Origin of the sequence: Photobacterium galatheae (assembly GCF_000695255.1) — a bacterium.
Lineage (GTDB): Bacteria > Pseudomonadota > Gammaproteobacteria > Enterobacterales > Vibrionaceae > Photobacterium > Photobacterium galatheae.
Genome location: NZ_JMIB01000036.1, coordinates 1 through 57,671, shown reverse-complemented (window position 1 = coordinate 57,671; position 57,671 = coordinate 1). Strand labels below are relative to the sequence as shown.

The following is a 57,671-nucleotide window of genomic DNA, read 5'->3' as shown; positions in this document are numbered from 1 at the left end:
AAAAACTACTTTCAAAAAACCACTTGCAAAAAATCACTTTCAAAAAACTACTTGCAAAAAACTGGCCTTATTCCGTTCCCATACTTTGCCTCAGCTCAATCATCGACTGCTGGCTGACCGTAATCAGCCCTTTCTGCGGCCGATTGAGATCCGCGACGAGTGTTACCAGCACCGCAAAAGCAAGAACAAGAGGAATCACGGCAATCAGCCTTCGGTTACCGGTATAACCAACCTGTGTCCCCAAAGCAATCATGGCAAGCGCGGTGATTGCAGCTAACGCAATCCAGATACTGGTCGGGATCCGGTTTCGCAACGCAGCCGTGACTCTTTTTTCATGCATATCAATGACATCATTCGTGGCCTGAACCATTAAAGAGGTCATCGGACTCGGTTGCGCAGTGGCTGCCGCAGAGACCTCTCTCCACAAAAGCCGATGGATCTCAGCTGATTTTTTTATCGCTTGATTGATATCACCGCCACTTGCAGCGTTCAGACGGATATCGACATAGTCTCTCAGGAGGTGTTTCACTTGTTCACCGGATTGCTCATCCAGCAAATCGGCCCGCAAATAGGCGGTTCCAATGACATTGGCTTCTTCCAGCACATTATTTCGTCTGAGTTCGTGCTGAGAAGAAGCCATCGAAAATGTAAAGGCGAGCACAAAAGCCAGCATCCCCAACAAGCCCCCCACCATAGAACCCAGGGTGCCTGGTGCTTCCTTATCCCTGCGCGTATGCGCATGGAAGCCAAACTGATACCCGATTTCACAGAAAACAAGCATGAACAACGCAATGCCAGCAAAAACGAGAGAGATCGGCAAGGATTCAAACAACCCGACATTCATAGACCACTCCTGTCACTTCAACCTGCAAAAGCTCCAGCAAAAACCCCGGACGCGCCCACAGGTAATTTTGTCAGCAACACTTTTATTAAGCATATGTCGCGAATGCGATAAGGAAAGCAAAGTGATGAGAACCCTCAAAAATGAGTATTCCTACACTGCTGATGCGGCAACTACAGAGAAACGTGGACGATGCTCATGAACAAGTCCGGATCATCAAACGGCCCCGGATACTCAGGGCCGTTTTTAACCGTTTTGCAGAAAACAGACAAGACGAAGGCGCAGAACCCTCAGCAACGTCTACTTCACTATTTCCTTCATAAACTCACCCAGTTCTGAGTGATGCATGATTTTCGAAACTGGCAGAATCTGCTTCGCTGGTCCCCAGGCAAAGACGTTCACCGGTGTATGTGTGTGTGTCCCTGTACCCCAGACGGTGTTTTGCGCGGTTGCCTGTTCACGAGCCAGTAAGTTGCCTCGGTCGTTGTATGGGAAGTAAGCGTCAAAGTCATTAACCGCAGGCACCTGCTCAGCAGACAGATAACTATGGTTGTCATAGTGGTACGGGTTTGGCTTGGTTTTCAGCACGTCAGCAGCCTGAGCAACCGTAATTGGGAACTCACTGTTCTCATTCACAATTTCAGCCAGTTTCTCTGGTGTTTGCTGGGTTTTATCCAAGCCGTCAAAGGCGCTGAACATCGTCGCGTAGCTCATCTTCTGGTTGTACAGGCCATCTAAAATTGTAAATTTACCAAAGTTGAAATTCGGCGCATAAGCTTGCTTCTGGAATGCCTTGCCCGGACGTTTTTCAGGTGCCGGCAAATCCTGGGAAGAATAACTGAAGCCAAATGAGCCCGTTTCGTGGTCTGCGGTGACAATAATTAAGGTATCGTCACGGCCTTTGGCCCACTGATAAACTGAATTCACCGCTTCATCAAATTTAATCATTTCATGCAGCATGGTTCCCGCATCATTACTATGACCGGCCCAGTCAATTTGACCGCCTTCAACCATCAGGAAAAAGCCGTCTTTATCTTTTGAGAGCACCTGAATTGCTTTTTCAGTCATTTCTTTCAGGGTTGGCTCCGTTCGTTTCGGGTCGTTTTTGGTCTGACTGTAAGCAATCCCGTCCTTCATCCCCGAATAAGCAAACAAGCCCAGCAGCTTATTTCCTTGCGCGTGTTCCAGCATATCTTTATTAAATGCCAGGCTGTAACCATCGCTTTTTGCTTCCGTCAGCAGATTCCGCTCATCTTTACGTTTGGATTTCAGTTTCACATCACCGTGCGTCAGTGTCTGAAGGGCTTTATACGTTGCACCTTTCTCATTCACCGATTGAGGGATCCAGTGACGTAAACCACCGGAAAGCATGACATCTGCCCCGGTTGCCAGCATGTCTGATGCAATGTCGTTTTCAAGAGAGCGGTGTGGTTGATGCGCCGCAAATGCTGCCGGAGTGGCATGGGTCAGACGGGTATCAGACACCAGACCGGTCGCTTTCCCGAGACGCTTCGCTTTTTCAAGTACGGTTTCAACCGGGTTCCCTTTGGCGTCAATCCCAATGACTTCAGAAGCCGTATCAACACCGGTCGCCAGCATGGTCGCTGAACAGGCCGAATCAACCACAATGGCTTCGCCCGGATGCGTCAGCGAGGAACCAATCACCCCTTCCTGGGCAAGCTTATATAAAGCGGTGGTTTCGCCTTGATAAATGGAATGCGGCGCATTCTTTGCGTAAGTTTCCAGTAACCCAACCTGCTGCGGGCCCATGCCATCACCAATCATTAAGATGACGTTTTTAATTTCTGCCGATAAAGCCGAAAAAGAAATTGTAGAAGTGGCTGCGGCTAAAATAAGAGGCTTGATTACGTGTTTCATCTTCGTTCCTAAAATATAAATGCGGCGCTAGTTAAACAATTTTTTTTGACGTTTTTATTGCAGCCACCAAAATAGATTGATGACGTAAATAGTTAAGAGCAACTTTTCAATAAATAACACCCCCTTTCCCACCCATCCCGGGAAAATAATCACCTTTACACCAATATAGCGATAAAAAATCAGTATAGAAAACCGACGAACTAACGCTGAATTCAGCTTCCCCTTCATTTCCCGCCCCACGATGCAGTATGATGACCATCACTTAGTTCTGCGGTAAGACGGATTCACAATGACCATCAGCAAACCTATTCCGACCAACATCATTACCGGCTTTCTGGGTGCCGGAAAAACCACCGCCATCCTGTCGCTGCTGGCACGCAAGCCAGCCGACGAAAAATGGGCCATTCTGATTAACGAATTCGGCAATGTCGGCGTTGACGGCGCGATGCTGGATCAACAAGGTGCGATCGTCAAAGAAGTGCCGGGCGGCTGTATGTGCTGTGTGGCCGGCTTACCGATGTCGGTTGGCATCAATGCACTGCTGGCACAAAAGCCGGATCGCCTGTTGCTGGAGCCGACCGGACTGGGCCATCCGAAAGAGATCATCAATAAGCTGACGTCTGACAGCTATGCAAAATATATCGACCTGAAGGCGACGATTACGCTGGTCGATCCACGTCAGTTTTCAGATAGCCTCTATACTGATAACCAGAATTTTCAGGATCAGATTGCGCTGGCCGATGTGCTGGTTGCCAACAAAATCGATGCCTGCTCAGATTACGATCTGCTGATGTTCGATCAATACGCCAGCGAATGCGATCCGGCCAAGCAATTGATTGCGCAGGTTGAGCAGGGGCAACTGGATCTGTCACTGCTGGAAATGCCACGCATTGCGCGTAAAGCTGCGCACAGCCATCACCATCATCACAGCGATGACGCAGCAGCGCCGCTACCGGGTCTGGAGCTGGCACCGGGGGAAACCTTTGTGCGCAGAGAAAACCACGGTCAGGGCTATCACAGCTGCGGTTGGTTTTTCGCTACCGATTTAGTGTTCGATTTCTCACAACTCTTTACCTTGTTTACCAACCTGAACGCACAGCGGGTCAAAGCCGTGGTCAATACCGAACGCGGATGTTTTGCATTTAACGTCGTGAATCGGGTAGTCTCGGTCAATGAACTCACCCTGGAAGGGTTTGAGTCCCGCATCGAAGTCATCGACAAAGACATCCTGCCCTGGAATGAGCTGGAAGAAATCTTATGCGCTTTGGCAAAAAAAGCCTGATTACTGCTATTGTTTATCAATGATTTGGGATCAACTTGCCACCTGAATTTTCGCAAGGAGCAATTATGCTAAACCCATCAACGGCGAAAGCCGTCATCGACCATGCGCTGTTTCTCGGCGCAGATTTCGCCGAACTGTTCGTCGAGCACCACCAGTCGGGCTCTGTCGAGTTCAATGCTGGCGATGTCGACAAAATTAACGGCGGTATCGACTTTGGAATCGGTATCCGTTTGTTCTTCGGCCATAAAGTACTGTACGGCTACACCAACAGCACCGAAGAAGAAGAACTGAAACGTGTCACCAGCCTGCTGGCGGCCAAAGACAGCCGCGACCAGATGATCCAGGCGGCCGCACTGAACTTCACCCGACTGACCGACCGCCATCCGGTACGCCAGCCCCTGTCTCAGGATGCCAATCTGGAAGCGAAAATTGCTTTCCTGCGCGCCACCGACAAAGCCGCCCGTGCGGAAAACGAAAAAATCGCTCAGTTCATTGGCCGGATTCTGCAACGCCAGCAACAAATTGAAATTTTCAACTCGAACGGTCTGCATATTGGCGATACCCGTCATTACACCCGCGTTGCGGCAACTGCGGTGGCACAAAACGGCAGTGAGCAATCGACCGGTTTCGAAGCACCGGGCGCGCTGACCGGCTGGGAATTCAACACCCGCATTGATCCGACGACACTGGGTCAGCAGGTTGCCAAACAGGCGATGATCAAACTGACGGCGGATAACTGTCCATCGGGCGAAATGCCCGTGATCATCGGCAACGGTTTCGGCGGCGTGATTTTCCATGAAGCCTGTGGCCACTTGCTGGAAACCACTGCTGTTGCCAAAAAAGCTTCCGTATTCCACGACCAGATGGGCGAAATGATCGCCAATCCTGTGGTCAGTGCAGTCGATGACGGCACCATGGAAAATGAATGGGGTTCCATCAATATTGACGATGAAGGCATGGCGACTCAGCGCACACAGTTAATCAAAGACGGAAAGCTCACCAGCTTCATGGTGGATCAGATGGGCGCAAAGAAAACCGGTTTTGCACCGACAGGTTCCGGCCGTCGTGAATCCTATAAATATGCGCCGACTTCCCGCATGCGCAATACCTTCATTGAACCGGGCGACAGCAGCCTGAATGAAATGATTGCCAGCGTCGAGAAAGGCATTTTTGCCAAGAAGATGGGCGGCGGCTCAGTCCAGCCCGGGACAGGTGAATTCAATTTTGCTGTTCAGGAAGCTTACCTGATCGAAAACGGTCAAATTACCCGTCCACTGAAATCAGCCACGCTGATCAGCACCGGGCCAAAAGTTCTGAAAGAAATCAGTATGGTCGGACAGGATTTCGAACTGGCCGCCGGGATGTGCGGCTCGGTCAGTGGTTCAGTACCGACAACCGTGGGTCAGCCCGCGCTGAAAGTAGACAATATTCTGGTGGGAGGTAACTGATGGCGGATCAACAAACCCTGCAGCATGCTATGGAACAAGTGCTGGCACTGGCAACTGCAGCCGGTGCAGAAGCCGATGTTCTGGCCAGCAGCAGCCATAACCTGTCGCTGAAAGCTAACAACGGCGAGCTGGACGAATACAAAGTCACCTCAGGTCAGGTCATTGGCGTGCGTGTGGCTAAAGACGACAAAGTCGCAACCAGTTATTCTGAATCGCTCCATCCGGACAGCCTGAAACTGATGGTGGAACAGGCGCTGCAAAGTGCCCGATACACCAAAGCGGACGCGCATCAGCGCATTCAGGCCGAAAACAGCCGTCTGACGACGGAGCATCCGGAAATTTATCAGCCGGATGACGCAACGATTGAACAGAAGATCGCCCTGTCGCTGTCTCTGGAAAAAGGCGTGATCGACAAAGGGGCGAAAAGTGCGCCCTACAATGGCTTTGGCGAGTCCGACAGCCTGAGTCTGCTGGCCAATACCCGTGGCAGCTATTGTCAGCACAGAGAGCGCTCTACGTACTGCTATGCCTATGCTCTGGTTGATCAGGACGGCAAACAGGCCATGCACGGTGGCATGTCATCCGGTCGCCGCTTTGCAGAGCTGGACCCACAATACTGCATCAGCCAGGGTGTCGAAACCGCTATGGCTTTGTTAGACGGCGGCCCGATTGCAACCGGCAAGTATGCGGTGATCTTCAACCTGAGTGAACTGAGCAGTTTATTCAGCGCGTTCGGCATGTGCCTGTCTGGCCAGTCGGCCATGAAAGGGATCAACCCCTGGCGCGAGTCGCTGCATCAGCAGGTGGCCAGTCCGCTGCTGACCGTCAGTGATATGGCTTACATCGAAGGCGGTTCGGCCATCAAAGCGTTCGACAGCGAAGGCTTCGCAACGCAGGACACCATACTGATTGGTGAGGGTCAGTTGCAAAGCCTGCTGCATAACAGCCATACGGCCAGTTATTTCGACATCGCCAATACGGCGAACGCCTCCCGTTCCGCGAAAGGCGGTCTGGGCGTGGCACCACGCCATCTGGTGATTGCTGAAGGCCAAAGCTCCGACGCGGAAGTCACCGCAGGTGAATATCTGGAACTGGTTGAGTTACAAGGCGTCCATTCCGGTGCTGATGCCATCAGCGGCGATTTCTCTTTCGGTGCCAGTGGCTTCCTGTGCCGCGACGGCAAGCGTATTCAGCCGGTTCGTGGCATTACCGTGGCCGGGAACTTCTACCAGATGATCAAGGCGATTGATGCCGTCGGGAATCAGTTGGAGAACGATTATGAGCGTGATTTCTTCGCGCCGAAAATTCGCTTCAACGGTCTGAGTATTGCCGGCAAATAAATTCAGCAGACTGAAACCCAAAGCGAGCTTCGGCTCGCTTTTTTGTTTCTGCAACTGATGATGGTCTCACCCGATAGCCGAATCCGGATCGAGCAGATAATACACATTGATGGACGCGGCACCGAACTCGGGATCAAGATATCCCTGCACGCTTTCGATGGAGTCGGCTTCCCAGACACACTGGCAACAACGGTTGTCTTTATCAAGCAACGCCGTCTGTAAATGCAGTGCTTCCGGCGGCTGCCCCAAAGCCGAACCCGCCTTTTTTGAAAACAGCTCGATGTCCTGAATATTGTGCTCCGTAACAATATACATGCAAGGCTCCTCAGTCAGCTCCTTCACTGAGTATAGGAGCTGAGCATGAGTCTTCCTGTTCGGTCTATCATATGGATGCGTTAGCAGGCTGTACTTTGCGGGCCTCAATGGCTTCGATGGTCTCGCGCAGCTTTGGAGAAATTTGAGCTTTGGTGTTGTTTTTAAAGTCAAACATCACCACAAGGGCAGTTCCGCGTGTGGTGACCGCACCCATTTTTTTACTGAAGATCTCATACGCCATGGTGAAGCGATCCTCTTCAATCCGGGTGACTTTCGAACCAACCAGCAGGGTATCCGGGTAAGTCACAGGCAGTCGATAGCGAGCGCTGGTTTCACCGAGCACCGGCCCGACACCTGTATCTTTGATATCGTCCATCAAAGACGCTTCTTTGAAATAATCCAGTCGTGCGGTTTCGAAATAACGGAAATAAACCACGTTGTTCACATGATTCAGGGCATCCATTTCACCCCAGGCGACAGGAATTTCAGTGATCACCGGGTACTGCTGAAGCATTGCGTCCATGTTGATTCCTCAAAGAAAAATTAGAGTTTTCAATCTAACCTTTCCGCAACATAACCACAACATCCGACCACAAAAATGAGAGCTCAGTGTGTGGCGACGCAACAGGACGCCGTTTCTGCAACTGGCGTTGCGTTTACAGAAAATCCATCCCGTAAAGGATTTCGCCACAATGGCGACATTTGAACTTGTAAACCGCCGGGTTCCCGCCCTTCTCGTACGTTCTCAGAATATCCTGCCAGATTTCTGCCTTCAGCAAATGACGGCTCAAAAATGCCTGCAGTGCCTGTCCGCTTAAAGCTTCCAGTTCCTCTCGCTCAGCAAAGCCATGAAACTCGCAGGCATCGCCGCAGTGATCCAGCCAGACTTCCTGCTGCCAGGATTGATAGCCCGGGGTGCGCTGGCAAACTTCAGCGATCACATCGCGATTCAATCCCGCGCCATCTAACGGAAAGTCATCTGAATAATAAGCTTTAAACGCTTTTGCAGCCGAGCCATCAGCAATACACCAAGGGCACAGCCACTCAATATCACGCTGTGCATAAATACTGCCGCTGTACAGGTATCCACGCGCTTCCCCGCAACAGTCGCAAACTTTCATGCTTTTCACGACGGCACCGGTTGCCAGTGGATCTGGATGATATGTGAATTTCGGAAGTGTCACTATTTGTATCCTTTGTCAGACTGATGGCTTTGCTGAGCCATTCTTATCGTTCACACCAAAGCAAACCGATACCTTGGCATCAATCCAATGCGGCGAGTATGCGACAGGATTTAGCAACACTTGACTGTTCTTTCATCCCGGATAAAAAAATCAGAACCGTGATCACTTTATCGACAATTGTGTCATGATCGCCAAGGCTTATCCGAAAGCCTGGTAGGAATATTACGCCCGAAGATGGGTAAGCTTTCACCAGTTATGACAAGCCTGTGCAAATTTCCGGCTCAAGACCTGATTTCCCGGTAATTTCATACGGTCTGAACGCTTTTTCCGGTATCCTTGCCCGCCAATCGATCACAACTGTGCCGGGCACACAGCCGGGCCAATGAAAAACGCACTTATGGTTTCAGACAACGCAATTCCCGGGAAAGGGGCGATACGCTTTCCGAAAGGCCGTTTTGCCATGTGGACGGTGTACAGCTTTACCGGAGCCTCCATTCTGGCATCCATCATTTTTTCACTCTTGCTGTTTTTATCTATCGACGAGAACCCGGTCATGCAGGTTCTGTTCGGTGGGCTGGCAGTCATTTTCGAACTGGGTAAATTCTTTGCCTGGTATGAATTTGGCGAGCGACGCGCCAGACGCAGCTATACCGGTGCCGCCTCAGCCTTTGCGTTCTATTCCGTACTGGCTGCGATTTCTATCGGTGGCTCAGTCGGCGGCATTCAGAGCGCCACCAATCAGGCACAAAGCCATGTCAGCGTGCAACAAAGCAAAATCAACGCCTACAACATGCAAATTGAAGCCATCGAAAAACAGATTGCCCTGAATAATGTGGCTGCGCAGAAATATATCCAGATGGCGCGCATCGCCACCGGGGTCACCCGGATTCAGCGTGAAAACAGTAAACTTCGAAAACAACAGCAAGCGCTGGCCATCGAAAGAGACAACCTGCCCGTTGTCAGTCAGGGATCAGTACTGGGTCTGATCGACGGTCTGGCCAAAACCCTCAAAGTCAGCACTGAAGCAGCACAGTTAGGACTGGTGATTTTCCTGTCTATTTTGCTGGATTTCTTTGCTGCTTTCTTTGTCGGACTGATTGGAGAAGAGCTGCGTTTCCGGCAAAACTTCAACCGAAAGCACGCAATTTATGTGTCGGATACGACAGTGCGACCATCTGACGCCGTGCTCAATCCAGCGCACAGTGCAGAAAACGCGACAAAAGAAGCGACAGTCAGAGAATCGACAACAAGGGAAAACGCAGCCAGTCCAACAGCCGGTCTGGCTACACTCGCCCTTGAAGCAGCACACGAGAAGCAGACAAATCAGGCCGAATCTGAAGACCAGCTTCCCCCCTATGATCGCGTAGTCGGCGCGCTGGCATCGAATGCCGTGAGTTGCTCGAAACGTGCCATCATCCGGGCGCTGAAACTGACCACAGATGAGGTCGATGCCGTGTTCCACCAAATGATGCAAGAAGGCTTAGTCAGCAAAAAGCCAAACCATCACTTCCAATGGCACGGTGTTCCGGCTACAGCAGAAGAATCAGCACCTATGGGCTAGCCCCAACTCAGAGAGAGCTATCATGGAAAAGCGGGAGAAAACCTCCCGCTTTTTTACATGCCAAAAACGGTCATCAAGGAATCAACAGCGTAGGTTTCGCCTCGAAAGACAGCGCAAAGTCTATCTCCCAGCTCATCCCGTCCATATTCAGTCGCCCGTCGGGTACCCCGTCCAGGCCCGGCCGCCCGGTGTCTTCCACTTCCCATTGCTGAATTCTTGGATCGGAAACATTGCTGAAGTTATCCCCCTGCGCACCATCATCCAGCGTCATGATGTAATGCTTGTTATTGATCAGCGCAGCACCATACACCCGAACACTATGGCCCCCTTTCCAGTCTCCGTTAATGTCATACCAACTGAAAAGAATGGTCACGGCACGGCCTTGCGACAGCTCGTTAAATATCCATTCCCATGTCGGGAAGTCACCTTCTCGCTGCGACGTCATGCCGCCCATGATCACCGTTCCGTTATCACAATCAGCATTATCACCCAGTACCATCGAGTTACTCCCCTGATGGCGGAAATGAACCCCATCAAGCGGGCCTGAAACAGGATCGGCCAGATACCCGAACAATCCACGGATCAACCCGCAGAAGGTTGTATAAGAGCCGGTGTCCAGATCATGAACGTTATCCCGACGACCATAACTGTCAATATTGGCGACCAGACTGTTTTCCGGAACCGGCGTCCAGATCAACACATCACCGGCTGTACCAATCTGACCAATACCGCGAATATGTAGCTGCGGGACTCGCCAGGCGAGCGGCAGATTGTCATACCGCTCTTCCAGATACTGCAACGCGTTGGCGCTGGCGATCGGCACACATTGGTTCCAGGCTGAGTCCAGATTTGGCTGATTCGCCTGAATCACCTGAATCGGAAAGCTGAGATCATCCGGAAGTGACGGTGCGGGCAAAATCGGCTGTGGTGGTCTGCCAAGCGACAGTGTATTGGGAATCGTCGAGGAAACCGGGCTGGTCCGGCCATCAACATGCCCCGCCCCTTCAGCTTTGACGAGGGTGGCACGAACCGGATACATCAGCGGTGAAAACTGTGCGGCAAACTGAACGATGTCCGTCACCGTCGGTAAGGGCTGCGGCGAGAAAAGAACCGTCGCTCTGACGTGCTGAACCACCCCTTCACCATCTGTTCCCGGACGTAAATCAAAATAAACCGCCGCATCGGCCCGCCGACCCACTGAAGCTGCTGAATGAGATCCGCGACGTTTGGGTTTTCTCCAGTCATCGCTTTCCCAGTCGCTATTTCCCCAGGCATTGTTTTCCCAGGCATCATCGCCAGCCCAGGCATGATAACCATTGCCTCCATGAACTTTCTTCTTGTGCTTGAGCGTTTTGCCCGTTTCGGCGGCGGAACCAGCCACATAAAGATTATCGACTGACCAGACGGGCGTTCCTGCGCTTGAACCGGAATCCGGATAAAAGAACACATTCACATACCCGGAACCCACCGGTTTTCCCCGACGATCGCGCAATCGATCCAGTTTCACTCTGAACTGCCCCCAGTCGCTTTGCGCGATGGTGCCAATTTCAAGATCAAAGGTCACTTGCTCAAATGCGACAGCTTTCCTGTCCAGAGGAAATATCGCTGATCGGGCTGCCGAATCAGATCTCTGAGCGCCCTGCCAATCCGAACCCGCACGGGCATCAGCCACAGATGAAAAGCCAATTGAAAATGTAAAAAATAGCGCTGAAAGATTTTTTATTATCATACGATTACCAATAGCAGATACCCGTTGAATCTGGTCCGGGTTCCGTTTAGAGCCGATACTTGTCAAAGCGTTGTACTTTTCTAAAGCACAATGCAATGCCCTGGCATAAACCAGAACAGGCAGCCACCTGACACCCTGTGAAAATAATGCAATGTCCTGAGTATAGAAATCCGGATACAGCTCATTTCCGGTAAATGAGACGCCCTTTATCCCTTCCCTTTGTAACCGTCTGAATGAAAAGCTTTAAGGTTTTTGAAAGAGCGTCTCAAACAAAAAAGGAGCATCGAAGTGGCGCTGGCCGATAAAAGCCGTCGCATGATGTCCGATCTGGCGTTGCGTCCCCGGGGATTGAATTCCAAACGGCCAGAGATAAAACCGTTCTGCACGAACACTTTCCACCAGCATACCCTGCTGATCAAACAGGCTCTGGTGATGATTTTCAGGGGTTGGCAGGCTTTGGAGTTGTTGATAAGCGAGGACAGTGAGCGAGCGGGCGGCTGGCTCATCAGATGACAGCCAATGCACGTCTTTGATCATATGCTCACCATGAGTCAGTGTGACTTCCAGATGTTCAGTCGCCTTTCCGGGATAAATTTTCTGGAGAATCGGCCATTCAACTGCGTTATCCAGTGAAGCAAACTCCAGTTTCGGAGATAAAGCAAACACCATGTGATAACACCCGCAATGGTGAATGCTGTCCAGAATCAAAGGCTGTCCGACCGGGTCTAGCGTAAGTCGGATCAGCACACCATCAAAAGGCCCTGCATAGGGATCAAACGACGAGCGTGCTGTGCGATTGGCAAACCAGAGGCTGTAATTCAATTGCATTAGGGTTTGACCATAAAAACGAGTGTAACTCACGTGGGTATAAACAGTCGGCTTGCGGGTAATCAGGGTCGGCTGGCTTGTCGTGACGAATTTCACCTGTCCGGGAAAATCATCCCGGGAACGTGTTTCAACCTGAAAAACGGGCGCATAATACTGGAGCAAGCGTTGTTGCTGTGCTTCAGTCAAGACCGGCCATGCAAGTGCCGATTGCCGCCCCGCCTGCTGAAACCATTGCCGAATTTGCGACTGGGTCAGCGATGGCTTGTCGTGCATCGCATACCGGATCGCGTATCCATCGACAGGCTGGATAAAATGGCTGATTAAACGCCGTTTCTCATTGTCGATAGACGGCCGAGCAACAAACTGACTGACCGGGTATACCCCCAGCACCCGTTGCCAGATGACGTAATCAGATGGAAATTCCGGCGGATTGCCCATCAGTTCAGACCAGAAAGCCGGATTACCCAGGCTTCGATGGACCAGTTGTGCCGCACACAACTCAAGCGCCTGTGCCTGATATCCGGCTTTTCGCGGCAGGTTCAGATATTCGGTCTGTCGTTGCGTCATGGCCTGATGCGCAACATAATTCAGCCATTGCTGTTGATCTGCGCGAGCGCTCAGCTCAGGTAACATAGCCAAACTAAAACGGTCAAAGGCCAGATGCGGAAACCTCGGGTCCCAGACCAGTTGCGCATCTTGTACGCCCTGCGCCTGCACCGTCCGCTTAAAATCAGTCAGCAGATCGAGACAGCGCACTTGTGAATGCGTGTAGAGCTGTTTCTGAACCGGAATAGAGGCAGGAATGGGTTCGGGCAGAGCAGTACACGCAGTGATGAACACCAGAAACCACAGAGCCAGAAAACGCATGATCATCCCTTTCCGTGAAGCTCTTTTGAGTATAACGAAGTCATCTGAGACTGCCCGGTTCAGCAAGTTTTGCATCCGGGAACATTCGAAGAAAAAGAACGCCAGACTAAACGCAGAAAAAACACAGAAAAAAGCCCGCATCTGGTGCTGCGGGCTTTGTCATTTGATGGCAAGTTGAATTAAGCGTTGTCTGGAACTTGAATCACACCGCGGCGGATTTGATCCAACTCAATCGATTCAAACAGCGCCTGGAAGTTCCCTTCACCGAAACCTTCATTCCCTTTACGCTGGATAATCTCGAAGAACACAGGGCCAATCACAGTGTCGGTAAAGATTTGCAGCAGAATACCGGTTTCGTCACCATCAATCAGGATCTTCAGATCTTTCAGCTTCGCCAGATCTTCCTGATGACCCGGAATACGCTTGTTGACGCCCTCATAGTAGGTGTCTGGCGTATCCATAAACTGCATACCGTGTTTCTTCAGCTGTGCAACTGTCTCCAGAATGTTGTCCGTGCTCAAGGCGATATGCTGGATACCTTCACCATTGTACTGATCCAGATACTCAGCAATCTGCGATTTATCATCGCTTGACTCATTGATCGGAATCCGAATCTTACCGCATGGTGCTGTCATCGCGCGGGACAACAGGCCAGTGACTTTCCCTTTAATGTCAAAGTGACGAATTTCACGGAAGTTCGCGATACGCTCATAGAAACCGGCCCATAGATCCATGTTGCCCTGCTTCACATTGTGCGTCAGGTGATCCAGCGTATGCAGGCCCGCATCCAGCGCTGCCAGACGCTCTTTGTAATCCGGATAGTAATCAAAATCGATCTCATAGATATCGTGGTCACCATAACGGTCAACCAGATAAATCAGTGACTCACCAATCCCATAAATGGCCGGAATGTTCAGCTCCATCGGGCCGGCCTGTGCAGGACAGGCTGTCGCGCCGTTTTCAACGGCATGAGCAAGCGCTTCGCTGGAATCTTTCACACGAAAAGCCATCGCATTCACACTGGCACCATGAACGCCGGCAAAGCCCGCAGCCTGCGAGTGCTGCTCACCGTTGACAATAAAGTTAATGTCACCCTGACGGTACAACCAGACTGATTTATGTTTGTGCTTGGCAATTTCTGCAAAACCCATCAGACGGAACAGGTTTTTGAGGTTGGCAATTCCCTCTGGCGTCGGCGCCGTATACTCAACAAACTCAAAGCCGTCCGTGCCCATAGGATTCTTCATCATTTCACTCATCCGTTTATCCTCACATGTTGATTGCTAGGGTCTGTTGACCTATTCAGCGATTCCTTACCTATAGAATTAGCATCACTGAGGCATCCATGAGAAGCCGAATGTAAAACTAAGGTTAATGCAATGTAAAAACCTTTTGTAAAGCTTGCTTGCCATCCTGAAGACGCGTGCTGTACTGTCTGGCAACGCAGGATCTGAAATCGCTGAAAAAACCTGAAACATCATGAATTCAAGCCATTTCATAAAATTGAAAAATAGTGTAGAAAGCTTTACATCGGCGTATGCGCTGGAAGACTGGCTTAACTATGGTTATGGAGGAGGTCGTCGCAATGAACATGAATAAACGGGACAAACTTCGCTTACCTGAACGAAAAAAAAGCCAGGTCAAACTCAAAAAAGACAGCGCCATCTATCTGCCAACCTATCATTTTTTAAAAGGCGAATTTCATCATGCCCGCCGCCATGAAGCCGGGCTGATCCGGGATGACGATACAGAATTTCTTCATCAGTATCGTGTGGCTTTGAGACGTTGCCGGGCCATCATTGGTCTGTTAAGCCCGCTGTTTGTGCCCGAACAAAAGCTCATGCTGCAAAATGACCTCAAAACATTGATGCAGAAAACCAATGCGTTACGTGATCTGGATGTTTATCTGGATAACATGGAACCCTTTTTCTACGCCTTGGAACACCAATACCATCAAGGGCTGACGCTCTTTTTCAATGATCTGCAGGACAGACGCACGCAACAATTTCATGAGGTGAAAGACTGGCTGAAATCTGACGAATACGCGCAGCAATGTGCGCAGATCTCCGGATTGATCAATGAGATGGAAAACGAACCGACGCCTGCCGGGGAAAAACTCTGCTTGCCGACAGCACAAAAAAGAATCTGGAAGCGATTCAGTCAAACCCTGTCGTTATGTCAGGCGGTCGGGTACAACCATCCTGACGAGCAATTGCATCAACTCAGAATCTCATGCAAAAAGCTTCGCTATCTGCTGGAATATTTCGCGCCGCTGTTTCCGGGAAAAGTCATCAAAGAGCAAATCAAACAGTTAAAAACCCTGCAGGATTCGCTGGGTGACTTCAATGACAGCTCGGTACAAATCACGTTTCTCAACCAGTATCTGGCGCAACAAAAGCCAGATTCGAAACGTTACCATGCCATCACTCATTTGCGGAAATACAGCGAAAAGCTGCACGCAGACCATAAAATCAGTGTGGTTGATCATGTCAGTCAGTACACTTTTGCTGCACACCAGAAAAGCTACGAAAAGCTGTATCAGCCTTAAAGATGCACTCCAAAATGTGTGGTCACACACATTTCATCACGCTATCTTCACGCCAAGCGAATAGGCTGAGAGCCAAATCACGCTTTATTTTCAGCACTTTGCTAAAGGTTAGATATGGCTTACATGGAAGGAAGTGTGTATGAAAAAAACAATCAAAACCATCCCACTGATTCTCTCAGCGCTGTCTGTACTGGCAGTAACGCCACACGCAATGGCCAATGATCCTCAAAAAGCATTTATGGATGACTGCCTCCAAACCTATCACAATGAATCACTCTGCCTGGGGTATGCGCTGGGGGTGTTCCACACCGTCGCTGCCATTCAGTGTCATCAGCAGGATCTGCAACCGCTCCATACGCTGACTCAGTCTGGCCAAAAAGTTCTCACCGAAGGTGCCAAGCGCGTCCGTCTTTCCATTGAGGCGATGCAACCTGCTCTGAATAAAGCCAGCGCATGCCAACAGATATCTCCGGCAAGCTCCAGTTGATCTCTGTTCAGTGAATCGTAACCCAGAGATTCTCACTCCGAGGTCTTCAACTCCGAGGTCCTCAATTCCGAGAGTCAATACAATGACCGGCCCCATGCTCATCGGCCGGTCACATATCCCGGGTATCGATTCTTTATTCCATCTCTGCACTATCTATTTTTTGCGCTATCTATTTTTTGCTTTATTTGTCCAGTGCAGCCTGAATATCGGCTTCCAGCGCCTCAGGTTTGGTGATCGGTGCATACCGCTTGATGGGCTTTCCGTCACGGCTAATCAGGAACTTGGTGAAATTCCATTTAATCTTTTTCCCGAATAAACCGGGCAGTGTCTCCGTCAGATAGGCGAACATCGGGTGGCGCTGCGGACCATTCACATCAATCTTTTCAAACATCGGGAATCCAACCCCATAATTGAGTTCGCAGAATTCACTGATTTCATCACCACTGCCCGGTTCCTGCTGGCCAAACTGATTACAGGGGAAACCCAGAATCACCAACCCCTGCGCGCTGTATTTCTCATGCAGGGCCTGCAATCCCTGATATTGCGGCGTAAAGCCACATTGGCTGGCCGTGTTCACCACCAGCACCACTTTTCCTTCAAAAGCATGCATCGGCTGTGTTTCACCCTTCAGCGTATTGGCTGAAAAATCGTAGAATGTGGTCATCTCCCCTCCTGATTGCAGATCCATGAACCTTAGTAAAATAATCATCAGTTTAGCAATCCCCGGTCATTCCAGTATACTGGCAGACACTATCCTGCATGCCGGAGTCCCTTTTGCCTTCCCTAAGCCACTACCTGACTGAGATGGGCATCCATACCCTGTCATTTGAGCCAACAGAAACCCACAGCCTGAAAGCACTTCTGGACCATCTTGATGCTGAATTTGCCCGTATTCAGGCAATGCGACCAGACAAAAACGACACCGATCTGCTGCTCGGACTCATGACAAAAACACATCTTGCTGCATTAGAACAACTTCAGCAAACCGCAGGCAAAAGTGAAGCCATGCAAACGCTTTTTGTTCAGACGCTTGGCACCAATCATGCCACTCGTTTTACCAATCAGCACCAAACCGACTGCATCCTGATTACCCGATTGTGGATGCTGGTGCTTGGCAATCAAAACATGGCGTTCAGTTATGTGGCTGAGCATGCAGCATCGACCGTGGCATTACTGTTTCCTGAAGAAAAGACTGGCCTGAGCCACAGTCGTGCCGAGCAAAAACGTCGCCAGTTCATGCAGGCTTATTATCACGGGAAGGACTTGGCACAGCGCCAATCAGCGCAAAACGATCGAACGAGAACAACGTCTGGCTTTCACAAAGCAATTTATTGCTGGCTTCGTCGAGTTTTTCCCGGAAAAAACAGATAAAGGAATGTTTTTTCCAACATGATTTGCTCATGCAGAAGCTAAAACATTGAACTGATGAAAAATAACTAATTTCAAATCATCATATTAGAAACGATCATTTCACTTTCAGTGATATTGATCGAAAATTTTTTCCTGGTTAAGCTTTTGATAAATTATTGGTTTAACAATTAGCCATACATATTTTACAAAATAGATCGTTGCACGTTTTTTAATCATCCCTATAATACCGCCTACGCTTTAACCAAGTATGTTGTTCCTTTATATACTCTCACCATTGGCGTCGCTGCGGACTGGCTTTCAGCCTTTAACCCCGCGCCTCAGGTCGCTCGAGTATATTTATTTCCCCCGCCTGTCATTGATTTGACAGGCGTTTTTTTTACCCGTTTTTTACCCGCTTGGCAGACCCGTTTTACAAAATCGGATGAAGCTGTACCTGCAGGTAATGATCCAGACGCTGTTGCAGTTTTGCTTTCTCTTCATCCGGCAGAAAGCTTGCCCGGATAGCATGAGCACTGAACGCCGCCATTTCCTCTTTCGTCACCGCAAAAGCATGGGCAACCGCCAGAAAGTTATCTGTCATATAGCCGCCAAAGTAAGCGGGATCGTCCGAGTTAATCGTGACGCACAGCCCATGCCGCAACAAATCCACAAGATTATGATCGGCCATGCGCTCAAACACCCTGAGTTTGATATTCGACAGCGGGCACACGGTCAACGGCATCTGAATGTCGGCCAACTCCTGTACCAACTCAGGGTCCTGGCTACATTGCACTCCGTGATCAATCCGGGAGACACGTAACATTGATATCGCATCACGGATGTTGCTGGCCGGCCCCTCCTCACCAGCATGGGCGACGGTCAGAAATCCAGCATGAAGCGCTTGCTCAAACACCCGGCGAAATTTCTCCGGCGGATGCCCTTTTTCAGACGAGTCTAACCCGACCCCGACAATATATTCCTGATAAGACATCGCTTGTGCCAGCGTTTCAAAAGCAGCTTCTTCGCTTAAATGGCGTAAAAAACACAGAATGAGCCGGCTGGAAATCTCTAATTTTTGCTCCCCATCAGCCAGCGCCCGGATGATCCCCGCCATCACCGTCTGAAAGGCGACCCCACGTTGTGTGTGTGTTTGCGGATCGAAAAAGATCTCAGTGTGCATGACATGATCCTGCTGACAACGCAGCAGATAAGCCCAGGTTAAATCATAAAAATCCTGTTCTGTCTGCAATACCTGTGCTCCAAGGTAGTACACATCCAGAAACGATTGCAGATCGGTAAACTGATAAGCCTTTCTTGCCGCTTCAACGCTGTCGTACGGCAACGCAATTTGATTTCTCTGGGCGAGCTGAAACATCAGTTCAGGCTCTAACGTTCCTTCAATATGGACGTGTAGTTCAACTTTCGGCAGGGTTCGGATGAAGCTTTCCATGCATTGACCTCTTCGCGCGACACATAGGTAATTGTTTAAAGTGTAGATTGCGAGAGGCTTGTGTTGGAGAGATTTTCCCCACTGTGGTGGAACGCCAGCAGGGAAATGAAATTTAGCGTTATTTCTGTTTCGGGCGGAAAACGTGAATGACAGACTCATTATTTTCCAGATACGGACCTTCCATCAGATCAATACAGTACGGAATCGCAGGGAAAACTGCATCCAGACATTCACGAATCGACTTCGGCTTACCCGGCAAATTCACAATCAGGGTATCGTCGCGCAGGCCAGCCGTCTGGCGGGAAAGAATCGCTGTCGGTACAAACTTCAGTGACTCGGCACGCATCAGTTCACCAAAACCCGGCATCATCCGATCACAAACGGCTTCCGTCGCTTCCGGTGTCACATCACGTTTGGCTGGACCTGTCCCACCCGTGGTCACAATGAGGCAGCATTCTTCTTCGTCGGCCATTCGGATCAGCGTCGCTTCAATAACATCACGTTCATCCGGGATCACTTCGTAAACCGGTTCCCAGGGTGACGTCAGATAGTCGTTCAGTGTCTCAATGATAGCCTGACCGGAAATATCTTCGTACACGCCAGCACTTGCACGATCACTGACGGTTACAATCCCTATTTTCGCTGTTGTCATTTGTTCTCCTCAGGTTCTCATCAAACCGGCCACATGATGTGGCCGGGCTGAGGTCAAGTGTAAGCAATCTTGACTGAGGGGAAAACCTCTAACAGACCTTTAGGGTAAATCAAACACCAATGCTGTGACCGGAACTTCACCAGAATTGGATACAGTCAGCTCGTGTAACTGTTCCACTTTCAGGCCATCGCCCGGCGCTAAACTTTCAGTGTCTACCGTCAAGGTGCCGTGAATCAGATGAATGTAGAATCGACGTCCAATCTGCTGCGATATCGTCAGAGATTCACCCACGGGCAGAATCAGCTGGCTGAGACGAGCATCCTGTTTCATCAACAGTGTGCCGTTTTCACCTGTTGGTGTGATCACAGGGGTTAAGCCATCCTGCTGACCAAAATCTTTCTGCTGATATCCTGGCTCACCACCGAACTGATTCGGTTGGATCCAGATTTGCAGAAATTTCAGGTCCGCTTCCTGAGACGCATTAAACTCGCTGTGATAGATCCCTTTCCCGGCTGACATCAGCTGAAATTCACCGGCAGGCAGGCGTTTGATATTACCTGCACTGTCTTTGTGGGCGATTTCGCCTTCCAGCACATAACTGATGATTTCCATGTCCTGATGACCATGCGTCTCAAACCCGGCTCCCGGACGCACGGTATCATCGTTAATGACCCGAAGTGCTGAGAACCCCATCTGTTTCGGATCGTAATAATGACCAAAAGAGAACGTATGACGACTGTTGAGCCAGCCGAACGATGCGCTTCCGCGGTCTGCAGCGCGTCTGATTTCCAGCATAATGTCACGCCTCATTCATCAAATCTGAATACAGGTTTTCTTTACAATGCGCGCTTACTGAAAGCGTTTTGCCAGCAGGCTGTCTGCAGACAATTTACCGGCACCAGAGACAGCCAGAGAGACCACAATCGCCAGCAGTGCCAGACCGAACTCATAACCGCCGTTCGACATAAACAGACCATTCGGTAAGTGAACACTGACAATCGCAACAACCATGGTGACAGCCAGAGCCGCTGCCGCAGGACGTGTCAGTAAACCCAGCAGGATACACAGACCGCCAAAAAACTCTGCGCTACCTGCCATGAATGCCATCAGCACGCCAGGTTCCAAACCGATGGATGCCATCCACTGTCCGGTTCCTTCCAGGCCATAGCCCCCAAACGCGCCGAAAAGTTTCTGAGCACCATGGGCCATAAAGATAATCCCGGCTGGCACACGCAGTGCCAGAGGTGCAAAACTGTCAACAGAAGTGAGTAAGCGTTTCATGAAAGACATCATCAATTTCCTCAAAAAGTTTCAATAAAAGTTAGGTTCAAGTTCAAAGATATCGAAAGCACCGAAAAGTTCAGTCGCTTTGCTGTTTCACTCGACTGAGAGCAAGTGTAGTGGCAGAAAAAGACAAACAACACAGCCCGGATTTGAGTAAGTAATTCGAATAAATCGAACAAGCGGAGAATATGCTTACTGATAAAAATAGTTGCAGACAATATCCTGTCTCTGTGACAGACTGCATATCCGGAAAGTTCAAAGGAAAATGAAAGACATGGAGTTGTCTCACTTACGTCGTTTCTCTGCTCCGATCTGGGCTGTATTGATCGGCACACTGCTGACCCGCGCTTCTTTTTTCATGGTCTGGCCCTATATGGCGGTCATGCTGCACCGCAATTTCGGACTTTCTGAAATTGAAATCGGCACCATTATGAGCCTGGCAGCCTTAGGTGGCGCGATTGTAGCTTTGTATGTGGGTTATCTTTCTGACAAACTGGGCAGGAAAAACCTGCTGATTATCAGCTGTCTGGCGCATGTCGCAACCTTTGTCATTCTGGCTGAAGCCGACCAAAGCTGGCTGTATGCTGCCGGCGCATTAATGGCCGGGATCAGCCGGGCCATGCTTGAGCCTCCGGCCCGAGCCATGATCTCGGATTTACTGCCAGACATCCCGGTACGGGAGATGGCCCATCAGGTTCGTTATTACTGTATCAACCTGGGCGCAGCATTTGGGCCTTTGCTCGGTTTACAGCTGGGTTTTACCGGCGTGCAGTCCTCCTTTTATCTGGTCGCACTGGGCTATCTGATTTACTGCGCCTGCTTTATCATCGCCTTCTGGCAAATCCGCAATACACCGCAACCGCCCAAAAACAGTCAGAACTTCGGTGAAACCCTGCAGGTTCTGGCAAAAGATAAGGCGTTTATGATCCTGATTCTGGCCAATACCCTGGTGATGTATGCCTACCTGCATCAGGAAACATCACTGGTTCAGTATCTGAACGCGCTGGGTGATCGAGTGGTTGACCTGTACACCCAGATGATCACGGTCAATGCCAGTGTCATTGTGCTTTTGCAATTTCCCTTGCTGAAACTCCTGAGTTCCTGGTCGTTATACCGACGGGTCTATTTAGGTGTCACATTGTTTGCCGTTGCTTTTATCATGTATGCCATGTTCCCGCTGGATTCACCCGACTGGTACTGGCTGGCCGCTACCTTTGTGCTAAGTATTGGGGAAGTGGTTCTGTTCCCGACCTTCAATCTGCTGATCGACCGCGCGGCGCCGGATCATCTGCGGGGTGCCTATTTTGGTGCCGGTAACCTGACATCCATTGGGGTCAGTCTTTCGCCGCTGGCTGGTGGAATCATTCTGTCCTGGTATGGTGGCCCGGCACTCTTCCTGTCGACTGCTTTTGTGCTGATGATTGCAGGTTACCTCTACAGTTGCTCATCACGCCAACAGCAACAGCAAATTCAGGAAGCAGAAGCGACTTAACCGTTTCTTCAATGCACTCGCACCACTGCATCAGCTGAACAGTCCGGCCATCACAACAACCTGACCCGTCTGGCATTCATTCCCCCCCGAATGCCAGACACATTGTCTTGCCGGCGACTTTGCTGAAAGCCATGGCGCAGACTTCCGAACCTAGCAAAAACAGGAAATATACAACGGGCTCTATTGAGCGAAAAAGCAGGATTCCCTACAATACAGCACGCTTTTTTAATTGAAGATTTCTTATGGACAACATGACCGACAAACCTGCATTGCCAGACAGACTTTCTATCGACCCTCGCAGCCCACATTACGCTGAAGAAGTGCTCAAACACCACATCGGCATTCGCTTTAATGGGAAAGAGCGTACCGATGTCGAAGAGTACTGCATCAGTGAAGGCTGGATCAAAACGGCTTCACCAAAAGCATTAGACCGCCGCGGCCAGCCGCTGTTGATCAAATCCAAAGGCACGGTTGAGGCATATTACTGCGAATAACGTTTTACGACGTATAAGCTTTTTATTGCAAATAACTTTGGGTGGGCTCATTGCCCCCCTTCACCTCACGCGCCATCCATTTGATCCAGTTTTATCCAGCACGAAGGGCACCTTGGCTTTCACCGCGGTTTTGCTGGCCTTTCGTGGGCTTGTGGGCAATCGCTTGGATGGGGTCCTGAGTACTTCCATGACAGACTTTTTTGATAAAAAACTGAAGCGAAAAGACCTGAAACTGCAAAATTTCGCCACTAAAAATCAGCTACTAAAGACCAAGCAGCTAAAACCAAGAAGCTAAAACTCAGCAGCAATAACTAAACAGTAAGATTTGGCGCTGGTTTCCAATTAGCTCATGACGACGAATTTCCCCAGCTCAGAAAAATACTGAACCTGAATCTGGTTCGTTTGACTGAAGTCCAGTAAGGTTGCGCGAGAATAAACCCGATGTGTTCTCTCATCAGTAAAGTAAGTACTCGCATTCAATGCCACAAAGTCACTTGTTTGCGAACAGAATGCAAGACATTCATCATAGGTCAGGGCCAATGCTGACATGAGATCCACTTCCAAATCCGGCAAGTAAAAAATCTCACCACTCACAAGATTTGATGCCAGTAAGATGTAAACATTTTCAGGCTCGGAAAAGAGCGTATTCAAATTTCTGGGGACTGTGACCGCATTGACTGGAGAGGTCAACGCGCTGTTCCCATCCACAGATACAGATTGAAATAACCCAAATGTTAATTGAGCCTGGCTATTACGATTCGAAACACCATACTCTGAACTGGAAATAGTCTCTGTCTGCGGTGAAAACCCGTTATATTCTGATGTATATTTCAGACCCGGTGAACAGGGTATTTTACTAAAAGCACTGATCACACAGCCATTATCATTCGGCACAGGAGAGACATATAACTCACAACAATCTTCCCATGTGAATACTTTATTTTCAGCGGGTAAAGTTACAGACCAAGCCACATAGGTATTGTTGCTATTCCCTTCAACAGAAATACTTTGGACAAGTACGATATTTAACTGCTGATGAAATAAATCAGAAAGGTTTTCCTGGGGGATATGAACAGTTAATTTTCTCTGAGTCATCAATATAAGGCAAGGTTATACAACCTTGCCTTCTCCGAATTAAGCAATCACAAATTTGCCTAATGTTGCATCATAACGAATCGTAATATTGCTGTTGTTCGTGAAATCCAGAGCTAACGCGCTGCTGGAAACCTGACTAATCACAACACCGTTATTAAAATTCGCCTGCAGATAAACTTCCAGTTTTTCGACCGGTGTAAAGATCGCATTTTGTTTCGACAACACAGGCACCGCATTCAATGGGCTCGCATCATAAACGTTGCCGTTCGCCGTGACAGACTGAGCGAGACCAAAAGTAAAGCCCTGTGAATACTGGTTTGAAATACCATATGAGTTGGTTTGACCGCCGCTTTGTGGGCTGCCAAAAGTACCATTTTCAAACGGATAAACCACTTCTGACGTTGCAGGGTTCACTGCTGATGTTTTATAAATCTCGGCACCATTCTGAACCTGAGTGCTGGACGCATAAACACCATATTGTTCAGTCCAAGAGACTTCGTTATGTTCAAAAGGAGAGAATGTTACCCAAGCAACTTTAGAACCTGATGAACCACCAACGGTTTTCACTAAAACAATTTTTTGCTGAGATTGATTGATAATTCTGACGTCATTGCTGTCGATATTAATATTCAAGTTATAACTAGACATTGAATTTTCCTTTTTAAACCTAACCAATTGATATTGTTTTAAAATTTATTAACAAACCCTGTTAATAAGATGATATTGAACCTATTCTCTTTAAGAACAGATTTTTATTTCCCATTAAACCTCAGGTTCACGTTAAAAATAGTCGAGAAAAACCACATGGGTAGTTTTTCTGATGGAAAATAGCACATCTGATAGCTGTCTCTCAAAGCGAGTGTAACCTGTTTCATTTTCTTTGAAACAGGTTACGATTCTTACAAATGTTTCAATTCGGATATTCCCTTCTCAAGCACTTCAGTCACCTGAAAAGAAACATCCTCCACCTGAAATCACTTCACCCAGACTTGTTTGGCATTCACAAATTCATGGATACCCTGCGGCCCCAATTCCCGGCCATAACCTGAACGTTTCACACCGCCACTGGGCAAACGGGGATCTGTTTTCACAATCCCATTCACAGCCACCTGACCTGCCTGCAGTTCACGAATGAACCGCTGTGCCTGGGCCGGATTCGTCGTCCACACGCTGGCGCCAAGCCCATACTTTGTGTCGTTGGCTAAAAGCAACGCGTGATCCGCATCGTTGGCTTTAATCAGCACCATTACAGGGCCAAAAGTCTCTTCACGAAAAGCTGTCATCTCAGGCGTGACATCAGCCAGTAAAGTCACGGGATAAAAATATCCCATGCCCGTATCAGGCTGTCCCCCCATCAGACAACGTGCACCGGCCGCAATCGTTTCTTCAACCTGCCGGTGCAGGTTCTGGCGCAGATCTTCCAGTGCAAGCGGGCCAACATCTGTCTCAGGCGACGCTGGATTTCCCACCTTGAGCAAGGTCAGTCTTCGCTCAACCAACTGCACAAAGATTTCATAGACTGGCGCTTCAACAATAATCCGTTTCGCGGCAATACAGGATTGACCCGCATTAATGATTCGAGAAAGAGTCGCGATATCCGCGGCAGTTTCCAAATCCGCATCAGCGAGCACAACACAAGGGTCTGAACCGCCCAGTTCCAGCACTGCTGGTTTGATCAGGCTTGCAGCCATTGCGGCGACTTTGGCTCCCGTCCGATCCGATCCCGTGAACGAAACGGCTGCGATCCCGGGATGCGCAATCGCCTGCTCAATCAGATCATTTTCAATCGGCAGGTTTATCATGATATTTTCCGGCGCGCCCGCCCGCGAAAACATCTCTGCAATGGCCCGGGCACAGCCCGGCACATGCGGATCATGCTTCATCACGCAGGTATTGCCTGCCATCAGCGCGGGTGCCAGAAACCGGAAAGCCAGCCACAAGGGGGCATTCCACGGCAAGATGCCCAACACGGTCCCTAAGGGCTGATAACAGACGTAACTGTGTGACGCTTCAGACTTGATCGGTTGATCGGCCAGATACGCTTGAGCATGTTCTGCATAATGCTCTGCACACCAGGCCGCCTTTTCCACTTCCGGCCCGGCTTCTTTCACGGGCTTCCCCATTTCCTGAGTCATGAGCTCGCTCAACCGGACTTGATGTTCACGTAACTGTTCTGCCACCCGGCGCAGGACGGCTGCCCGCTCCGCAAAAGATAAACGCCGCCAGTCTGCCTGAGCCGCCGTTGCTGCTGCGATGGATTTCGCCATCTCATCAGCTTTCAGCGTGGAATATTCCTCAATCAGTGTGCCATTGGCAGGATTGATTGCTTTTAGTGACATCGCACGCTCCTCCTTATCTGTTTGCCTGCTGAGACTTGCCTTTGCGGGCTTTTTCGATCGACGTTGTATTTTCGACCAAAGCGGCTTTTTCAGTCGAGTTCGCTTTCTGCACGGGCAAAGCTGCCGATGACTCATCCTGCCGGGCCGTTTTGTCCTGCTCCGGCATCACTGTGAAGTCTTTGGGCAAAGTGAAAAAGGACTCGCATCCATCCGCAGTGATATAAATGGTGTCGGATATACCGCAGGTTTTATCGCCATCTACCCCCCACATCCAGGGGATAATATGAAAAGTCATCCCTTCTTCCAGCACCGTGGATACCCCCTGTTTCAGGCTGACAATGTAGCCTTCATCCCAACTGGGCGGAAAGGCAATTCCAATGGAATAGCCGGACCGTGTAATCAACCGGGCACCCACGTCATTCTGGGAAATGATATTGCGAATCAGATTATCCGCATCCGAAACGGTCATGCCGGGCTGGATCTGATCATGCAATGCATGCAACGCCTGCTTCATCAGTTCCTGCGCCTTGAACATCGAGTCCGTCAGTTCCCCTAAAATCACCGTTCGCATCATGGCGGTGTGATATCGGCGATAACAACCGGCAATCTCAAGAAAAACATGATCTCCGGGATTGACGACCCGGCCTTCCCAGGTCGCATGCCCAATCATGGTCCGTGGACCGGAAGTCACATAAGGCATCACAGCCGGCGCTTCGCCGCCTGCTTTAAACATGGCTGCACTGATGGCTGCACCTATCTCATTTTCCGTGACGCCAGCCCGGCAAGCCTCAATCCCCGCTTTCATGCCAGCTTCCGTGGCAATCGCAGCTTTACGCATCAGCGCAATTTCTACCGGTGATTTGCAAATCCGCCCCTGCTCGACAATGCCGAAACAGTCCAGCAATTTGGCTTCGGTCAATGTGGTATGAATGGTGTCCTGCTGATAAGCCGGGAAAAAATAACTGTTCCGTTCATAGCCAATCCGTTTGCGGGACAACCCAAACTCACGCAATGCGTCCACCAGCATCTGAATCGCATCACCGGTATCCGGATAAGGCCGGGTACGCTCGATCCAGGTTCGGGCGAAGACATTCGACTCCTCCATTGCCCGGGTGATCATAAACGGCTCATCTTCTAACGGCACCACCAACGCCTGAAAAAACGAATAGCCGGTGGTCTGGTAATCCGTAAGATACATAATGTTTTCCGGATCAGTGATCACCACCGCATCCAAATGCCGCTGCGCAATCCGCAGACGAAGCTCACTCAGGCGGCGTTCGTATTCCTCAAAAGGGAACGTCATATCGTCGCGTTTTTTCATGCCACCTCCCCAAGGACGTCTTGAGTTACGGCGACCAGAATCGCAAGCCCGGCCTTGAGATCCGCTTCCGGTATCGTTAATGGCGGGATCAGCTTAATCACCCGGCCTCCGCTGCCACAGGCTGAAACCAGCAACCCAGCCTCAAAGCAGCGGCTGACAATCGTTTTCGCCCGCTCACCATCTCCGACGTCGACGCCGAACAGCATTCCTTTGCCGCGAATCTCAACAACGTCATGATCCGTCAAAATTGCCAGAGCAGACTGCATGAGGGCTCCTTTCTCTTTCACTTCCGCCATCAGGTGCCTGTCCTCGAAATATCTGTCCTCGAAATAGCTCAGCGCTTCACTGCCGGCTACGAAAGACAAGCATTGTCCGCGGAAAGTCCCGGTGTGCTCCCCCGGTGACCAATGCCGATCATACTCAGGCTTCACCAGATTCATCGCAATCGGTGTTCCCAGCCCGCCTAACCCTTTCGCCAGACAGATGATATCCGGGTCAATGCCGTAATCATCGAAGCTGAAGAATGAGCCGGTTCGACCCATCCCCGACTGAATATCATCCACAATCAAGAGTGCACCGACCGACTTCGCCAGTGATGCCAGTGCCTGCAGCCAGGTTCTGTCAGCAATATTCACCCCACCCTCGGCCTGCACCACTTCAACCAGAAACGCAGCCGGAGCAGTCACCCCGCTAGAACCATCGCTGTAGCTTTCTGCCAATAGTTTTAAAGCCTGCATCGCAGTTTCCGCTGAAGCGCCTTCAGCGCCAAACGCAGCATGAGAGACATGAGACAATGGCACCCCGGCTGCGCCCCTGAAATACTGATTCGCAGTGCATGCCAGTGAACCAAGTGTCATGCCGTGGAAGCCATGGTGGAAGGCAACGACCTCATGTCGCCCCGTGGCACGCCGGGCCAGTTTCAGGGCGGCTTCAACTGCGTTGGTGCCAGTTGGCCCCATAAACTGCATTTTGTGTGGCATGTTGCGCGGTTCAAGAATGATTCGGGAAAAACGCGCCATGAAATCGCGTTTGGCGCAGGTATGCATGTCCAGGCTGTGCGTCACGCCATTTCGCTGCAAATAATCAATGACGGCCTGTTTCATCCGTTCATTGTTATGGCCAAAGTTCAACACCCCCGCCCCAGCAAAAAAGTCGATATATTCTTTACCATTCTCATCTGTCTGCCTGGCATTCAAAGCCGTGTCAAACACGGTGGGGTAGACTCGGCAGTAAGCCCGGATTTCGGATTCGCGCTGTTCAAAAATGCTCATCGTACATCTCCTTGTGCGGTCAGATTGTCTGGAGTGAATTGTCTGGTGTGAACTTCTCGTATGAACTGTCTCGTATGAAGAGGCTATTGCGCTCTGCCCATTGCTCAACCAACAGTCAACAGCCCTTGAACTTTTTTTACCTGCTCTTACTGGGTGTAGTTCGGTAATGGCGCCCCCGCAAGCCGGGCGTACCATCGAACCACTTTTTCGAGTAACCGATCATTAAAATCGTAGTGCGGACTGTGGCAAGGGTACTGATGCGTCCGATCGCCGTCATCTGCGCCGATCAAAGCAAACGCACCCGGCCGCTGTTGCAGGTAATCACTGAAATCTTCCGAGGCCATGATCGGCAGAGATATCGCATGATCAAGCTGCTGTTCCTCATCTGCCAGCCAGGCCCGACGGGCTTTATCCGCCTGTTTCGCATGGTTGATAGTGGCGCTGTAGCGCGGTCGGATCACCACCTCACACGTCACGCCATAACTCAACGCCGTATGATGACAAATTTCTTCAATCCATTGATTGATCCGAGTTTTGGTATCGTCATCCGGCACGCGAATACTGCCACTCAGCACAGCCTGTTGTGGAATCACGGTCAGACCGCTGGCTGCCTCAATAGATGTCACACTCACCACCGCGGCATGCTGGGGCGGCAGACGACGACTGATAATCTGTTGCAGATTCAGTGTCATTGCCGAAGCCGCCAGCACTGGATCGGCACAGAGTTCCGGCTGGCTGGCATGTCCCCCCCGCCCTTTGACCGTCACGGAAAAGGTTCCGTTGCCACACATGACTAAATGATCCGGGCAAATCATTTTCCCGAAGGGAATGGCTGGCCAGTTATGCCAGCCATATATTTCGTCCACACCCGCCAGCGCGCCATCGGCGATCATTTCCCGCGCCCCGTGTCCGCCTTCCTCTGCAGGCTGAAATAATAAGGTCACCGGCCCTTTGAGTTGATCTTCATGGGCTTTCAGCCAAGCCGCGGTTGCCATCAGGGCTGCGGTATGACCATCATGACCGCAGGCATGCATACAGCCCGGATGTTGGGAAGACCAGCTGCGTCCGCTGTCTTCTGCAATCGGCAGCGCATCAATGTCGCCGCGCAGCGCAATATGGCAGCCATCCGGATGAAGCGATGGAATCTGGGCAAGCGTGCCGGTTTTCGCACACGGGCGCCAGTCGATCCCCAGCGCCGTGAGCCGATCCCGGATGGCAGCCGCCGTTTGATGTTCCTGCCACCCCAGTTCAGGGTGACGATGTAATTTCTGCCTGAAAAATTTCGCCGCAGACAGATTTTTTTGCCAAAAATCGGACATAACACTTCCTGATCATTGATATCACGAGCCAGAACACCCAAGACGTAACAGATACGCACGAACGTCCCATCACTTTTATTGAGAATTTTCGGACACTTAACTGCAAGCCTAGCCATGAAGGCACCAGTTCTCAACTTTCGTTTGATTCCCGAGGCATTGCAGCAGCGTTGGATTTCACGACCGGAGAAAAACCGCACACCATTCGAGACCAAATCGTGATACCGTCATGGCCAGAATTGGGTCATAACGGCAGGAGCAAAATCATGAGCCGGGAGTTATATATAGGCGTGATGTCCGGTACCAGTATGGATGGTGTAGATACAGCGTTGGTTGCAATCGATGGGCATCACCTTGAATTGTTGGCCCATGATGATTTTCCCATGCCTGCTGACTTGAAACAGCGCTTACTGGATGTGTGCCTCGGCCAGCAAACCAACCTGATTGAAGTGAGTGAACTGGATCATTTACTCGGGCACCTGTTTGCCGATGCAGTGAATACGCTGCTGGAAAAATCCGGCTATAACGCCGGACAAATCCGGGCCATTGGCAACCATGGTCAGACGGTATTCCACCAGCCATCCGGAGATGCGCCCTTCACCATGCAATTAGGCGATGCCAATATCATCGCAACCAAAACCGGGATCGATACCGTGGCCGACTTCCGCCGCAAGGACATGGCGCTCGGCGGTCAGGGCGCACCACTGGTGCCCGCGTTCCACAAAACCATTTTTCAGTCATCCGACTCCAGTGTCGTGATCCTGAATATCGGTGGTATCGCCAACATTTCCGTGATCCGCCCGGAGCAGCCAGTGATTGGCTTTGATACCGGCCCCGGCAACATGCTGATGGATGCCTGGTGTCAGCAGCATACCGGCCACAAGTTTGATCAGGACGGCGATTTCGCCAGACGGGGAAAAGTGTGCCAAACCTTACTGAGCACCTTGCTGCAAGATCCGTATTTTGCCCGTTCAGCCCCGAAGAGCACCGGCCGGGAGCTGTTTAACCTGCCCTGGATGACACAACACTTAGCTAACCAGACACTCAAACCTGAAGATGTGCAGCGCACCCTGTGCGAATTCACGGCGACAACCATTGCCCGGGATGTCCTGTCCTTTCAGTCCGGGCCACAACCGACCCTGCTGGTCTGTGGGGGTGGTGCCCGAAATCCGCTTCTGATGGAACGCCTGACCGCATTACTCAGCGACTGGCAGGTATCCACCACCAGTGACAAAGGCATCGACAGTGATTACATGGAAGCCATGGCGTTTGCCTGGCTGGCGCAGCGTCGTATACATAACCTGCCGAGCAACCTGCCCGAAGTAACTGGGGCAAGCCGGCTGGCATCACTGGGGGTGCTGTATTTCGCCTGAGCACGAAACAGCAGCCGAAAGGCTGCCGTTTCTCTCCTGACAAACATTTCTTTCAGCCAAACATGAGAAACAGCAAGTTCAGTACCGCCAGTGCGATAATTGGCCAGAGGGTCAGTTGCATGCCCAGCACCCGGCCTTTTAAGCTGTCTGCCAGAATTCCCCGGCCATGAATCACCCGTCCGGCGGTGAACACCAGCCCTGCGATAACAATCAGCCAATCTGCCCCGCCGCTTTCTTCCAGCAAGAAAAGTAAGATCAATGCAATTGGAATATAATTCACTGCATTTGACTGCGCTGAACAGGCCAGTTGCAGATCTTTGGCTTTCCCTTCCCCGTCTCCATAGCCAATCTGGTGACGCCGGCGCGCCTTGATCACCTGTATTGACAACCAGCACAGCCACAACGCTAGCACCGAAGCAAAAAAACTTGTCGCCATGAGCAGAACACTCCCTGTGATTTATGATGACTTTCATCAGCTTATACCAGAATTCCAATGAACGACGATTTCTAAACATGCCAATTCTCAGTTGCGTGACAATCATTTTCTCCGGCCTGAATGAAGGCCAAGCTGGGCAACACTAAGCTAACACTCAGAGCACGATAAAAAGCTGGGCTGTGTGATTCCAGCCCTGCAACTTCATTGACCGCGGTGTGTGGTCTTATCTGATTTTAGGGGCTGAACATGATGAACAAATCATGGGAGTGCGCTTGCGGGCTGATCGGGATCAGCCTGCTGGCCGGTTGTGGCGGAGACGCCAAAGCACCTGCCACGCCAGTAAAAACGATTTCTACCTATTCTATTACCGCGATTGACGGCTATCTCTCCAATGCCCGGGCCTGGGTGGATATTGGTGAGAACTTCCTCTTTGAAACCGGTGATCGCAAAGGGGTGACCAATGGGTCTGGCCTGGCTTCCATCTCCCTCAATGGACTGGAAAACCCGTCGCAGTATGCCGCATTTGTCCTCGCGATTCCGGGACAGACCGTCGATCAGGATCAGCCAGGCAGCCCGGTCAGCCAAGGTTTCCTGATGTCTGCCCCGGCAGGCCATACCACAGTGACCCCGCTGACCAGCCTTGTCCATCTCTATATGTTTGAAGGACTGGGAGAATCGACTGCGATCGCCGCTGTCGCACAGTCACTGGGCATTAACTCGAGTCAGGTCATGGGCGATTACATTGCCAACGGGCTGGCTGATGTTGCCGTAAAAGCCCGCGCCATTGTGATGTTGGGGATCCTGCCGGAACAGGAACTGACCAGCGGTTCCGATGTGACCGCGCCACTGGTTGAATTCCGGCGCTTACGCGATGCCCTGAAGCAGTTAGATACCCATCACCATCTGGTCAGAGATGCGCACGGTCGCATTGTGTTAGACAGCGATAGCCAGCCTGTGATCGTGGATGATAACGCACTGAGCACTGACACCGACGGAGATGGCGTGATTGATGCCGCTGACCCCTTCCCGAATGACGCCTCTGAAAATGCCGATTACGACTTTGACGGCATCGGCGATAATGCCGATCCCGACGATGACAATGATGGTCTGACCGATGCCGAAGAAGGCACCCTCAACACCGACCCGTTCAATGCGGACACCGATGGTGACGGTGTCAACGACAAAGACGACCAGTTCCCGAACGATAACAGTGAAACCGTCGATACCGACGGCGATGGTCAGGGCGATAATGCCGATCCGGACAATGATAACGATGGTGTCAGCGACAGCTACGACGAAGACCCGATGGACGCAGCAAAATCAAACTGCCAGTTTGATGCCATCACCTCAACCACATTTGAGATGGATGCCAGCTCTGTCCACAACGTCATCCTGCAATGCGGGGGCTATCTGCCACTCGGCATTGCAGACGTACAGGCACTGGCAACGCTGCGCCGCAGCCATGTGACCGGAACCGGCGGCAGTGAGGCCTTTGAATTTGCAACAAACGGGACAGGCGTTCGCTATCAGAACGGTCAGGTCGTGGGAAGCTTCAACTGGCAGATCACTACCAGCAACGACAGAAACGGCTTCGCCCCCGGCATGGTGAAGATTTTCCACAGCAATGACGACGCTGAAGTCTGGGCACTGCTCAATAAGAACAGCGAAACCAATGCCTTCGTTGTGTACTCAGAATTTTCCAGTCAGGGGAATGGCGTGGTCGATACGCAAGCGATCTCGCAGATGCGGAGTCTGGATTACCGGCAGTCCACCGATCCTGCACCAGCGGCCAGTGCAGTGCTGTCCCCCTGTACCACAGACGATTCTGCGTTCACAGGCGATGCCCCCACCACGGCGGCAACCCAAGCACAATTTGCCGCAGCCATTGAAACCTGCAAACAAAACACTTCAGGGGGCGACATCCCATTCACAGCCGATCTTGTGGCCAGTCGTTCTTTCCTGTGGGGTCAACCCGGCGGGGATCTGACCACGCGTTATACCTTCCTGACCACCGACGGTGAAAATCAGGGCTTTGGATACCGTTTCAGAAACGGCGGCTATCAAACCTATCAATGGGAAGTGGAAAATAACCAACTGGTGATTGTTGGTAGCGATACGCCAAATGCGAGCAGTTGGGTCCAGACCTTTGCCATCCTCGGTGAAGACGAAGCCAATCAGGAAACCAGCTGGAAAGTCTTTACTCAAAATACCCTCTGGGTGAAAAACGGCACTCCAAGTGGCATTACGGCTGAACAGGGCGCTATCAGTTCAGGTTCGCTGGTACAACATGCGTTACCCGGTGATTTGCTGTCTCAATGTGATGACTTCAATACCGGCTGGAATGACAGCACGCAAAGCCCGACCGACAATGGCGCGACTCCTGCGGAATACGAGCAAGCGCTGACGGATTGCGGCACACCGTGGACGACAACACCATTACGTTTCACCGCCGCGCTGCTGACCAATACAAAACTGCTGATGGATAATGGTCACAGCCTGGAGTTTTCAGGTGTACCCGCAACCAACGGCGATGGATTGCTCTCAGGCAATGGTGCTTATGTAACACCGGGAACGGACCAGCCGGTCACAGAAGCATTCAGTTGGGTGATTCAGGCCAACGGACATCTGGTGCTCAGCTTCACCGGCAGTGACAAAGCCATGACCTGGACCCTGCAGGATGCCGACGGCATTCGGTTTTCAGCATTGCGCTTCATGTCAGATCCAGACTGGCAACTGGCACCGGATCATGGTGTTATCCGCAATATCAGTTTCACCGTGAGTCCGTTGATGTAGTCAGGAAAGTTGATGTAGTCAGGAAAATAGACAACTTCTGCATCTTCGACATTGATAAAACAGGTGGCTAAATTCGCCACCTGTTCGTTTTTATGACGAAGGATGTCCTTTGAAAAGAACAAGCTGTTCGCGCTTCAATTCTCTTCAAAGGCACATCACATCTGGTCTTTCACGTTTTGATGAACGTTGGCACGTATATTGATTATTCCATCTCACTTAACTTCAAACGGATGTGACGCCTGATGAATCAGACAGCCAAAAAAGTAATCCTTCCCGCTTCCCTCACTGGTATTGTGCTTTTCTCCGGCATCATCGGTGGTATTCCCTTCAGCTTCGCAGATGAGCAAACCCGAACGCTGCCACTCAGCAATTTCGATACACTCACGGTCGAGAAAGGGATGGCAGTCAACGTACATTGCAGTGATCGAAACTATCTTGAGGCCACCGGTGACAGCAAGGTACTGGATCAAATGCAAGTCCGGGATCGACAGGGTGCAATCCAGATCAGCAATGAATCTGAAGGGGGCTGGGAAGAGATTGAGCCACTCACACTTCATATCTACACCGCGCAGCCGCTTCACAAACTGGAAGCCAGATTTGGCATTCAAGCCGATGTAGAGGGTTGCGCCCTTGCCAAAGACAGCTTCGCGGCCATCGGTCGCATGGGCAGTAAACTAACGCTCAGTGGCGAGACAGAGACCCTGAACCTCGACCTCGCGATGGGTGCGACACTTACCCAGGCATTGCAGCCTTTGCGTATCAACAATGCAAACGTCGCACTGGGGATGGGTGCAAGTGCTTCGTTATGCCATGCGAAATCAGTGACAGGTCAGCAGTCTGCCGGCACCCGGTTATCCGTATCACCAGACACCCAGATAAAAGTGAACGGCAGCTACGGCACAAGCATTGTATTTGATGCATGTTAACCGGATATCAGAAACATTCAGGGCAGATCCTGAAAGACCTGCCCTGATTCTATTGAAAAATAAACCGCGTTTCTCGTAGTCATTTTTAGCTTGCAAACACCTGGAGGAACATTCTGTAGGCCATATATAAAATGACTAACGCTGAACACCGACAGAACCAATGCAGTTTGGGGCGCAAAGCTTCTCTGAAAAACCGAAGACTCACCACCGAGCAGATAAAACCATACCAACCAGCACTGACCAGAAAAGTAACCATGGCCACCAGAAAATAAAAATGGGGTTCATGGTTTTTCTGCACAGCAAAAGAAACGGCACTGCTGATGAACAAAAATGCTTTCGGATTCGATAACTGAACCATACACCCGGACAGGAATCCACAGCGCTGATCTCCCTGTTCCGACACCGCGTGCGCCTGAACAGGCTGCGCCGTTGACAACTTAAATGCCAGGTACAACAGGTAACATCCGCCAAAAATGTGAATCACATTCATGAGCGAACTATTTTGTGACAATGCAGAAAACCCCAGTACGGAAAGCGATGCAAAAATAAGGTTGCCGGTTGCAATCCCTAAAACGCTCGCAAAGGCTTCTTTTCTTGAAAAAGTCAGCGCACTATGGGTGGTTACAAAGAACGCCGGACCCGGGCTCATCACACCAACCAACAGCAGCGTTGTAAAGGACACTAATAACGGTAACCACTCTGTCACACATCACTCCTTATATAACAGATATCCTGATGTTGCCGGGGAGTAAAACACACCCGCTCAAGTCGGTCTGTTTCGAACTTATTCCGATAACAAAAGGTTATTTTTTGTATGGACTGAGAAATATCAATAAAGCCACCAACGCCAAAGAATGTTTCTCCCAGTTTTGCGATATTGACTCGTCCGAATCGGTCAACTTCACCCAAACCAAGCACGGCGTGGTCAATTTCGCCATCCCAGATTTTCTGAAAGATCTCGTTTTGTGTGTATCTTTTTTTCCCACCACGGCTCATCCCAAATCCATCACCGTCGTAGAGCACCCCACCCGCAACACCTGATTCAATAAGTGCATCAAACTGACAGTCAGTATATTGATGAACCTGATTCACTGCCGGCACAGGTAATCCGATGCCAATAATGAGCCGTTCATGGGCCGTAATACGCTGCGCGAGCTGGCGACTGATTGAAGCTGAATCCAGACAGTGCCGATAAAGATTTTCATCATTCAGATGATATCTGCCCGGTAAATAACTCACTTTATGGAAAGCATCAGGGGCAATAAAGACTTCATCAAACAAATCTCTCGAACAAACTTTCTCCGGGTCATTGACAATCCGATCCGGCACTTGAATCGCTATCTTTGTCTGATTCGATAAGGCGCATCGTATCACAGATTCTAAATCTAAATCGATAGGCTGCGTTTCAAGAACAATATCTCCACTTTGAGTGAAGCCGGCACCCCGCATGATGACCAGATCGCTCTCAGGGAGTGTATACGTTAGAAAATTGCCTGTGTTGACCACAGGCATAAAGTTAAACGGTGCACCGGGACTAATACAGCTTCCTTTTACAGATGGATCAATAAACGTCCCCATCCCAATGTTCGTTGAATATTGCCGATTGGGTTCACTCATTAACTTGGCAAGCACCCCCTGAGGCAAGTTATGAACCTCGCCTCTTTCAAGCGCTAAACTACAGTTAATTTGGCGCGTTGCGCCAAAATACCCACCGATTACCCAGTCAACATTGTTTCCCTGAAGCAAAGTATTCAAACCACCCTGCCAGCCAGCCCCCGGCAATGATGCGCCAATAAAACCATATTTCTCGGCGTATCGGCCATTCCAGGCTGTGAAGTTGATCAGTTGAATCAAATATTCCGGAGAAATAACACTCCCGAACGATACGATATCAATTGTCTTCACACCCTTCAGAAGATTCCTGAATCTATTCACATCCTGTATAAACACGGTTTTTTCCTTTTTCCGAGCGATATATTTCCCTGACAACGAGTTCAGCATCTCTTACTGTGAGTGATGTCGCTTCCGTAAAAAACCGACATCCGTTCACCATTGGTCCTAAAATATAAATATTTCGCTCGTCTTTCACTCGACAATTGGCATCGACCTCAATTCCAGAAATAAAATGCTTTGGCAATTTGCTATTTGAGATGAACTCAGGGGATTCAAAAGCATTAAAGCCCATCAGTGCATATTTTCCTGCCGTCAAAATATCGAAAGGTTTCTTACACATCCGAAGTTGCCCCTGGTCTATCAGGTTCACTAACTTCGAGGCATTGACATGCGGAAACATCGCACGTGTATTGATAATATTCGCTCGATTTTCATGTAAACGCTTTTTACAGTCATTCGCAAGTTGTGCATACACATCAACATACTTAGACGTCGCATTATAAATCATCTCTTGCCAGAGTGGAGTGTGCTCAGAGACATATTGTAGTTCTTCAGACAATGTCACCTGATCATTCAAGACAATCTCTCTTTCCTGCGTATTTTTGAACGTTGATAAAAACCTGGAAAATATTTTATCAACGGTTAGATTCCCAATATCCACACCATCAAACAGAGAAGGGCCACCTGATGTAAAATCACTTCTGATTCTGGGGAAACGACCGGTTAGAGAAAAACAATCAATGGTTAAATCTGGCCGATACGCACTCACAAAGAGAATCATATCAATCGCACTCAACCCTGAACCGTATATTTCGATCTTTTCTCCTTTGGGTACAGCATTGATTTTATCAAACAACACATCATTCAAGAGATCACCGCCAAACCCAATGGACACGACCGTCGCAGAAACCTGATGCCTTATCCCCTGACAAACAATATCACCATACTCATTGACTGCACTGGCTTCAGGATAATATTCAAATGCAATCCCTCTTGATTCTAGTGTTGTGATCATTAAGTCTTTGACTTGCTTGAGGTAGCGACCATAAACCGCTCTGGGAATAAAGTCTTTCTTCGTATAGTCATAACCTGCATGAGATAACCACTCGTAGATATCGATCACATGATTAAACTGTTTCAGAGAGTCCAGCCGTGTATTTAAAATAAATTCTTCTGGAGACGCTTTGTAGGCATAACCGATCTGGTTGTGATCACCACTAAATACTTTCACTGTTGTGAAAATATCATGAGGTAATTCAAGTAAGTGCATCAGTACAGAGATACACCCAGCCCCACCGCCAATGATTCCTAAATTCATTTGCTTGACCTCAAATCCCGGTTGACAGATATCGCTCAGTTTGGCTCGCAGCAATGGTTAAGATCTTTTTCCCTGCATTCTCTTTTCTGGCAGCCAGCTCTAGAGCGCAATGGATGGACGCGCCTGATGAAATACCCAGTAATAGTCCTTCCTCACTTATCACTTTTCGAGTCATCGTTATCGCATCATCGCCCTCGATCACATAGACTTCATCAATGACTTCCCGATCGACCGTTTTCGCGATAATTCCCGGCCCGATCCCCAGAACACCATGATTCGAATTGACTTCTGAGAAAGATGTCTGGCCACTAAGTACGGCTGCACCTTTCGGTTCGATGGCAATCACTTTTGTCTGTTGATTATGCTGCTTGAGGGTATTTCCGATGCCATTACAATGTCCGCCAGTCCCCACTCCGGCAATAAATATGTCAGGCGTACCATCAAAGAAATCGATGATTTCTCTTGCCGTCTGAACATGTGCCAATGGGTTATTCTGATTATTTCCCTGATCAACCAGGAAATAATTTTCCTGGCTCGCGAGTTCAATGGCACGAGACACAGCGCCTTGATAGTTCAATTCAGCAGGTGTTAACTCAATTTGAGCACCCAGAAGCTCCAAAAGCTTTTTACGCTCTTCGGTAACATATTCTGGCATGACAATAATCAATGGCAGACCCATCGATGCACATATTCCGGCTAAAGAGATACCCGTATTCCCGGTCGTCGCTTCAACAATCGTCGTATTACGCTGAATTGAACCATCTGCAATCGCTGCATCAATCATCGATTTCGCCGCTCTATCTTTGATTGATCCCCAAGGATTCAGAAATTCTAATTTAACATAAACATCGGCATATAAATTTTTCGTTAAACTTTGAAGTTTAATGATAGGTGTATTACCAACTAGCTGAGAGATATTCATTTCATTTCCTTATTTAGACAAAGACACCCTAAATTTATTGATAGTCACGTCGAAATAATTACATGCAACATTTAGTTATAATAAAATCAATCAGATATAAAATGACCACTGTTGAAGCAAAGAGACATTTAACCCGACTGAAATAACACAAGACCTCAGTAGATGATCAATCTTGAAAATTGAAATAATAAAAAACAATAAGACAGAACAAAGCGTTTTATAGATTCATAATCATGAGAAGTCTTATCCATCAACCTTTGAAACAAAAAAGAAAAAATTCGTACTGATGATATAAAATCAGATTCTAATCGATGTTATTTTACACAGCAACAGTAAAAACAATATTTCTATTTATTATCAAAATAGTCAAATAAGATAAAAGATATGCCCTGCAAAAATAGACTTTCATAATATGACTTATTTCATATCCCTGAGATATCACTCATATAGTGACTGAACAATATGAAAAAAAATTGACAGCAGTCATAAAATAAAAAACTCAACAATAGTCATTGATAAACTTAATATCTCTATGCTAAGTCGTTAATCAAAAGGGGCGACCTAGTCTTCATCCAAATTTAGCCGCTCGTTTCATTGCCTATGAAACCGAAAACGCCATCTTGCACCAGCAACCAAGCGCGACACAACTGCCCGACACAAAGATCTCTGGCTTCCGATCAAAGTCCTACCTGAAGCGCAGCAAAGTTCTGGACAGACAACAGATATATCCAGGGGCCTATGTGATCAAATTTCAGTACATCACTGCATCCAGGGAAGTGATTGTGCAGGTGCCCGTAACGTAATCAGTTAACGATCATGAAAACGAAGAAAGCCCATATCGGGCCTTCCGTATCCATTGCGTCAAACAAATTCACCCAATCTCAAAAGATGTCACGCCAAACAGACGATCCAACGGCAATTCAGGTGCTTTCTGGGTGTACATCCGAGCCGTGCCAAAGGACACGGTCATCCCATATTTTTCAGCCAGCGCAACAGCCGCTGTATTGACCTCAGGTACATCCAGAAAGACAGGTTGAGATGATGCTGCCCTGGATTTCAGTGCCAGAAACAAGCGTTCAGCCAGTTCGGTATTGTCGGCATACAACGGGCCAATTTTATAGCCGTTTTGGCACCGACGAATGACGCCGTAACCGGCTAGCTGATCATTTTTCATAATGCCCAGTGCGTGACTGTGCGGCTGATTGAGCCAGGCTTGCAAAAACAGAGGACGTTGCACAGGGAAGAAAGGTCGCTCATAGGCTTCAATGACTTCCGGTGATAAGTCAGACAAAGGAACAACCGCTGCATCCGCCTGAACATCACTACCGCCTACCCCTTCATACCGAAGGTTGCTGTACGCGAGCTGAAAACCGGATTTCTGATAATTTGCCTGTTGCTCAACCACGCCATCTAAACCGATATTACAGCCTTCCAGATACTTCAGTGCAGCATGCCAGATTTGAATGCCATACCCCTTTCCACGATATTCCGGCTTCACAATATAAAAGCCGATAAACCCAAACGTGTCGTCATACCGAATGGCAGAAATGGTCGCAATTGGCTCTTCACCAAGGAAGCCGATCAGAAAACCCGTAGGATCTGCCGTTGCGTAACAGGCTGCATCATTCACCCCCGGATTCCACCCTTCCTGAGCAGCCCATTCGACAGCAATATCGACTTCTTCCCGATGCATCGGTCTGATCATCAACGACTTGTTCTCCATCACGAATTCTCCTGACATTTTTAAGATTTCTCTCAGTTTATGCACAACCCTGTACGAGGAGCCAGCTAAGATTCTTGAATCATCGACCCGAACCGAGATCTTCCTGCCCAGAAAGATACTGACCAAATCGTCGTCGGTCAGCTCATGCGCTCAGTGACCCCCGAGCCTTTTCGGCTTGAGGTTAAATGTCTAAAGTAGCCTCAACAGTTTGATTGCATGAACACGCAGGTCGGCTTCGTCCCCCCAATACGAATCTGGTGCATCATTTTCCTGAGAACATCAATACGAAACGATCAATTGGGTCACAAAACAAACCGAATGCCAGTCGAAAAGATGATGGCTATTTTTCCGGAGGTTGAGACAGATCTCATTATTTATTGGGACAGCAACTATAGTAAACAAAGGTCATATGTCAATTTGGTGACAAGCTTGTGAGGTGTTTGTGATGTACATATGAGGAATGTATTTTGCTGACCACCACACAAAGTGACAACGTCACTCATGTTGCTGCAATGGCCGACTTTCTGAATCTATTTTTTGTATAAGTTGTCTTTGAAAAGGAGTGATTTATGGCAAAAAGAGTCTCGAATAAGCGCATCAAAGATATTCTGAAAGAAGTCACTGAAAAGAAAAAATAAATGCGTTTCAATCCAACTGCTTCAGAAAAGACAACCCCGCCAGCCGCGGGGTTGTTGCATGATCAGACGGACTAAAGGCTGAACCTTTATGGCACCCCGTGACCTTTGGAAGCCACCCAGACCCGGAACCACTGCTCGCGGCTCAGTTCAAACGCCAGCGATGCCACGGCATCTTTCACACGTTCAATCTTACCCGAACCAATAATCGGCAAAGGCTTAGACGGTAAACGACGCACCCAGGCATAAATCACCTGATCGATGGAAGTTGCACCAATTTCCTGACGGATTGCTTCCAGTTCGTTGCGAACACGCACTGACTGTTCAGACTGGCCATTGAAGATTTCCCCGCCCGCCATGCACGACCAGGCCATCGGTTTAGTGCGTTTCATTTGCAACTGGTCCAAAGTGCCGTCATGGCAAACTTCAAAGTTCAGCGGATTGATTTCAACCTGATTTGTCACCAGTGGTGCATCTAATCGCGATTGCAGCAAATCAAACTGAGCCGGTGAGAAATTCGACACCCCAAAGTGCACGACTTTCCCCTGCTGCTTCAGCGCTGCGAAAGCTTCAGCCACTTCATCGGCGTCCATCAGCACGTCTGGGCGGTGGATCAGCAAGACATCAAGTTGCTCAATCCCCAGGCGCTGCAATGAATTGTTCACCGACTCGGTGATGTGTGCTTTGCTGGTGTTGTAGTGGTTGATTTTCTGCTCAGGATACTGACTGCCGCAGAGTTTGATATCGCACTTTGAGACAATCTGAATTTGCTCACGTACGCTCGGATCCAATGCCAAGGCTTCACCAAACAGTTGCTCACAGCTGTAACCGCCATAAATGTCGGCATGATCAACTGTCGTGATCCCCAGCTCAATATGCTGTTTCAGAAACGTTAGCCGCTCCTGAGGGCTCATCCCCCAGTCTGCCAAACGCCAATAGCCTTGTACCAGTTCAGAAAACTGCGGCCCCTGAGGCGCCAGTTCGACATTTGCCACCATGGCAATACTCCTTTATTTATTGCCCGAAATAATTCCTCATCCTAGGCTGGTTTAAAGCAGCGAGCAATGATATAACCCGCAAGATTCGAACCAGAGTACGAGTATTTCATGTCATTTTCTGAACGATTAAGAAACTTGATGGGTAAGGAAAGCGTCAGCGGATTTGCCCGGCGAGTCGAGCTGAATGAAGCGCTGATCCGTAAGTATTTGAATGGCAGCGAGCCCAGCTTACAGAAGGCCAACCAAATCGCAATGAAAGCCAATTGCTCTTTAGAATGGTTAGCCACAGGCTGTGGTTATCTGTACCGGCAGGCAGAAGTCGTCGACAAAAACGCACTCGCCGTTGCCTGGGAACATGTCACCGGGAAGCCTTTCAGCGGCAGAAGCGCAGACGAACTCACTAAAGTAATCTCCGGCTATCAGTTCCTGCGCACCCATAAAAAAGCCGACGGTTATCTGGATACACAGGCCATGGCAAGCTTCCTGGCACTGGCACAACAGGAAGAGCCATCGTAACGATTGAAAAACGATTTTCCCTCTCCCCAAACAGGAAAGAGAGAGGAAGAGGGAAAGTCAAAGCACATCGGTACGCTACTTGCGCATCGCATTCAATTTGTTCTGTGCAATCGCCAAAACAGAGCCCGTTGGATAACCACCGTCTTGCCATTCACCCGTTTCCTGCCCGGTCAGCAAGCTGATCGCTTCACTGACATGATGAATCGCCCAAATATGGAAATCCCCTTTCTCGACAGCCGCTAAAATATCTTTACGTAACATCAGATTATGTGCATTCGACTGCGGAATAATCACGCCCTGTTTGGCATGGCGGCCCTTGATAGTACAGACATCGAAGAATCCTTCGATCTTCTCATTCACGCCACCAATGGGCTGTGCCTGGCCAAACTGGTTCATTGAACCGGTCATCGCGATCGACTGATCAATTGAACAACCGGAGAACGCCGAAATAATGGCACACAACTCTGCCATCGACGCACTGTCCCCGTCGACGCCACCATAAGACTGCTCAAATGTCAGATGGGTGGTCAGTGGAATTTTGGCACTTTTGCCAAACAGGGAAGACAGATAGGCCGTCAGGATCATCACTCCTTTCGAGTGAATCCGGCCACCCAGCTTCACGCTGCGTTCGATATCCATCACCTCGCCTTCCCCCCAAGACGTGGTCGCGGTAATCCGGTTCGGAATGCCAAAACGGTGATCCGAGGTCGAAATCACCGACAGACCGTTAATCTGTCCTGTCACTTCCCCCTGCGTATCAATCAGTGTGGTGCCGTTTCTGAACGTGTGCAGCATCTGATCCTGCAACCGGCTGACCCGTTTCTCCTGACGTTGCAACGCCTGCTCGACATGGGCGACACGAATCATGGTCGCATTGGCCGCTCGTGCGGTGTAATTCGTCTCCCGCAGCAGATTGGCAATATCCGCCGAATGCAGTGACAATTTATTCTGATCTTCCGCCTGACGGGAGCTGTATTCGATAATCCGGGCAATCGCCTTGCGATCGCAATGGAGCATATTGTTATCGTGCACAATACTGGAAATGAACCGAGCGTACTGAGCTTCTGATGCATCAGTTCGATCCATCTCATCTTCAAAATCAGCCGTCACCCGGAACAGTTCGCTGAAGTCCGGATCATAGTGCACCAAGAGCTGATAGGTTTGATAATCCCCGAACAAAATAATCTTCACATCCAGCGGGATCGGCTCCGGTTCCAGCGAGATCGTGCCGGATAGCGTCACTTCCCGTTCCAGCGAACTCAAATTGAGCTTGCGTGAGCGCAGTGCACGTTTCAAACCGTCCCACACGAATGGCCGTTCGAGCACTTTCACAGCATCCATCAGCAATACCCCGCCATTTGCACGGTGTAAACTGCCAGAGCGGATCAGTGAGAAATCGGTAAACACGGTGCCTTTGTAAGTCGCGTTTTCGATATAACCGAAAATCGTGTGATAGTTCGGGCTTTCTTCTACCACAATCGGAAAACGCTTGCTGTCCTGACTGACCAGCACATTCACCTGATAACGTCGTGGCATTTTCCGGTCCAACGCCGCATATGCCAGCGCCACCTGATCTTCACTTTCCTCCAGGAAGATATCGAGGTTTTCCAGAATATCTTTTTGCATTGCCGTCAGATAATCCTTGATCTCCCCGTGGCCTTTGTACTCTTTTTTCAACGGTTTGATGAAGTGCGACACAACCCCAAGCGCGACTTCTTCATTCAGCTTCTGGATTTTATCGGAAAATTCTTCTTCCCAGTCGGTCATCTCGCGGGCAATCCCGCGTAGTTTCACTTCCAACGCGCTGATGATTTCGTCAAACTTCTCCTGCTCAGCCTGAGGCAATGCTTCAAAACTTTCTTCGGAGTGTGGCTCTTCACCATGCATCGCCACCAGTTGATAGTCGCCCTGAGTGGTCAACGTCAGACTGACATTTTGAGCTTTGGCTTCCGTCGTCAAGTTGCCGAGTGCAGTTTGCTGTTTCTGCGCCAGCTGATTCTTCAACTGTTCAGAGCGGGAATAATACATTTCATTATCGAACGCCAGCGGCATCGCTTTCACCAGCCGCATCATCAACTTTTCGATATCTTTTTTGAATGGGGCCCCCATTCCCGGTTGCAGTTTCAGCACTTTGGGAGTGCGCGGTTCATCGAAATTTGCGACATAGCACCAGTCATACAGCGGCGTCGCATCACCGTTGGGATCATGGCGATTCAGATAGCGAAGCACCATGGTGCGCTTCCCCAGCCCATTTCGGCCAACAGCATAAATATTATATCCCTTCTCCTTGATCGACATCGCAAACTCAACCGCCTGCTGCGCGCGTTCCTGGCCGACGATTTCGTCGAGGGGTTCTAAATGTTTGGTCGATGAGCAGTCGGCATCCAGCCCATTCAGGGTGCAGGTGCGGTACAGGGTATCGGCTTTTAATGCTTGCATGGTCATACCCTTCCCCTTCTTTTCTTCACTGATAATGGTTTCAGTGTAGTCAGCAAATAGTTACTTTTTAGTGACTTAGCTTGCTTTTAGGGCGTAAAATGTTTGATCGATTGTTTTTTGTTCAATTTTAAACTCAATAGAAATAAAACTGGCTTCGATTCGGCTTATGCGCAGAAATGTCATTTCAATCGCTGGATCGGTTTCAACCGCCAGGAGCCAGATGATATCAGTGCCTTATTTCTCCAGAACGACCAAGTCATGGTTGTCCTGATTCAACCCAACGGAAGACATCGGAAAATACCGTTCACTCGACCATTTCAGCCTGCACATTGAAGTCAGCCATGAAGCCCCAAAGACGCCGCAATTGCATTGAGTCAACCTGATGGCGGTATCCCGCCATCAGGTTCTTACAACAATGTGATCGTTACGAACCAACCATTTATGGCTCAACCACCGGAAACTTTTTCAGAAAGTGGTTCGCTTCATCCACCCAGCATCGACCGGCTTCAATGGCACGTGTCGCATCATAGGTCGTATGGCCCGTTTCTTTGATGAGCGGCACTTGCGTTTCTATGTAGTCGCAATGCTCTTTGAGCCGATCACGCAAATAACCAATCAGACGAATGCCCTGCAACGGCGTGGTGTTTGCCAGCGAAAGCACACACCAGCCATCAGCCAGACCAAAGTGGTCGCCCTGCTGCACATGTGTAATTTCCGCGTTCATCTCCTGCCCGGTGTCATCACCGTTGTCGTCGACTTCCCGTAGAATCAGGCAGTCACCGGCCTGATAATCCCGATCGTTGAAACGTATTTCATGGGTTTTACGTCCGGCTAAAACTTCATTGAAATGAAGAGACTGCAGTTTTACTTGATGGAAAGCAATTTTGTTCACGCTTGCACCCTCGCTGTCAAATTCGCTTCAGCAATCAATTCAATCAACTTGTCTTCAATCACCAGTAAGTCTTGGATATCGCTATGCTCAAAATGAAATGAATCATCGAATAAACGAACTTCGTTTTGCCAATTTCCATAGGGTGTATTTTTCGGACACACGTGAACATACAGGCAGTCGGTATGCGGCGAATAATTCACGTGAACATGCAATAAATGTTTGCACTCCGCAGCCATTTGCAGGATGCCTAAAGCTACATCATGAGCACTGCGATTTCGGATCGCTTCGGCCACCATCTCAGTATTCATGACCCATGCTTCCACCGGCACTTCCTGCGAGCCAAGGGAAGTTGTCCCCGGTAGCAACGCGTGTCGCACAATAGTTTCACAGCGGTTCAACAGCATCAGGTTTTCTTTCGAGTGGCGGTTCACTTCTTTGAGTAATTCAACAGCTTCTTTTTTTGCCTGCTGGGCTTGTTCCAGTATGGCTTGTGCATGACTCATGCGCTTCTCCTAACCAAGGTGACAAGAAAGCCCGCACCGAACGAACAAATTGCAACACCAATTTCACAGGAAAACTTGAAGGGTTCATACAACAAACAAGACCAGTCAGGTTCTCAAAACGGATGACAACAATCGCAGCTGGCTGCCTTTTTCAGGCCTGTAGTGGCTTCAGGCCCGTCGCAATATCAGATCTGACGCAACTTCAGACGGTACAGTCACGATTTTTCAAGATTTTGGTCGTCACAACCGATGCTTCAGCCACACAAGACTGGCCGAGAAGGTACGGGCGTATTACAGGGCATGCCTCTTTTACTCTTTACAACGGCATACCTCTGTTTTTTAGAACGGGCTCATGGGAACCCCTTATGAAAGTCCGGGAATGAGGGCATCATTCGAAATTTTATGCTGAGTGATGCTTTGCGGCTCGTCACGAAATCATGGAAATTCGTCATCGTATAGATATACGACAAGCAGGGGTGTATTAAAGGAAAACATGGTGCTATGCTCCTGAGTTGGTTTGCTTTTTTATCGGGTTTCTTCAGCTTTGGTCGGCAAGATACCCAAGGACAGAATGATGATAGATCGCCAAAACGACAACCTCAACGAAAATTTGGCGATCGACATCAAAAATAACATCATTGGCGATATGACAAAGGGAAAAATTCTACCTTTTGACTACTTAAAAGGTCATGCGTTTACTGAAATGCTCAAGAAAGTGACCGGATGTAAAACATTCCAGGAATTGTCACAGATATTTGACGTTAAGAAACCGACATTCAGCACTTGGAATTTACATAACCGAACCTCTCATGAGCTGATGGTGCGTTTGCATCTTGCAAAAGGCATCCCCATGCACACACTGGCTTTAGGTGAAGGTCTGGAAAGTGAACAATTCATCAACAATAATTTCGTTGGTGAACAAATTCCGTCTTTTGACTATCTGGTTGGTCAGCCATTTACGGAACTGATCAGAAGTGCTGTGGGGTGCAGAACATTTCTTGAACTGGCTGATATTCTGGATGTGCCTAAATCAACCTTTAGTGCCTGGAACCAGCACAGCCGCAACTCACACGAGTTAATTGTCCGGCTGCATTTAGCCAAAGGCATTTCTGTTCGTTTGCTGGCATTAGGCGATATGAGTCATATCACAGAACCACCGTTCTATCCTTCCCTGCCTGCCCATGCGGAAAACCTGCAGGTACAGGAATCGGCATCAACGTTCGAAAAACATCCGCTCGCCACCGTTCTCCTCAAGAGCTACTGCCTGATCAACGGGCAGCTCATCGATGCCGGAGAAATCCCCTACCCGGTTCGCAGGATGAACAGTTTCAACCTGAAGACAGAGCACACCATTGAAGTGGAAACCAACGAAGCGATCTACCTGGTCGATCAGTCTTCGACCGATGCTGTTTCTGGGGTCTATCTGATTGATGTGGATGGGCTGCTGTCACTCAACCGCATTCAGCGTTTCCCGGGTAAAAAATTGGCGATCGCCTTCGGCGAAAGCACCATTGAAGCAAAAGCAGAAGATATCAAAGTGATTGGCAGGGTTGCGGTGACGTTGAAGAAAGGTTGATTTTAAGCTGGCGCTGCAAGGTGTTGGTCATGAAATCACCAACTATTGAAAGTAAGCAAAAATGGAAAAATACGATTCAGTATCTATCTTTGTTAATTGCTGTCTTACTTAATTATATGTTGGTGATGCCCAACATCATGGTAGCAGCTCCCCAATAATCTGAATCAACATCACACATCAAGAAAAACATGCATTTCGACAGGAAATTAAGTTTAAATGACAGTTTATCAATCATAATTATTACTCTAGCTTAGTGGTATTTGTATTCAAGCTAAATAACTGTTCCTAAATGTAGATCACTGGAAAGCAGAAAATGAAGGGAACTCGGTAGAGTTTGTGCGATCTGATCAGTCGCCAAACATACAAACCCACAAAACAATACCGAGACCTATGATTTTAACATTACCTGACCGGGCAGAGCGACGCCGGATTATCAAAAATATACACAAGACCAAAGACAAAGATCACTGCAGACGCTTAAACGCCATATTGTTACTCGCCGATGGGCTTACTGTTACAGCTGTCTCCAATATACTTGCCGCTGCTCGATCGTCCATCAATAGATGGGTTTGTCCACTTCATGAAAAATCCCACAAATTGCATAAGACCTTGATGGTAAAATCATTAGTGAAAACATGAAAAAAAGAATGACCCTTAGCATTTTAATCACCTACAGAAATAACAACCAAAATATAAAACCAATCTAGCACTTGACAAAAAAGCAATTTCATCCACGAGAAAACCCTTTAATTCAACATTTAATTTTGAAACTAAATTGAGGTGATTGAATCTATAAAAATATTTTATATCAGCGACATACGATTTTAATTTATTATCACTATAAATTATTAACAATCTCAAAAAACCTTAAATAAGATAAAATTACATATCCAAAAAAATAGTCCCAGAAATATTCTGAGGCTATTTAAGTTACTCCTGAATTACTTACTCAGGAATGAGTTTATCTCTCAGCGCTATTGAATCAAACGGATAGTAAAAATCATCCGATAAAGACAACCGATTGATTTCTTCTTCCGGCAGTGATTTCACAATGCTTTGTGCTTTGCCTTCAATTGGACTATTCAGCGAAATCCAATCTTTCAGGCTGTCCAGATCACCGGTTTCTCCGGCCTGCTTCACGAGAGCCCAAGAGTATTTTTCTCTCTTTTCTAATGTGCAACGGTCCATCGCCCTTTTTGACAGTTCAAAAATAACCGCTCGTTTCTGATCAGAACTGAGTAAATCAAACCAGATATCCTGAATCGCATCGACTGGCCGATTTTTCATTTTCAAGCAACGCGCTGTTTGCTGATTGACTTCCTGATAAGCTTCTTCAAGCGTAAAGCCTGCATTCGCAACAATAGGCAGCAGCAAAGAACTAGCGGCTAGCTTTTTCAACGCACGACCAAAATTGTCTTTCTTTTCCATTACTTTCAAACGTCCTGCTTTCAGCAATCATGTTAATACGGGTTCGGGTAATTGTTGGCACTGCAAGCAGTGATTTGGCAAACGTATCCCAATCATAATCATTAATAGTATCAATCCGCTTCTGAGGTTTCATTTTCTGGGAAAATATCTCTACAAATGGGAACACTACCACCATGGTGGTCAGTATATCGCCAAGCTCAAGCTTGTCATTTATGAGCGGGATGTCTCTGACGCTTTCAGCAGACAGCTCTAACCCATCAATCTTGCAGTATTTAGTAAATGACGACATAGAACCCTCTCAAGAAAAGAAAATAATATCAATCATTTATATTACTTAACAGATGTAGAATCAGCACTTTCCACTGTCATAATGTGTTATTTGACCGTCATTTAACTAAAAACTTACCAACCAAATTATCACCCACACAACTGTATAAACATGGCGCTGTTCTCATAAACTGTTGGTTAAAACGACAACGCCTCGTCTAACCATTTCTGCCTTTTCCCTGCTTTGTGCTGGGCGATAAAGCGCCACCACGCTAGGTAATTGCTTAGGTATGCCGTTCCTACGCCATGAAATCTTCGTATCCAGCCTTTTAACCGACTGACGTAATTATTCAAGATATCAGGACAGATAACAAGATATCAGGACAGACATTTAAAATAGATGGCACAGGTATAGCAGTTCATGATTTTTGGTCTGTTATTGTAAATATAAAAGAGTTAGAATTTAATGAGAATAAATTTAGAGTTTTGATTGTATATAAAATACAGGACCATTTTGTACTTGATATACCCGATGTTAATGGTGGGAAAAATTTTGAGTTATTATCTCTGTCCAGGTCTTGGTTCCTCTTGCAAAGATATGAGAAATACGCTTATAAGCCATTTATCACGGAAATGAATTTTGACTATATTATTGAAGGTGAATTTTAATGTATTTCTCAATCTTTTGGTATTTGTTTATATTTATAAATATAATTCTTGATTTATTTGGTATATCTTATTATAACCTCCCGATAATAATAGGATACTTTCTTGGTCTGACTGTACCGCTTACAATTATTTTCTATCTTGTTCAAACCATTTGGACTATGTACAATCGTGACTGGAAAAAATTTATGTTCCATCAAATATGTATGGGAGTAATTGCTACATTTTTCTATTTTCTGATGTATTGAATCGTACGCAACGTTGGCTTATTCCATCACAGACTAAAGATATCAGGACAGACATTTCAAATAGATGGCACAGGTATAGCAGTTCATGATGTTTGGTCTGTTATTGTAAATATAAAAGAGTTAGAATTTAATGAGAATCAATTTAGAGGTGTGATTGTATATAAAATACAGGACCATTTTGGACTTGATATACCTGATGTTAATGGTGGGGAAAATTTTGAGTTGTTATCTCTGTTCAGGTCTTGGTTCCTCTTGCAAAGATACGAGAAATACGCTTATAAGCCATTTATTACGAAAATGAATTTTGACTATATTATTGAAGGTGAATTTTAATGTATTCTTCTGTTTTTTTTTGTATTTTTTGTATTTTTTGTATTTCTTTTACTTAACTCTAAACCTTTTAAAGTCATATTATACAACCTTCCACAAATAATAGGTTTTTTATTGCATTGATGGTGCCTTTTACAATTTTTTCTATTTTTATCAAACCATTTTGACTACGATCGAACGTGACTGGAAAAATTTTTTACTCCACCAAGTATGTATGGGGATAATTGCCCCAACCTTCTATATGCTGATGTATTGAATAGTATTCAATGTTGAATTATTCCATCACATACAATGCCTCACATGAGGCATTTTTCTATTTGAAGTACATACCAGGACAGTCACCCTAAAGTAAAGTTGATTGCAGGATCTGACAGCTCCCGATGAAACGCCGTACAAATGCTGTTTAGAATACCAATTTACATATTTTGTTGACTGAAAAATCAAAGTTTATGTCTCTAACCTGAGTTTCAGGCGAGCGGGAACATCCCAATGACGCGTGATGTGATGCGGAATCTGCTCAATGTGAAAGGTTTACGGAATTTGTAAGCCTGTTCGCCGTTGTCGATTCAATTGTGGTAAAACGGATTCAATCGCAGTGACTGAGCCAATAAGTGTGCCTTTTTCTATCTGTGTACAGACTTTCAGCCATGTATGAGTATCTAAGCCGAGTCGTTCAAGGATTGGCAGTTGCGATGATTCAATATGACCGCATTGACCTGTTCTGATTTGCCGTCCAGTCCAGTCAACCAGCTCAAGATAATCCAGCAATCGAAACGGGAGCCCATCCGGCATGTCACTTCTCGGATTTCCAGCGAAGGGAAAAAGAGAGGGTGCTGATATTTCGTCTTTTTGAAGCGATTCAATGCGTGCTTTCACCGACGTAAAGTCGGATGTTTCTGGCGTTTCAGAAATGCCGGCTCGAACCGGGTTCAAATCTACGTATGCCATGGCGGCGGCCAATGCTGTTTCATCCAGCAACGCCTGACTTTTGAAGCGTCCTTCCCAAAAGTGGCCTGTGCAGTCGTCTTCGCGATTAGCTTCGTTGGCAATATATTGGTTGAAAAGGCGCATAAACCAACTGATGGAACAGAGTCTTTCCCGCCAGGTTTGGATGATTGTGAGGCATGCGTTTTTCTCGGCTTCAGTTGACGTTTCACCCTTTAAGAATCGCTGAATCAACACAGGTGCTCGGTGCAAAGTGATCCAACGTTGGATGATCTCGTGCTCTGAAAGGCGCTATCGTGACGATTGATGCGATGGCCTGCCAGACCAAGATTGCAGAAGCAATCACTAGCAAGGGCGGAGATTACTTATTGGCGGTTAAGGGCAACCAGGGCAAGTTAGCGGCAGCCGTACAGACCGCTTTCGCCCCACACCGCCGCGCCCCAATAGAGAAGACCACGTGTCAAATTGAGAAGCAAAAGGGGCGGGTTGAAGCGCGTACTCGCCATGTATTGAATGCCAGTGAGCTAGAGGGGGACTTCTCCACTTGGAGCGGGCTGACCAGCATCGTGATGGTCGAAAACTACCGTGCGGCAAAAGGCAAAGAGCCAGAGTTGGAGTATCGCTACTACATCAGTTCAGCCGAACTGACCCCAGAGCAGGCCGGGAATGCCATCCGCGCTCACTGGGGCATTGAGTCAATGCACTGGATATTAGATGTGAGTATGCGAGAAGATGCTTGTCAGATTTACCGAGAAAACACGGCTGAAAACCTGGCGGGGTTAAGGCACATGGCACTGAACATGCTCAGAGCTGAGCCAACCAAGATTAGCGTGCCGATGAAACAGAAACGCTGCATGATGAACCCCGCCTTTTTGGAGCAAGTCCTTGTGGCTGGATTTACGTCAATGGCTAAACCTTAACCATTCATGCTGATGCCCTGTAATTAACGATCTTTCTGCGAGCACTTCTTAATCAAAACATTACAAATGACGGGGATTAAGTTAAATAAAAATAATCATTCATAGAAAAATTATCAGTTATTAAAAATATAAGCACACACTATTAACCATCAGAACATTTAAACAAGTTTCAATTCAACTTTATAAATAGCATAGAATCTATTTAGTGGAATGTTCAATCCTTCGGTATTCAGCATTCACTCAAAATAAATAATTCACCAATGAGACTAGGATAATCTCATATAATTCATAAGCTTAACAACAATCAATGAATTTTAATCTCAACTTCAAAAAACTCTGACCCTGTTGCATTAAGTTTAAAAACAGATAAAATACGGGAAAATTACTTATCGTGGTACTTGTTTTGGAATTCAGAAAAGATATTGATGGCTTAAGAGGAATAGCAGTACTATCTGTTATATTGTTTCACTCAGGAATAGGGTTCGCCTCTGGTGGCTATATTGGAGTTGATGTTTTTTTTGTAATTAGTGGTTTTTTGATTACCAGCTCTATTTTATCGAGTATCAAAAATAGAAAATTCTCACTTTTACGTTTTTATGAAAGGAGAGTAACTAGAATTTTTCCAGCCACTATAACCGTTATTATAGTCACTGGGTTAATTGGGTTGAATACTTTATTTCCTGAAGAATTGAAAGAACTCATTGAAAGTATTTATTCCTTTTTAAAAATCCAAAGTAACTCATGGGCAGCTGGCTCTATAAGCTACTTCGGAATTAGTACTGAATTCAAGCCGCTCATACATTTATGGAGTTTATCAATTGAGCTTCAATTTTATATCATTTTACCGTTAATATTGGGCCCCCTTCTTATACAAGACAAGAAAAATACAGCTTTAATTGTTTGCGGTACATTGCTATTATCTTCATTTATTTATGCATCAATACAGGTAATTGAACATCCTGATCAAGCTTACTTTTCTAGTTTAATGAGAGCATGGCAATTCCTGATTGGTGTGCTATTAAGCTTAACTATTTGCCGTTTTGATGTTAGTAAAATTCCTTTGAATACTAAAAATATTCTTGTCGCTACAGGGATATCGATGATTTTCATATCAGTATTCATTTTTGACCAACGCTCAAACTTTCCTGGAATAAATGCATTGCTACCATGCATTGGAGCAGTTCTTATCTTAGCTTTTGGTGATGATAGATCTTTTTCTGGTAAATGTTTATCATTTATTCCCCTACGCTTTATAGGTATAATTTCTTTTAGCTTGTATTTGGTTCATCAGCCAATATTTGCTTTTTATCGGATACTTCAAGGTAGAGAATTAGAAAGTATAGAACCGGCTGCTCTTATACTTATATCATTTATTCTATCTGTAATTATATATTTCCTTATTGAACAACCTTTTCAGTCAAAAAACAAACTATTTAAATCATGGGCTCGTTCCTATGTGGTAATACTTTTCATTTTAGTGTTATTTTCTTCCTACCGAGGGTTAAATGAAGATCTTTCTAAATTCAATATCACAAACGAAGTTTATGAATTTCTAAAATTTAGATACGATAATAATCCAAGAGTAGAAGAATGTCGGATTAGTAACCGAGTCATTGTTCCAAGCCAAGCATGCCTGTACGGTGACGTAAAACTCCCTAAAGTAGCAGTCTGGGGAGATAGTCACGCAGACCAGCTGATTGAACCTCTTCAAAAAGAGTTCAGTAAATACGGATACTCTACCCTTGAATTTTCCGTTGCTGGTTGTCCGCCAATCATTAACTCAAAGTCCTCTAGCGGGCTTCGTTTATGTTCTGAAAACTCAAAATCCATACTTGAATATTTGATCAACAATCATGAAATTAAGCATGTATTTCTTCATGCCTATTGGATTGGCTATATAGATAATAACTTAATTCAACCGAATACCATAACTGATAGCAATGCAAATAATTCAGATATTCTTAGATTATCTTTCAATTTTGTTATTAACAAGTTAATTGAATCAGGTAAAAGAGTTCATCTTATATATCCTGTGCCCAAAATGAAGGTTAACCCGCCATTATATTTAGCTCGAGAGAAGTTGATCAATCCATCTTCCTCTCCATCAATAGTTGGACTAACACAAGAGGAATTTGAAAACCAATCAAAAAAATCATTCGATTTTTTGAATGGTTCAATAGAGGGTCTCAATGTAAATCAAATTTTCATAAGTGATTATTTATTTGACCAAAAATCACTTCAGTACATCGCTGTCGATGGAGATTCTGTATTATATAGAGATGACAATCACTTATCAGTGACTGGTGCAACTTCTGTCGCGAAAACTATTGCTTCGAAGGCATTTGGGTCATTATAAATAACAATGTCATTGTATCAATCGAGTAGGAGGAGGCCTCACGGCCTCCATCCTCTCACACCACCGTACAAGCGTGGGTCGCCTACGACGGTTCCGAATATATTTTCAGTGATTCATATCCGTCTCTCAACGAGTACAGCCCCAGCCCTTCGAACCATTTGATTGGCAAAGCCTAATTCAACTGGTGCGATAGAGCCAAGTACCACTACCTTTACATGGCATCGCTAGCTTCCATGCATTGTGATCTGTCATACGTTATCGGCGCAATCATATCGCTATCCTGTGTTTACGTGTTTCAGGCGGTAACATCGTAGCCGTTGCCTTATCCATGCATCCAGACACTCCATTGCACTTTTTAGCATAGTAAGCTTGAAGTAATGTTGCCACCCTCTCGAGTATTAAGTTATATCAGTGATGACATATAGATATATAAAGACAGACATTTCAAATAGAACAAAAATATAGAGATGCCGAAAAACACCAGGACAGTCACCTTAAAGAAACTTCAGCACCTGACAGGTCTCAATAAATCATTATCTGTAAAGTTTTTAGGATACCATTTCCATGATGTTTGACTGAAAAATCAGACTTTGCACCTCTAACCTGATTTTCAGACGAGCGGAAACATCGGAAGGAAGTATGAGTTGAGGATTCTACTCAATGTGAAAGGGCTACGGAATTTGTAAGCCGGTTCGCCGTTGTCGATTCAATTGCGGTAAAACGGATTGAATGGCAGAGGCTGAGCCAATGAGTGTGCCTTTTTCAATTTTTGTACAAATCCTCAGCCATGCATGAGTATCTAAACCGAGTCGTTCAAGAATTGGCGGTTGGGTTGATTCGATATGACCGCGTTTATCGGTTTTGATTTGTCGTCCGGTCCAGTCAACCAGCTCAAGATAATCCAGCAAGCGGAAAGGGAGTCCGTCTGGCATGTCCTTTCTCGGATTTCCAGCAAATGGATAAAGAGAGGGTGCTGATGCTTCATCTTGACGAAGTGATTCAATGCGTGCTTTCACCGATGTAAAGTCGGATGTTTCTGGTGTTTCAGAAATACCGGCTCGTACCGGGTTCAAGTCAACGTACGCCATGGCGGCGGCCAATGCTTTTTCATCCAGCAGCGCCTGACTTTTGAAACGTCCTTCCCAAAAGTGGCCTGTGCAGCCGTCTTCGCGATTGGCTTCGTTAGCGATGTATTG

The 57,671-nt window shown here is 47.9% G+C and carries 50 protein-coding genes and 4 pseudogenes; 20 read left to right on the top strand and 34 right to left on the bottom strand.

Annotation, left to right across the window (positions count from 1 at the left end; translation table 11 throughout):
- Positions 1-67 precede the first annotated feature (67 nt).
- Together EA58_RS17430 and EA58_RS17425 are read right to left on the bottom strand one after the other, a co-directional pair.
- Positions 68-844, bottom strand: coding sequence for a bestrophin-like domain (locus EA58_RS17430; protein ID WP_036755801.1), 777 nt, complete (start codon positions 842-844; stop codon positions 68-70).
- Between the two features lie 297 nt (positions 845-1,141).
- Entirely contained in the window at positions 1,142-2,719 is a 1,578-nt protein-coding gene (locus EA58_RS17425) for an alkaline phosphatase (protein ID WP_036755799.1), read from the bottom strand.
- 289 nt (positions 2,720-3,008) lie between these two features.
- Here EA58_RS17425 and EA58_RS17420 point away from each other — a divergent pair, with 289 nt between their 5' ends.
- The 3 genes from EA58_RS17420 to EA58_RS17410 all read left to right on the top strand — a co-directional run bounded on the left by EA58_RS17420 (position 3,009) and on the right by EA58_RS17410 (position 6,789).
- Entirely contained in the window at positions 3,009-4,001 is a 993-nt protein-coding gene (locus EA58_RS17420; RefSeq protein ID WP_036755797.1) for a CobW family GTP-binding protein, read from the top strand.
- Between the two features lie 65 nt (positions 4,002-4,066).
- Positions 4,067-5,449: a TldD/PmbA family protein gene (locus EA58_RS17415; protein WP_036755794.1), complete on the top strand. Its 1,383-nt coding sequence runs from the start codon at positions 4,067-4,069 to the stop codon at positions 5,447-5,449.
- A complete protein-coding gene (locus EA58_RS17410; RefSeq protein ID WP_036755791.1) occupies positions 5,449-6,789 on the top strand; it encodes a TldD/PmbA family protein in 1,341 nt (446 codons plus the stop codon). The genes EA58_RS17415 and EA58_RS17410 overlap by 1 nt, the downstream gene beginning before the upstream one ends.
- A gap of 66 nt (positions 6,790-6,855) precedes the next feature.
- Here the strand turns inward: EA58_RS17410 and EA58_RS17405 are convergent, their stop codons facing one another.
- From EA58_RS17405 to EA58_RS17395, 3 genes are all read right to left on the bottom strand, one after another.
- The gene (locus tag EA58_RS17405; protein WP_036755789.1) at positions 6,856-7,104 is read right to left on the bottom strand and encodes a hypothetical protein; all 249 of its coding nucleotides are present in this window, start codon (positions 7,102-7,104) and stop codon (positions 6,856-6,858) included.
- Between the two features lie 67 nt (positions 7,105-7,171).
- Positions 7,172-7,627: an acyl-CoA thioesterase gene (locus EA58_RS17400; RefSeq protein ID WP_036755786.1), complete on the bottom strand. Its 456-nt coding sequence runs from the start codon at positions 7,625-7,627 to the stop codon at positions 7,172-7,174.
- A 133-nt stretch (positions 7,628-7,760) separates the two neighbouring features.
- Positions 7,761-8,288: a CbrC family protein gene (locus EA58_RS17395; RefSeq protein ID WP_036755783.1), complete on the bottom strand. Its 528-nt coding sequence runs from the start codon at positions 8,286-8,288 to the stop codon at positions 7,761-7,763.
- A 460-nt stretch (positions 8,289-8,748) separates the two neighbouring features.
- On the opposite strand from EA58_RS17395, the gene EA58_RS17390 reads away from it, so the two are divergent.
- A complete protein-coding gene (locus tag EA58_RS17390) occupies positions 8,749-9,849 on the top strand; it encodes a Preprotein translocase subunit SecY (protein ID WP_152548099.1) in 1,101 nt (366 codons plus the stop codon).
- Between the two features lie 73 nt (positions 9,850-9,922).
- Here the strand turns inward: EA58_RS17390 and EA58_RS17385 are convergent, their stop codons facing one another.
- From EA58_RS17385 to hppD, 3 genes are all read right to left on the bottom strand, one after another.
- Positions 9,923-11,413, bottom strand: coding sequence for a type I phosphoribosyltransferase (locus EA58_RS17385; protein ID WP_152548098.1), 1,491 nt, complete (start codon positions 11,411-11,413; stop codon positions 9,923-9,925).
- Positions 11,414-11,821: 408 nt separating this feature from the next.
- The gene (locus tag EA58_RS17380) at positions 11,822-13,273 is read right to left on the bottom strand and encodes a hypothetical protein (RefSeq protein ID WP_036755834.1); all 1,452 of its coding nucleotides are present in this window, start codon (positions 13,271-13,273) and stop codon (positions 11,822-11,824) included.
- Positions 13,274-13,452: 179 nt separating this feature from the next.
- Complete coding sequence (gene hppD / locus EA58_RS17375; RefSeq protein WP_036755778.1) at positions 13,453-14,532, bottom strand: 4-hydroxyphenylpyruvate dioxygenase; 1,080 nt, start codon at positions 14,530-14,532, stop codon at positions 13,453-13,455.
- Between the two features lie 326 nt (positions 14,533-14,858).
- Between hppD and EA58_RS17370 the strand changes: the two genes are divergently transcribed.
- Both EA58_RS17370 and EA58_RS17365 read left to right on the top strand, forming a co-directional pair.
- The gene (locus EA58_RS17370) at positions 14,859-15,821 is read left to right on the top strand and encodes a CHAD domain-containing protein (protein WP_036755775.1); all 963 of its coding nucleotides are present in this window, start codon (positions 14,859-14,861) and stop codon (positions 15,819-15,821) included.
- Positions 15,822-15,960: 139 nt separating this feature from the next.
- Positions 15,961-16,308: a hypothetical protein gene (locus EA58_RS17365; RefSeq protein WP_036755772.1), complete on the top strand. Its 348-nt coding sequence runs from the start codon at positions 15,961-15,963 to the stop codon at positions 16,306-16,308.
- A 181-nt stretch (positions 16,309-16,489) separates the two neighbouring features.
- On the opposite strand, the gene EA58_RS17360 is transcribed toward EA58_RS17365, so the two are convergent.
- Positions 16,490-16,972, bottom strand: a complete 483-nt coding sequence (locus tag EA58_RS17360) for a glutathione peroxidase (protein WP_036755769.1) — start codon at positions 16,970-16,972, stop codon at positions 16,490-16,492.
- Positions 16,973-17,082: 110 nt separating this feature from the next.
- Here EA58_RS17360 and EA58_RS21110 point away from each other — a divergent pair, with 110 nt between their 5' ends.
- Positions 17,083-17,679 carry a hypothetical protein gene (locus tag EA58_RS21110; protein WP_152548097.1) on the top strand — a complete coding sequence of 199 codons (597 nt, stop codon included), beginning with the start codon at positions 17,083-17,085 and terminating at the stop codon, positions 17,677-17,679.
- Between the two features lie 409 nt (positions 17,680-18,088).
- Here the strand turns inward: EA58_RS21110 and EA58_RS17350 are convergent, their stop codons facing one another.
- The 4 genes from EA58_RS17350 to EA58_RS17335 all read right to left on the bottom strand — a co-directional run bounded on the left by EA58_RS17350 (position 18,089) and on the right by EA58_RS17335 (position 21,053).
- Positions 18,089-19,108, bottom strand: coding sequence for an adenosine deaminase (locus EA58_RS17350; protein WP_036755766.1), 1,020 nt, complete (start codon positions 19,106-19,108; stop codon positions 18,089-18,091).
- A 118-nt stretch (positions 19,109-19,226) separates the two neighbouring features.
- Positions 19,227-19,760: a molybdopterin adenylyltransferase gene (mog, locus tag EA58_RS17345; RefSeq protein ID WP_036755763.1), complete on the bottom strand. Its 534-nt coding sequence runs from the start codon at positions 19,758-19,760 to the stop codon at positions 19,227-19,229.
- Between the two features lie 99 nt (positions 19,761-19,859).
- Complete coding sequence (locus EA58_RS17340; RefSeq protein ID WP_036755760.1) at positions 19,860-20,555, bottom strand: pirin family protein; 696 nt, start codon at positions 20,553-20,555, stop codon at positions 19,860-19,862.
- 54 nt (positions 20,556-20,609) lie between these two features.
- Positions 20,610-21,053, bottom strand: coding sequence for a DoxX family protein (locus EA58_RS17335; RefSeq protein WP_036755758.1), 444 nt, complete (start codon positions 21,051-21,053; stop codon positions 20,610-20,612).
- A 265-nt stretch (positions 21,054-21,318) separates the two neighbouring features.
- On the opposite strand from EA58_RS17335, the gene EA58_RS17330 reads away from it, so the two are divergent.
- Entirely contained in the window at positions 21,319-22,536 is a 1,218-nt protein-coding gene (locus EA58_RS17330) for an MDR family MFS transporter (protein WP_161781073.1), read from the top strand.
- A gap of 242 nt (positions 22,537-22,778) precedes the next feature.
- Positions 22,779-23,030: a DUF3297 family protein gene (locus tag EA58_RS17325; protein WP_036755755.1), complete on the top strand. Its 252-nt coding sequence runs from the start codon at positions 22,779-22,781 to the stop codon at positions 23,028-23,030.
- Between the two features lie 342 nt (positions 23,031-23,372).
- On the opposite strand, the gene EA58_RS17315 is transcribed toward EA58_RS17325, so the two are convergent.
- The 6 genes from EA58_RS17315 to doeB2 all read right to left on the bottom strand — a co-directional run bounded on the left by EA58_RS17315 (position 23,373) and on the right by doeB2 (position 30,375).
- Positions 23,373-24,125, bottom strand: a complete 753-nt coding sequence (locus tag EA58_RS17315; protein WP_036755751.1) for a hypothetical protein — start codon at positions 24,123-24,125, stop codon at positions 23,373-23,375.
- Positions 24,126-24,164: 39 nt separating this feature from the next.
- Complete coding sequence (locus EA58_RS17310; RefSeq protein WP_036755749.1) at positions 24,165-24,773, bottom strand: hypothetical protein; 609 nt, start codon at positions 24,771-24,773, stop codon at positions 24,165-24,167.
- Between the two features lie 326 nt (positions 24,774-25,099).
- Positions 25,100-26,464 (bottom strand): NAD-dependent succinate-semialdehyde dehydrogenase, encoded by a 1,365-nt coding sequence (locus tag EA58_RS17305; protein WP_036755748.1) that lies wholly within the window; start codon positions 26,462-26,464, stop codon positions 25,100-25,102.
- Between the two features lie 13 nt (positions 26,465-26,477).
- Positions 26,478-27,785 carry an ectoine hydrolase gene (doeA, locus tag EA58_RS17300; RefSeq protein ID WP_036755746.1) on the bottom strand — a complete coding sequence of 436 codons (1,308 nt, stop codon included), beginning with the start codon at positions 27,783-27,785 and terminating at the stop codon, positions 26,478-26,480.
- Positions 27,782-29,056 carry an aspartate aminotransferase family protein gene (locus EA58_RS17295; RefSeq protein ID WP_036755745.1) on the bottom strand — a complete coding sequence of 425 codons (1,275 nt, stop codon included), beginning with the start codon at positions 29,054-29,056 and terminating at the stop codon, positions 27,782-27,784. Before EA58_RS17295 ends, doeA begins: the two co-directional genes overlap by 4 nt.
- 146 nt (positions 29,057-29,202) lie before the next feature.
- Positions 29,203-30,375 carry a N(2)-acetyl-L-2,4-diaminobutanoate deacetylase DoeB2 gene (gene doeB2, locus EA58_RS17290; RefSeq protein ID WP_036755744.1) on the bottom strand — a complete coding sequence of 391 codons (1,173 nt, stop codon included), beginning with the start codon at positions 30,373-30,375 and terminating at the stop codon, positions 29,203-29,205.
- Positions 30,376-30,635: 260 nt separating this feature from the next.
- On the opposite strand from doeB2, the gene EA58_RS17285 reads away from it, so the two are divergent.
- Positions 30,636-31,745 carry an anhydro-N-acetylmuramic acid kinase gene (locus EA58_RS17285; protein ID WP_036755828.1) on the top strand — a complete coding sequence of 370 codons (1,110 nt, stop codon included), beginning with the start codon at positions 30,636-30,638 and terminating at the stop codon, positions 31,743-31,745.
- Between the two features lie 52 nt (positions 31,746-31,797).
- Here the strand turns inward: EA58_RS17285 and EA58_RS17280 are convergent, their stop codons facing one another.
- Positions 31,798-32,181 carry an MAPEG family protein gene (locus EA58_RS17280; RefSeq protein ID WP_036755742.1) on the bottom strand — a complete coding sequence of 128 codons (384 nt, stop codon included), beginning with the start codon at positions 32,179-32,181 and terminating at the stop codon, positions 31,798-31,800.
- A gap of 246 nt (positions 32,182-32,427) precedes the next feature.
- Here EA58_RS17280 and EA58_RS17275 point away from each other — a divergent pair, with 246 nt between their 5' ends.
- Complete coding sequence (locus EA58_RS17275) at positions 32,428-34,974, top strand: hypothetical protein (protein ID WP_152548096.1); 2,547 nt, start codon at positions 32,428-32,430, stop codon at positions 34,972-34,974.
- Between the two features lie 242 nt (positions 34,975-35,216).
- Entirely contained in the window at positions 35,217-35,900 is a 684-nt protein-coding gene (locus tag EA58_RS17270; RefSeq protein WP_036755738.1) for a GIN domain-containing protein, read from the top strand.
- Positions 35,901-35,985: 85 nt separating this feature from the next.
- On the opposite strand, the gene EA58_RS17265 is transcribed toward EA58_RS17270, so the two are convergent.
- From EA58_RS17265 to EA58_RS17240, 6 genes are all read right to left on the bottom strand, one after another.
- Positions 35,986-36,606 (bottom strand): LysE family translocator, encoded by a 621-nt coding sequence (locus EA58_RS17265; RefSeq protein ID WP_036755736.1) that lies wholly within the window; start codon positions 36,604-36,606, stop codon positions 35,986-35,988.
- On the bottom strand, positions 36,603-37,805 hold the full coding sequence (locus EA58_RS17260; RefSeq protein ID WP_152548095.1) for a propionate CoA-transferase: 1,203 nt from the start codon (positions 37,803-37,805) through the stop codon (positions 36,603-36,605). The genes EA58_RS17265 and EA58_RS17260 overlap by 4 nt, the downstream gene beginning before the upstream one ends.
- A gap of 22 nt (positions 37,806-37,827) precedes the next feature.
- Positions 37,828-39,111, bottom strand: a complete 1,284-nt coding sequence (locus EA58_RS17255; RefSeq protein WP_036755731.1) for an FAD/NAD(P)-binding protein — start codon at positions 39,109-39,111, stop codon at positions 37,828-37,830.
- A 10-nt stretch (positions 39,112-39,121) separates the two neighbouring features.
- Positions 39,122-40,033 carry a PLP-dependent cysteine synthase family protein gene (locus EA58_RS17250; protein ID WP_036755728.1) on the bottom strand — a complete coding sequence of 304 codons (912 nt, stop codon included), beginning with the start codon at positions 40,031-40,033 and terminating at the stop codon, positions 39,122-39,124.
- Positions 40,034-40,904: 871 nt separating this feature from the next.
- Positions 40,905-41,756, bottom strand: coding sequence for a GNAT family N-acetyltransferase (locus EA58_RS17245; protein WP_036755725.1), 852 nt, complete (start codon positions 41,754-41,756; stop codon positions 40,905-40,907).
- Between the two features lie 724 nt (positions 41,757-42,480).
- Entirely contained in the window at positions 42,481-43,389 is a 909-nt protein-coding gene (locus EA58_RS17240; RefSeq protein ID WP_036755722.1) for an aldo/keto reductase, read from the bottom strand.
- A 108-nt stretch (positions 43,390-43,497) separates the two neighbouring features.
- Here EA58_RS17240 and EA58_RS17235 point away from each other — a divergent pair, with 108 nt between their 5' ends.
- Positions 43,498-43,905 (top strand): hypothetical protein, encoded by a 408-nt coding sequence (locus tag EA58_RS17235; RefSeq protein WP_036755719.1) that lies wholly within the window; start codon positions 43,498-43,500, stop codon positions 43,903-43,905.
- Positions 43,906-43,980: 75 nt separating this feature from the next.
- Here the strand turns inward: EA58_RS17235 and EA58_RS17230 are convergent, their stop codons facing one another.
- From EA58_RS17230 to EA58_RS17220, 3 genes are all read right to left on the bottom strand, one after another.
- The gene (locus EA58_RS17230) at positions 43,981-46,350 is read right to left on the bottom strand and encodes a Lon protease family protein (protein WP_036755716.1); all 2,370 of its coding nucleotides are present in this window, start codon (positions 46,348-46,350) and stop codon (positions 43,981-43,983) included.
- Between the two features lie 433 nt (positions 46,351-46,783).
- On the bottom strand, positions 46,784-47,236 hold the full coding sequence (locus EA58_RS17225; RefSeq protein WP_036755714.1) for a DUF3850 domain-containing protein: 453 nt from the start codon (positions 47,234-47,236) through the stop codon (positions 46,784-46,786).
- Positions 47,233-47,739 carry a hypothetical protein gene (locus tag EA58_RS17220; RefSeq protein ID WP_036755709.1) on the bottom strand — a complete coding sequence of 169 codons (507 nt, stop codon included), beginning with the start codon at positions 47,737-47,739 and terminating at the stop codon, positions 47,233-47,235. The genes EA58_RS17225 and EA58_RS17220 overlap by 4 nt, the downstream gene beginning before the upstream one ends.
- A 574-nt stretch (positions 47,740-48,313) precedes the next feature.
- On the opposite strand from EA58_RS17220, the gene EA58_RS17215 reads away from it, so the two are divergent.
- The 3 genes and pseudogenes from EA58_RS17215 to EA58_RS21440 form a co-directional block, all read left to right on the top strand.
- Positions 48,314-49,315 (top strand): helix-turn-helix domain-containing protein, encoded by a 1,002-nt coding sequence (locus EA58_RS17215; RefSeq protein WP_327078559.1) that lies wholly within the window; start codon positions 48,314-48,316, stop codon positions 49,313-49,315.
- A 29-nt stretch (positions 49,316-49,344) separates the two neighbouring features.
- Positions 49,345-49,473: a hypothetical protein gene (locus tag EA58_RS22135; protein ID WP_268748952.1), complete on the top strand. Its 129-nt coding sequence runs from the start codon at positions 49,345-49,347 to the stop codon at positions 49,471-49,473.
- A gap of 232 nt (positions 49,474-49,705) precedes the next feature.
- Positions 49,706-49,885 (top strand): annotated as a pseudogene (locus tag EA58_RS21440) (IS630 family transposase); the annotation flags it as partial.
- A gap of 375 nt (positions 49,886-50,260) precedes the next feature.
- Here EA58_RS21440 and EA58_RS17210 read toward each other — a convergent pair.
- Entirely contained in the window at positions 50,261-50,743 is a 483-nt protein-coding gene (locus EA58_RS17210) for a hypothetical protein (RefSeq protein WP_152548094.1), read from the bottom strand.
- A complete protein-coding gene (locus EA58_RS17205) occupies positions 50,694-51,032 on the bottom strand; it encodes a hypothetical protein (protein ID WP_036755702.1) in 339 nt (112 codons plus the stop codon). Before EA58_RS17205 ends, EA58_RS17210 begins: the two co-directional genes overlap by 50 nt.
- Before the next feature lie 323 nt (positions 51,033-51,355).
- Here EA58_RS17205 and EA58_RS22200 point away from each other — a divergent pair, with 323 nt between their 5' ends.
- The gene (locus EA58_RS22200; RefSeq protein WP_081819729.1) at positions 51,356-51,679 is read left to right on the top strand and encodes a DUF3289 family protein; all 324 of its coding nucleotides are present in this window, start codon (positions 51,356-51,358) and stop codon (positions 51,677-51,679) included.
- Between the two features lie 245 nt (positions 51,680-51,924).
- Positions 51,925-52,257 (top strand): DUF3289 family protein, encoded by a 333-nt coding sequence (locus EA58_RS22195; RefSeq protein WP_081819728.1) that lies wholly within the window; start codon positions 51,925-51,927, stop codon positions 52,255-52,257.
- A gap of 528 nt (positions 52,258-52,785) precedes the next feature.
- Here EA58_RS22195 and EA58_RS17185 read toward each other — a convergent pair.
- Positions 52,786-53,487 (bottom strand): annotated as a pseudogene (locus tag EA58_RS17185) (transposase); the annotation flags it as partial.
- Between EA58_RS17185 and EA58_RS17180 the strand changes: the two are divergent.
- A pseudogene (locus EA58_RS17180) lies at positions 53,481-54,119 on the top strand (ISAs1 family transposase); the annotation flags it as partial. The pseudogenes EA58_RS17185 and EA58_RS17180 overlap by 7 nt on opposite strands.
- Positions 54,120-54,510: 391 nt before the next feature.
- Positions 54,511-56,475, top strand: a complete 1,965-nt coding sequence (locus EA58_RS17175; RefSeq protein WP_036755695.1) for an acyltransferase family protein — start codon at positions 54,511-54,513, stop codon at positions 56,473-56,475.
- Positions 56,476-56,750: 275 nt separating this feature from the next.
- Here the strand turns inward: EA58_RS17175 and EA58_RS22045 are convergent, their stop codons facing one another.
- Together EA58_RS22045 and EA58_RS17170 are read right to left on the bottom strand one after the other, a co-directional pair.
- Positions 56,751-56,822 (bottom strand): hypothetical protein, encoded by a 72-nt coding sequence (locus tag EA58_RS22045; protein WP_235199643.1) that lies wholly within the window; start codon positions 56,820-56,822, stop codon positions 56,751-56,753.
- Positions 56,823-57,146: 324 nt separating this feature from the next.
- A pseudogene (locus tag EA58_RS17170) lies at positions 57,147-57,671 on the bottom strand (alpha-amylase family glycosyl hydrolase); the annotation flags it as partial.

Coding starts and splice junctions, on each gene's coding strand:
- EA58_RS17245 (WP_036755725.1), bottom strand. CDS start 41,756: ATGGAGAACAAGTCGTTGATGATCAGACCGATGCATCGGGAAGAAGTC.
- EA58_RS17335 (WP_036755758.1), bottom strand. CDS start 21,053: ATGATGTCTTTCATGAAACGCTTACTCACTTCTGTTGACAGTTTTGCA.
- EA58_RS17315 (WP_036755751.1), bottom strand. CDS start 24,125: ATGACTCAGAGAAAATTAACTGTTCATATCCCCCAGGAAAACCTTTCT.
- EA58_RS17430 (WP_036755801.1), bottom strand. CDS start 844: ATGAATGTCGGGTTGTTTGAATCCTTGCCGATCTCTCTCGTTTTTGCT.
- EA58_RS17340 (WP_036755760.1), bottom strand. CDS start 20,555: ATGCTGGAAATCAGACGCGCTGCAGACCGCGGAAGCGCATCGTTCGGC.
- EA58_RS17410 (WP_036755791.1), top strand. CDS start 5,449: ATGGCGGATCAACAAACCCTGCAGCATGCTATGGAACAAGTGCTGGCA.
- EA58_RS17270 (WP_036755738.1), top strand. CDS start 35,217: ATGAATCAGACAGCCAAAAAAGTAATCCTTCCCGCTTCCCTCACTGGT.
- EA58_RS17250 (WP_036755728.1), bottom strand. CDS start 40,033: ATGAATATCTCTCAGCTAGTTGGTAATACACCTATCATTAAACTTCAA.
- EA58_RS17420 (WP_036755797.1), top strand. CDS start 3,009: ATGACCATCAGCAAACCTATTCCGACCAACATCATTACCGGCTTTCTG.
- EA58_RS17255 (WP_036755731.1), bottom strand. CDS start 39,111: ATGAATTTAGGAATCATTGGCGGTGGGGCTGGGTGTATCTCTGTACTG.
- EA58_RS17220 (WP_036755709.1), bottom strand. CDS start 47,739: ATGAGTCATGCACAAGCCATACTGGAACAAGCCCAGCAGGCAAAAAAA.
- mog (WP_036755763.1), bottom strand. CDS start 19,760: ATGACAACAGCGAAAATAGGGATTGTAACCGTCAGTGATCGTGCAAGT.
- EA58_RS22135 (WP_268748952.1), top strand. CDS start 49,345: ATGAAATCACCAACTATTGAAAGTAAGCAAAAATGGAAAAATACGATT.
- EA58_RS17365 (WP_036755772.1), top strand. CDS start 15,961: ATGAAAAAAACAATCAAAACCATCCCACTGATTCTCTCAGCGCTGTCT.
- hppD (WP_036755778.1), bottom strand. CDS start 14,532: ATGAGTGAAATGATGAAGAATCCTATGGGCACGGACGGCTTTGAGTTT.
- EA58_RS17205 (WP_036755702.1), bottom strand. CDS start 51,032: ATGTCGTCATTTACTAAATACTGCAAGATTGATGGGTTAGAGCTGTCT.
- doeB2 (WP_036755744.1), bottom strand. CDS start 30,375: ATGTCCGATTTTTGGCAAAAAAATCTGTCTGCGGCGAAATTTTTCAGG.
- EA58_RS17390 (WP_152548099.1), top strand. CDS start 8,749: ATGTGGACGGTGTACAGCTTTACCGGAGCCTCCATTCTGGCATCCATC.
- EA58_RS17310 (WP_036755749.1), bottom strand. CDS start 24,773: ATGTCTAGTTATAACTTGAATATTAATATCGACAGCAATGACGTCAGA.
- EA58_RS17415 (WP_036755794.1), top strand. CDS start 4,067: ATGCTAAACCCATCAACGGCGAAAGCCGTCATCGACCATGCGCTGTTT.
- doeA (WP_036755746.1), bottom strand. CDS start 27,785: ATGAAAAAACGCGACGATATGACGTTCCCTTTTGAGGAATACGAACGC.
- EA58_RS17230 (WP_036755716.1), bottom strand. CDS start 46,350: ATGACCATGCAAGCATTAAAAGCCGATACCCTGTACCGCACCTGCACC.
- EA58_RS17330 (WP_161781073.1), top strand. CDS start 21,319: ATGGAGTTGTCTCACTTACGTCGTTTCTCTGCTCCGATCTGGGCTGTA.
- EA58_RS17325 (WP_036755755.1), top strand. CDS start 22,779: ATGGACAACATGACCGACAAACCTGCATTGCCAGACAGACTTTCTATC.
- EA58_RS17295 (WP_036755745.1), bottom strand. CDS start 29,056: ATGAGCATTTTTGAACAGCGCGAATCCGAAATCCGGGCTTACTGCCGA.
- EA58_RS17280 (WP_036755742.1), bottom strand. CDS start 32,181: ATGGCGACAAGTTTTTTTGCTTCGGTGCTAGCGTTGTGGCTGTGCTGG.
- EA58_RS17210 (WP_152548094.1), bottom strand. CDS start 50,743: ATGGAAAAGAAAGACAATTTTGGTCGTGCGTTGAAAAAGCTAGCCGCT.
- EA58_RS17235 (WP_036755719.1), top strand. CDS start 43,498: ATGTCATTTTCTGAACGATTAAGAAACTTGATGGGTAAGGAAAGCGTC.
- EA58_RS17275 (WP_152548096.1), top strand. CDS start 32,428: ATGATGAACAAATCATGGGAGTGCGCTTGCGGGCTGATCGGGATCAGC.
- EA58_RS17350 (WP_036755766.1), bottom strand. CDS start 19,108: ATGGAAAGCTTCATCCGAACCCTGCCGAAAGTTGAACTACACGTCCAT.
- EA58_RS17370 (WP_036755775.1), top strand. CDS start 14,859: ATGAACATGAATAAACGGGACAAACTTCGCTTACCTGAACGAAAAAAA.
- EA58_RS17380 (WP_036755834.1), bottom strand. CDS start 13,273: ATGCGTTTTCTGGCTCTGTGGTTTCTGGTGTTCATCACTGCGTGTACT.
- EA58_RS17240 (WP_036755722.1), bottom strand. CDS start 43,389: ATGGTGGCAAATGTCGAACTGGCGCCTCAGGGGCCGCAGTTTTCTGAA.
- EA58_RS17425 (WP_036755799.1), bottom strand. CDS start 2,719: ATGAAACACGTAATCAAGCCTCTTATTTTAGCCGCAGCCACTTCTACA.
- EA58_RS17305 (WP_036755748.1), bottom strand. CDS start 26,464: ATGTCACTAAAAGCAATCAATCCTGCCAATGGCACACTGATTGAGGAA.
- EA58_RS17360 (WP_036755769.1), bottom strand. CDS start 16,972: ATGACCACATTCTACGATTTTTCAGCCAATACGCTGAAGGGTGAAACA.
- EA58_RS17405 (WP_036755789.1), bottom strand. CDS start 7,104: ATGTATATTGTTACGGAGCACAATATTCAGGACATCGAGCTGTTTTCA.
- EA58_RS17215 (WP_327078559.1), top strand. CDS start 48,314: ATGATAGATCGCCAAAACGACAACCTCAACGAAAATTTGGCGATCGAC.
- EA58_RS17400 (WP_036755786.1), bottom strand. CDS start 7,627: ATGGACGCAATGCTTCAGCAGTACCCGGTGATCACTGAAATTCCTGTC.